This window comes from Streptomyces sp. NPDC043726, assembly GCF_056436565.1.
This window is the reverse complement of sequence record NZ_JBWKCI010000008.1, coordinates 400,204-455,951: the sequence shown is the minus strand read 5'-3', so window position 1 is coordinate 455,951 and position 55,748 is coordinate 400,204. Positions and strand designations below refer to the sequence as shown.

The 55,748-nt window shown below is 71.4% G+C and carries 50 protein-coding genes and 1 pseudogene (2 of these 51 only partly in view); 22 read left to right on the top strand and 29 right to left on the bottom strand.

Translation table 11 applies throughout. From position 1 onward, the window contains the following. Positions 1-1,528, bottom strand: the 5' portion of a protein-coding gene (gene ctaD / locus AC068Z_RS25280; RefSeq protein ID WP_478559743.1) for an aa3-type cytochrome oxidase subunit I. The gene continues 152 nt to the left of window position 1, outside the view; 1,528 of the gene's 1,680 nt are visible here — the first part of the coding sequence; it begins with the start codon at positions 1,526-1,528; its stop codon lies beyond the left edge, outside the window. A gap of 430 nt (positions 1,529-1,958) precedes the next feature. On the opposite strand from ctaD, the gene AC068Z_RS25275 reads away from it, so the two are divergent. Continuing rightward, the gene (locus tag AC068Z_RS25275; protein WP_451726120.1) at positions 1,959-2,174 is read left to right on the top strand and encodes an I78 family peptidase inhibitor; all 216 of its coding nucleotides are present in this window, start codon (positions 1,959-1,961) and stop codon (positions 2,172-2,174) included. Positions 2,175-2,291: 117 nt separating this feature from the next. Here the strand turns inward: AC068Z_RS25275 and AC068Z_RS25270 are convergent, their stop codons facing one another. Together AC068Z_RS25270 and AC068Z_RS25265 are read right to left on the bottom strand one after the other, a co-directional pair. Beyond that, a complete protein-coding gene (locus tag AC068Z_RS25270; protein WP_478559738.1) occupies positions 2,292-3,296 on the bottom strand; it encodes a phosphatase PAP2 family protein in 1,005 nt (334 codons plus the stop codon). Positions 3,297-3,535: 239 nt separating this feature from the next. Then, a complete protein-coding gene (locus AC068Z_RS25265) occupies positions 3,536-5,050 on the bottom strand; it encodes a glycosyltransferase family 39 protein (RefSeq protein ID WP_478559735.1) in 1,515 nt (504 codons plus the stop codon). Between the two features lie 271 nt (positions 5,051-5,321). On the opposite strand from AC068Z_RS25265, the gene AC068Z_RS25260 reads away from it, so the two are divergent. Together AC068Z_RS25260 and AC068Z_RS25255 are read left to right on the top strand one after the other, a co-directional pair. Beyond that, positions 5,322-6,995: an MFS transporter gene (locus AC068Z_RS25260; protein ID WP_478559732.1), complete on the top strand. Its 1,674-nt coding sequence runs from the start codon at positions 5,322-5,324 to the stop codon at positions 6,993-6,995. 89 nt (positions 6,996-7,084) lie between these two features. After that, on the top strand, positions 7,085-8,263 hold the full coding sequence (locus tag AC068Z_RS25255; RefSeq protein WP_478559729.1) for an acyl-CoA dehydrogenase family protein: 1,179 nt from the start codon (positions 7,085-7,087) through the stop codon (positions 8,261-8,263). A 55-nt stretch (positions 8,264-8,318) separates the two neighbouring features. Here AC068Z_RS25255 and AC068Z_RS25250 read toward each other — a convergent pair whose 3' ends face one another. Beyond that, positions 8,319-8,756, bottom strand: coding sequence for a cell division protein SepF (locus AC068Z_RS25250; protein ID WP_451726115.1), 438 nt, complete (start codon positions 8,754-8,756; stop codon positions 8,319-8,321). A gap of 336 nt (positions 8,757-9,092) precedes the next feature. On the opposite strand from AC068Z_RS25250, the gene AC068Z_RS25245 reads away from it, so the two are divergent. From AC068Z_RS25245 to AC068Z_RS25230, 4 genes are all read left to right on the top strand, one after another. Then, positions 9,093-10,253 (top strand): DUF5685 family protein, encoded by a 1,161-nt coding sequence (locus tag AC068Z_RS25245; protein WP_478559908.1) that lies wholly within the window; start codon positions 9,093-9,095, stop codon positions 10,251-10,253. A 238-nt stretch (positions 10,254-10,491) separates the two neighbouring features. After that, entirely contained in the window at positions 10,492-11,400 is a 909-nt protein-coding gene (locus AC068Z_RS25240; protein ID WP_478559725.1) for a S1 family peptidase, read from the top strand. A gap of 157 nt (positions 11,401-11,557) precedes the next feature. Next, on the top strand, positions 11,558-12,475 hold the full coding sequence (locus AC068Z_RS25235; protein ID WP_478559905.1) for a slipin family protein: 918 nt from the start codon (positions 11,558-11,560) through the stop codon (positions 12,473-12,475). A gap of 277 nt (positions 12,476-12,752) precedes the next feature. Next, positions 12,753-13,835: a S1 family peptidase gene (locus tag AC068Z_RS25230; RefSeq protein WP_478559722.1), complete on the top strand. Its 1,083-nt coding sequence runs from the start codon at positions 12,753-12,755 to the stop codon at positions 13,833-13,835. 64 nt (positions 13,836-13,899) lie between these two features. On the opposite strand, the gene AC068Z_RS25225 is transcribed toward AC068Z_RS25230, so the two are convergent. After that, complete coding sequence (locus AC068Z_RS25225; RefSeq protein WP_478559720.1) at positions 13,900-14,934, bottom strand: DUF3533 domain-containing protein; 1,035 nt, start codon at positions 14,932-14,934, stop codon at positions 13,900-13,902. A 133-nt stretch (positions 14,935-15,067) separates the two neighbouring features. On the opposite strand from AC068Z_RS25225, the gene AC068Z_RS25220 reads away from it, so the two are divergent. The 4 genes and pseudogenes from AC068Z_RS25220 to AC068Z_RS25205 all read left to right on the top strand — a co-directional run bounded on the left by AC068Z_RS25220 (position 15,068) and on the right by AC068Z_RS25205 (position 20,652). Next, the gene (locus AC068Z_RS25220) at positions 15,068-18,508 is read left to right on the top strand and encodes a DNA polymerase III subunit alpha (protein ID WP_478559717.1); all 3,441 of its coding nucleotides are present in this window, start codon (positions 15,068-15,070) and stop codon (positions 18,506-18,508) included. Next, positions 18,505-19,479: a DNA polymerase Y family protein gene (locus AC068Z_RS25215; protein WP_478559714.1), complete on the top strand. Its 975-nt coding sequence runs from the start codon at positions 18,505-18,507 to the stop codon at positions 19,477-19,479. Before AC068Z_RS25220 ends, AC068Z_RS25215 begins: the two co-directional genes overlap by 4 nt. Before the next feature lie 34 nt (positions 19,480-19,513). Next, positions 19,514-19,999: pseudogene (locus AC068Z_RS25210) on the top strand (DUF7638 domain-containing protein); the annotation flags it as partial. 194 nt (positions 20,000-20,193) lie between these two features. After that, positions 20,194-20,652, top strand: coding sequence for an NADAR family protein (locus tag AC068Z_RS25205; RefSeq protein ID WP_478559711.1), 459 nt, complete (start codon positions 20,194-20,196; stop codon positions 20,650-20,652). Here the strand turns inward: AC068Z_RS25205 and AC068Z_RS25200 are convergent. After that, complete coding sequence (locus tag AC068Z_RS25200; protein ID WP_478559708.1) at positions 20,630-21,004, bottom strand: cupin domain-containing protein; 375 nt, start codon at positions 21,002-21,004, stop codon at positions 20,630-20,632. The two genes, AC068Z_RS25205 and AC068Z_RS25200, sit on opposite strands and share 23 nt — an antisense overlap. Positions 21,005-21,104: 100 nt before the next feature. On the opposite strand from AC068Z_RS25200, the gene AC068Z_RS25195 reads away from it, so the two are divergent. Both AC068Z_RS25195 and AC068Z_RS25190 read left to right on the top strand, forming a co-directional pair. Continuing rightward, positions 21,105-21,551 carry a MarR family winged helix-turn-helix transcriptional regulator gene (locus AC068Z_RS25195; RefSeq protein WP_478559705.1) on the top strand — a complete coding sequence of 149 codons (447 nt, stop codon included), beginning with the start codon at positions 21,105-21,107 and terminating at the stop codon, positions 21,549-21,551. A 145-nt stretch (positions 21,552-21,696) separates the two neighbouring features. Then, the gene (locus AC068Z_RS25190; protein WP_478559702.1) at positions 21,697-22,557 is read left to right on the top strand and encodes an esterase/lipase family protein; all 861 of its coding nucleotides are present in this window, start codon (positions 21,697-21,699) and stop codon (positions 22,555-22,557) included. A 55-nt stretch (positions 22,558-22,612) separates the two neighbouring features. Here AC068Z_RS25190 and AC068Z_RS25185 read toward each other — a convergent pair whose 3' ends face one another. Further along, positions 22,613-23,638: a lytic polysaccharide monooxygenase auxiliary activity family 9 protein gene (locus tag AC068Z_RS25185; RefSeq protein ID WP_478559699.1), complete on the bottom strand. Its 1,026-nt coding sequence runs from the start codon at positions 23,636-23,638 to the stop codon at positions 22,613-22,615. Between the two features lie 170 nt (positions 23,639-23,808). Here AC068Z_RS25185 and AC068Z_RS25180 point away from each other — a divergent pair, with 170 nt between their 5' ends. Next, a complete protein-coding gene (locus tag AC068Z_RS25180; RefSeq protein WP_478559696.1) occupies positions 23,809-24,258 on the top strand; it encodes a GNAT family N-acetyltransferase in 450 nt (149 codons plus the stop codon). A 10-nt stretch (positions 24,259-24,268) separates the two neighbouring features. Here AC068Z_RS25180 and AC068Z_RS25175 read toward each other — a convergent pair whose 3' ends face one another. Beyond that, the gene (locus AC068Z_RS25175; RefSeq protein WP_478559693.1) at positions 24,269-24,406 is read right to left on the bottom strand and encodes a hypothetical protein; all 138 of its coding nucleotides are present in this window, start codon (positions 24,404-24,406) and stop codon (positions 24,269-24,271) included. Between the two features lie 140 nt (positions 24,407-24,546). On the opposite strand from AC068Z_RS25175, the gene AC068Z_RS25170 reads away from it, so the two are divergent. Beyond that, positions 24,547-25,161 carry a class I SAM-dependent methyltransferase gene (locus AC068Z_RS25170; protein ID WP_478559690.1) on the top strand — a complete coding sequence of 205 codons (615 nt, stop codon included), beginning with the start codon at positions 24,547-24,549 and terminating at the stop codon, positions 25,159-25,161. On the opposite strand, the gene AC068Z_RS25165 is transcribed toward AC068Z_RS25170, so the two are convergent. Beyond that, positions 25,158-25,658 (bottom strand): ribonuclease FAU-1 family protein, encoded by a 501-nt coding sequence (locus AC068Z_RS25165; protein WP_478559688.1) that lies wholly within the window; start codon positions 25,656-25,658, stop codon positions 25,158-25,160. The two genes, AC068Z_RS25170 and AC068Z_RS25165, sit on opposite strands and share 4 nt — an antisense overlap. Beyond that, on the bottom strand, positions 25,639-26,571 hold the full coding sequence (locus AC068Z_RS25160) for an N-acetyltransferase family protein (RefSeq protein ID WP_478559685.1): 933 nt from the start codon (positions 26,569-26,571) through the stop codon (positions 25,639-25,641). The genes AC068Z_RS25165 and AC068Z_RS25160 overlap by 20 nt, the downstream gene beginning before the upstream one ends. Positions 26,572-26,643: 72 nt before the next feature. Here AC068Z_RS25160 and AC068Z_RS25155 point away from each other — a divergent pair, with 72 nt between their 5' ends. Beyond that, positions 26,644-27,015 (top strand): GntR family transcriptional regulator, encoded by a 372-nt coding sequence (locus AC068Z_RS25155; protein ID WP_478559682.1) that lies wholly within the window; start codon positions 26,644-26,646, stop codon positions 27,013-27,015. A 10-nt stretch (positions 27,016-27,025) separates the two neighbouring features. On the opposite strand, the gene AC068Z_RS25150 is transcribed toward AC068Z_RS25155, so the two are convergent. Continuing rightward, complete coding sequence (locus tag AC068Z_RS25150) at positions 27,026-27,796, bottom strand: DUF72 domain-containing protein (protein WP_478559679.1); 771 nt, start codon at positions 27,794-27,796, stop codon at positions 27,026-27,028. 15 nt (positions 27,797-27,811) lie between these two features. Then, positions 27,812-28,906 carry a DUF5925 domain-containing protein gene (locus AC068Z_RS25145; RefSeq protein WP_478559677.1) on the bottom strand — a complete coding sequence of 365 codons (1,095 nt, stop codon included), beginning with the start codon at positions 28,904-28,906 and terminating at the stop codon, positions 27,812-27,814. 142 nt (positions 28,907-29,048) lie between these two features. Here AC068Z_RS25145 and AC068Z_RS25140 point away from each other — a divergent pair, with 142 nt between their 5' ends. Continuing rightward, positions 29,049-30,464 (top strand): GH39 family glycosyl hydrolase, encoded by a 1,416-nt coding sequence (locus AC068Z_RS25140; RefSeq protein WP_478559674.1) that lies wholly within the window; start codon positions 29,049-29,051, stop codon positions 30,462-30,464. 28 nt (positions 30,465-30,492) lie between these two features. Here AC068Z_RS25140 and AC068Z_RS25135 read toward each other — a convergent pair whose 3' ends face one another. From AC068Z_RS25135 to AC068Z_RS25105, 7 genes are all read right to left on the bottom strand, one after another. Then, positions 30,493-34,176, bottom strand: coding sequence for a lipopolysaccharide biosynthesis protein (locus tag AC068Z_RS25135; protein ID WP_478559671.1), 3,684 nt, complete (start codon positions 34,174-34,176; stop codon positions 30,493-30,495). Further along, positions 34,169-34,969, bottom strand: a complete 801-nt coding sequence (locus tag AC068Z_RS25130; RefSeq protein WP_478559668.1) for a polysaccharide deacetylase family protein — start codon at positions 34,967-34,969, stop codon at positions 34,169-34,171. Before AC068Z_RS25130 ends, AC068Z_RS25135 begins: the two co-directional genes overlap by 8 nt. Next, on the bottom strand, positions 34,962-35,969 hold the full coding sequence (locus AC068Z_RS25125; RefSeq protein WP_478559665.1) for a glycosyltransferase family 2 protein: 1,008 nt from the start codon (positions 35,967-35,969) through the stop codon (positions 34,962-34,964). Before AC068Z_RS25125 ends, AC068Z_RS25130 begins: the two co-directional genes overlap by 8 nt. Beyond that, on the bottom strand, positions 35,966-36,787 hold the full coding sequence (locus AC068Z_RS25120) for a glycosyltransferase family 2 protein (RefSeq protein ID WP_478559662.1): 822 nt from the start codon (positions 36,785-36,787) through the stop codon (positions 35,966-35,968). Before AC068Z_RS25120 ends, AC068Z_RS25125 begins: the two co-directional genes overlap by 4 nt. A gap of 334 nt (positions 36,788-37,121) precedes the next feature. Then, positions 37,122-38,219 (bottom strand): GNAT family N-acetyltransferase, encoded by a 1,098-nt coding sequence (locus AC068Z_RS25115; RefSeq protein WP_478559659.1) that lies wholly within the window; start codon positions 38,217-38,219, stop codon positions 37,122-37,124. 1 nt (position 38,220) lies between these two features. Continuing rightward, positions 38,221-38,595, bottom strand: coding sequence for a hypothetical protein (locus tag AC068Z_RS25110; RefSeq protein WP_478559656.1), 375 nt, complete (start codon positions 38,593-38,595; stop codon positions 38,221-38,223). 170 nt (positions 38,596-38,765) lie between these two features. Beyond that, entirely contained in the window at positions 38,766-39,971 is a 1,206-nt protein-coding gene (locus tag AC068Z_RS25105; RefSeq protein ID WP_478559653.1) for a S8 family peptidase, read from the bottom strand. A gap of 316 nt (positions 39,972-40,287) precedes the next feature. Between AC068Z_RS25105 and AC068Z_RS25100 the strand changes: the two genes are divergently transcribed. Beyond that, positions 40,288-41,082 (top strand): SGNH/GDSL hydrolase family protein, encoded by a 795-nt coding sequence (locus AC068Z_RS25100; RefSeq protein ID WP_478559650.1) that lies wholly within the window; start codon positions 40,288-40,290, stop codon positions 41,080-41,082. Positions 41,083-41,107: 25 nt separating this feature from the next. On the opposite strand, the gene AC068Z_RS25095 is transcribed toward AC068Z_RS25100, so the two are convergent. From AC068Z_RS25095 to AC068Z_RS25080, 4 genes are all read right to left on the bottom strand, one after another. Then, a complete protein-coding gene (locus AC068Z_RS25095) occupies positions 41,108-42,730 on the bottom strand; it encodes a serine/threonine-protein kinase (protein WP_478559647.1) in 1,623 nt (540 codons plus the stop codon). A 33-nt stretch (positions 42,731-42,763) separates the two neighbouring features. Further along, positions 42,764-44,374, bottom strand: coding sequence for a HoxN/HupN/NixA family nickel/cobalt transporter (locus AC068Z_RS25090; protein ID WP_478559644.1), 1,611 nt, complete (start codon positions 44,372-44,374; stop codon positions 42,764-42,766). Beyond that, positions 44,371-45,663 (bottom strand): tetratricopeptide repeat protein, encoded by a 1,293-nt coding sequence (locus tag AC068Z_RS25085; protein WP_478559641.1) that lies wholly within the window; start codon positions 45,661-45,663, stop codon positions 44,371-44,373. Before AC068Z_RS25085 ends, AC068Z_RS25090 begins: the two co-directional genes overlap by 4 nt. A gap of 117 nt (positions 45,664-45,780) precedes the next feature. After that, complete coding sequence (locus tag AC068Z_RS25080) at positions 45,781-47,313, bottom strand: DUF4331 domain-containing protein (protein WP_478559638.1); 1,533 nt, start codon at positions 47,311-47,313, stop codon at positions 45,781-45,783. A gap of 230 nt (positions 47,314-47,543) precedes the next feature. Between AC068Z_RS25080 and AC068Z_RS25075 the strand changes: the two genes are divergently transcribed. The 3 genes from AC068Z_RS25075 to AC068Z_RS25065 all read left to right on the top strand — a co-directional run bounded on the left by AC068Z_RS25075 (position 47,544) and on the right by AC068Z_RS25065 (position 49,279). Continuing rightward, complete coding sequence (locus AC068Z_RS25075) at positions 47,544-48,086, top strand: sigma-70 family RNA polymerase sigma factor (protein ID WP_478559902.1); 543 nt, start codon at positions 47,544-47,546, stop codon at positions 48,084-48,086. After that, entirely contained in the window at positions 48,083-48,883 is an 801-nt protein-coding gene (locus tag AC068Z_RS25070; protein ID WP_478559635.1) for an anti-sigma factor, read from the top strand. Before AC068Z_RS25075 ends, AC068Z_RS25070 begins: the two co-directional genes overlap by 4 nt. 126 nt (positions 48,884-49,009) lie before the next feature. Then, positions 49,010-49,279, top strand: a complete 270-nt coding sequence (locus AC068Z_RS25065) for a hypothetical protein (protein ID WP_478559632.1) — start codon at positions 49,010-49,012, stop codon at positions 49,277-49,279. A gap of 18 nt (positions 49,280-49,297) precedes the next feature. Here the strand turns inward: AC068Z_RS25065 and AC068Z_RS25060 are convergent, their stop codons facing one another. The 3 genes from AC068Z_RS25060 to AC068Z_RS25050 all read right to left on the bottom strand — a co-directional run bounded on the left by AC068Z_RS25060 (position 49,298) and on the right by AC068Z_RS25050 (position 52,288). Beyond that, a complete protein-coding gene (locus tag AC068Z_RS25060) occupies positions 49,298-50,494 on the bottom strand; it encodes a CaiB/BaiF CoA transferase family protein (protein ID WP_478559629.1) in 1,197 nt (398 codons plus the stop codon). 76 nt (positions 50,495-50,570) lie between these two features. Continuing rightward, on the bottom strand, positions 50,571-51,353 hold the full coding sequence (locus AC068Z_RS25055; protein WP_478559626.1) for an ABC transporter permease: 783 nt from the start codon (positions 51,351-51,353) through the stop codon (positions 50,571-50,573). Next, positions 51,350-52,288: an ATP-binding cassette domain-containing protein gene (locus AC068Z_RS25050; protein ID WP_478559623.1), complete on the bottom strand. Its 939-nt coding sequence runs from the start codon at positions 52,286-52,288 to the stop codon at positions 51,350-51,352. The genes AC068Z_RS25055 and AC068Z_RS25050 overlap by 4 nt, the downstream gene beginning before the upstream one ends. Before the next feature lie 63 nt (positions 52,289-52,351). Between AC068Z_RS25050 and AC068Z_RS25045 the strand changes: the two genes are divergently transcribed. Next, entirely contained in the window at positions 52,352-53,083 is a 732-nt protein-coding gene (locus tag AC068Z_RS25045) for a TetR/AcrR family transcriptional regulator (protein ID WP_478559620.1), read from the top strand. Here AC068Z_RS25045 and AC068Z_RS25040 read toward each other — a convergent pair. The 3 genes in view from AC068Z_RS25040 to hmgA are tightly spaced (at most 27 nt apart) and all read right to left on the bottom strand, a layout consistent with a single transcriptional unit that may run on beyond the window. Then, positions 53,065-54,213, bottom strand: coding sequence for a type ISP restriction/modification enzyme (locus tag AC068Z_RS25040; RefSeq protein WP_478559617.1), 1,149 nt, complete (start codon positions 54,211-54,213; stop codon positions 53,065-53,067). The two genes, AC068Z_RS25045 and AC068Z_RS25040, sit on opposite strands and share 19 nt — an antisense overlap. 15 nt (positions 54,214-54,228) lie before the next feature. Further along, positions 54,229-54,978, bottom strand: a complete 750-nt coding sequence (locus AC068Z_RS25035; protein WP_478559614.1) for a GntR family transcriptional regulator — start codon at positions 54,976-54,978, stop codon at positions 54,229-54,231. Positions 54,979-55,005: 27 nt separating this feature from the next. Then, on the bottom strand, positions 55,006-55,748 hold the 3' portion of the coding sequence (gene hmgA, locus AC068Z_RS25030) for a homogentisate 1,2-dioxygenase (RefSeq protein ID WP_478559611.1). The gene runs 574 nt beyond the window's last position; the window shows 743 of its 1,317 coding nt (coding positions 575-1,317); its start codon lies off the right edge, out of view — the gene reads right to left on this strand; its stop codon occupies positions 55,006-55,008.

The window sequence follows — 55,748 nt, the reverse complement described above, 5'->3', positions numbered from 1 at the left end:
AACGGCCGTAGCCCCAGGGGTCGTCGACCTCGACCTTCTCGCCGTACCTCGCCGTCTTCCAGACGTTGTAGAGGAACGGCAGCGTCGAGATGCCGAGCAGGAACGCGCCGATCGTCGAGACCGTGTTCAGCGCGGTGAAGCCGTCGGCGGCCAGATAGTCGGCGTACCGGCGCGGCATGCCCTCCGCGCCCAGCCAGTGCTGCACCAGGAACGTGGTGTGGAAGCCGATGAACAGCGTCCAGAACTGGATCTTCCCCAGCCGCTCGTCGAGCATCCTGCCGGTGAACTTCGGCCACCAGAAGTAGAACCCGGCGAAGATCGCGAAGACGACGGTGCCGAAGACGACGTAGTGGAAGTGCGCCACCACGAAGTACGTGTCCGTGACGTGGAAGTCCATCGGCGGGGACGCCAGGATCACCCCGGTCAGACCGCCGAACAGGAACGTCACCAGGAACCCCACCGACCACAGCATCGGCGTCTCGAAGGACAGCGAGCCCTTGAGCATGGTGCCGGTCCAGTTGAAGAACTTCACCCCGGTCGGCACCGCGATCAGGAAGCTCATGAAGGAGAAGAACGGCAGCAACACCGCGCCGGTGGCGAACATGTGGTGCGCCCACACCACCACCGACAGACCGGTGATCGCCATCGTCGCCGCGATCAGCGTCAGATAGCCGAACATGGGCTTCCGCGAGAAGACCGGGATGATCTCGCTGACGATGCCGAAGAACGGCAGCGCGATGATGTACACCTCGGGATGGCCGAAGAACCAGAACAGGTGCTGCCACAGCAGCGCGCCGCCGTTGGCCGCCTCGAAGATGTGCGAGCCGAAGCGCCGGTCCGCCTCCAGGCACAGCAGCGCCGCCGCCAGCACCGGGAACGCCATCAGGATCAGGATCGACGTGAACAGCGTGTTCCACACGAAGATCGGCATCCGGAACATCGTCATGCCGGGCGCGCGCATCCCGATGATGGTGGTGACGAAGTTGACCGCGCCGAGGATCGTGCCGAACCCGGACAGCGCGAGTCCCATGATCCACAGATCCCCGCCGACGCCCGGCGACCGCTCCAGGCTGTTGAGCGGCGCGTAGGCGAACCAGCCGAAGTCGGCGGGCCCGGAGGGCACCAGCAGCGAGCCGACCACGATCAGGGCGCCGAACAGATAGAACCAGTACGACAGCATGTTCAGCCGCGGGAAGGCCACGTCCGGAGCGCCGATCTGCAACGGCATCAGCTCGTTGGCGAAACCCGCGAACGCCGGCGTCGCGAAGAGCAGCAGCATGATCGTGCCGTGCAGCGTGAACAGCTGGTTGAACTGCTGGTTGTCGATGAGCTGGAGCCCCGGCCGGGCCAGCTCGGCGCGCATCAGCAGCGCCATCAGACCGCCGAGCAGGAAGAACAGGAACGAGGTGATCAGATACAGATGGCCGATCTTCTTGTGGTCGGTGGTGGTCAGCCAGTCGACGATCACCCGGCCCTTGTGCTTGGTCCGCACGGGTCGTACCGGCGTCTGCACCGTCTCAGTGCCCATCGCTCGCTCGCCCCTTCGCTCGCCTGCCCCGGGCCCGCTGAAGCCCGCGCCGCGTCTGCCCGCGAGCCCACGCCATGATGCTCGCGCCGCCGTGCGCTCCGACAGGGGGCGTACGACGGGTTCTGTGCGGCTGCGAGGCAATTCCTGTGTGGCGTCAGTTCCCGTGGACCCACGCGGAATCGGCGGGAGAAAGGAGTCCGGGGGGAGTTCTTCCGGAACTTTCCGCCGGGCAATTGGGGGCGCTGCCGCGACACGCGGGAATTACGTTCGAATGCCTGCGAAAGGCGTAGCGAACCGCCCGTCCGTGTGACGCAGAAGGTTTGAAACCCGTGTCGTGATCCTGTGACAAAAGCGTGACCGGAGGGGGACGGGTGACGGGGTGTGAGCTCTCCCCTGGCCCCAGCCGCCGGACAGGGCCTAGCGTGGCCGCATGGCACCGATTCCGACACCCCCCGCCGAACCCCACGACCAGCCGGACGGCTATCTCGGCCTCGCCGCCGACCGCGCCGAGCGGCTCGCCCGCGAACGGGGCTGGACCACCGTACGGTCGCTGCCGCCGGGCGCGATCATCACCATGGAGTACCGCGTGGGACGGCTGAACTTCGAGGTGAAGGACGGCCTGGTGACCCGGGCCTGGAAGGGCTGAGAAGGGCTGAGAAGGGCTGAGACAGCGCGACGGCCCCGGTACCCGTGGGGAATCACGGGTACCGGGGCCGATCGCTGCGGGGCGGGCTGTGCGTACCGAGCCCCGCTGTTCCGGCGGCTAGCCGCCCGTCAGGGGGCGTGCCGTCGAGGTCGTGCCGCGGCTGGTGCGGTCGGTCTGGGGCGGTCTGCGGCTGCCGACCGGCGTGACCGGGGTGCGCTCCGAGCGGGCCGTGTGCGGGCCGGGGGCCAGATAGACCGGCGCCCTGGGCGTCCGGGCCGTGGGGGAGACGTCCTGCGCGGACTCACGCGGCTTGAGCCGCACCGGGACCTCGACCGGGGCGGCCGGAACGGGGGCCGTACCGGCGCGGCGGGCGCGCCAGGCGTCGCGCAGGTCGAAGATCGCGGTCTCCGCGCGGGCGATCAGCGGCTCGAACCAGGGCAGCGCGAGCAGGATCAGCAGACCCGCGGCCCAGCCGAGGAGCACATCGCTCAGCCAGTGCGTGCCGAGGTAGACGGTGGACAGGCCGACGCCCAGCGAGGTCACCGCGGACAGCGCGGACAGCCAGCGGCGGGCCCACGGTGTGGAGGCCAGGTAGGCCAGGATTCCCCAGGTCACCACGGCGTTGGCGGTGTGGCCGCTGGGGAATATATCGCCGCCGAGCCACATCTCGTTGGAGCCGACGGTGGTCGCGTAGTGCGGTCCGAGCCGGCCCATGCCGAGCTTGGCGGCGCCGACCGTGACGTTCAGCAGCAGCAGCGAGGTCGCGAGCGCGAGCAGCGGCCGCAGCGTGTGCTGCCGCCAGGAGCGCCAGCCCAGCCAGGCCGCGATCATCACCGCGGTGGGGCCGCGCTGGCCGAGCACCACGTAGTAGTCGACGAATGCGTGGATCTCCGACCACTGCTGGTAGGGCCGGAAGAACATGACCTGCCAGTCGAGCCGGACCAGCCACGAGGTGATGACCACGGCCCACACGATGGCGCCGTAGAAGGCCAGGGTGGCCGCGAAAAGGGCCACCCTGTGCCGGCTCATCTTCGGCACATCGATGTGGGCCGGCCGTTCCGGCTCCCGGTCCAGCCTCGCGAACACCCGGTCCAGACGGGTGAGGTTTCGTTCGGTACGCACCCAATCGACGTTACAGCGAGTGAGCTCAGAACCCCGCTGATTCCGCCGGTTTGTGATGACGATGTGATGTGGGATTCCTCTCAGGGAGCGCCTTATTTCCTACGACTTCGCAATCAGCGGAGGCCGCACCCTTCAATTCCTTTGATCATTCCAGCGCACGGTTTTATCTGGTTTATGAATTCGTTCACCGAAAGCTGGCCCTGAATTCTCTCGACGATCACCGGGCGTACCCGGAGCGGTCACGGCGGACCGGAGCCGTTCAGCCAGAACGCCCCGTAGACCGCCGAGCCCACCGCGATCAGCGCCACCACCAGGGCCGACCTGCGCGGACGGGCCCGGGCCAGGGCGAGCGCGAGAGGGAGCAGCAGCGGGAAGGCGGGCAGCAGCAGACGCGGTTTCGAGCCGAAGTAGCTCGAGGCGCACAGGGCGAGCGCGGTGACGACACCCGCGTACACCAGGAGCGGGAGCGGCTGGCCCTGCCGCACGCAGACGACGTACAGCCACACCACGAGGCCGACCCCGACGATCAGGCCGAGCCCGGCGAGCGCCGACGGAAACGACGTGAACTTGTCGGCGACGAATCGGGCGAAGGCGAGACCGCCGTCGAAGCCGTTGCGCCAGCCCGCCTGAACGTCGAGATAGCCCAGCGGGCCCTTGCCGGTGTCGTGACCCACCCACAGGACGTAACCGGCGGCGCCCAGGGGCGCGAGCAGCATCCCGAGGGCGCGCCGGACTCTCGACGCGCCGGGCGGGGTCGGGCCGCCGGCGGGGGAGGGGGCGCGCCCGGACCCCTGTGCGCGGCCGCCGGGCGCCACGCCTCCGTCCCCTCCGAACGAGGCAACCTGATGCCCGCCACCGGCCGACGCCACGCTCACGTCCCGTCCGAGCGGGGCGGTCCGGTGTGCGTGGTCGGCCGGTGTCGCGCTTGGGTCTTCTTCGAGCGGGGCGGTCCGGTGTGCGTGGTTGGCCGGTGTCGCGCTTGCGTCTTCTTCGAGCGGGGCGGTCCGGTGCGAGCCGTTGGCCGGTGCCGCGCCTCCGTCGCCTGCGGACGGCGCGAGCTCGTGCGCGTCACCGGTCGGTGCCCCGCTGCGGGCCGGTGCGAGCGCGGGGTGTGCGTGCTCGGTCGGGGTCGCGCGTCGGTCGCGTACGAACGAGGCGATCCCGGCCGTCCACACCGCCGCCACCACGGCGAGGCCTACCGGGCGGGTCAGGCCGGCCAGCAGGGCGAGCGTGCCGGCGGTCAGCCAGCGGCCGGTCAGCACGGCGTACAGCGACCAGGCCGCGAGCGCCGTGAACAGGGACTCGCTGTACGCCATCGACTGCACGATCCCGACCGGCAGCACCGCCCACAGCAGTACGGCGCAGACGCCCACCCGACGGCCGTAGAGATGATCGGCGACCGCGAAGATCCCCCAGGCCGCCGCGAGCGAGGCGAGGGCCGAGACCAGGAACCCGGCGTCCGCCGCCGTCAGCGGGGTGACCGCGGCGATCATCCGCTCCAGCCAGGGCAGCAGCGGGAAGAAGGCCAGGTTGGAGTGGACGTCGCCGTTCGGCAGCCGTACCTCGTAGCCGTACCCCAGCTCGGCGACCCTCGTGTACCAGAGCGAGTCCCAGCGGGCGGTCAGCAGGGTGTACGCGCTCTTGTCGCGTGCCGCGCTCCACAGAGCCAGGGTCAGCAGGCCCAGGGCGCGCACCGCCGCGTACCCCAGCAGGGCCGGCGCCGCCCGGCGCACGCTCGTAGGAAGATCGGTCACGGGCTCGATTATCTGTGCAGCCCGGAACCGGACGGCCCGCCGGGGCGTTTTCGACAGGGCGCGACAGGCTGCGGGAAGTGGCGTACGCCACACGAGTTCTGTCGGAAGTCTGAGAGGTCCGCCACTCGGCACCGGTACGGACTCGCGTACTCTGACGAGTCACTCGCTTCGTTGCGCGGGCCGGGGACCACCGCTCCTCCCCGGCCGAGTCACGGGGAGTCCCCACCCCGTGAGCCCGCCGAAGGCGAGGGAACATCTGGGAGGTACGTACATGTCCGGGACGACCACGGCCGCCGCGCTGCGCCGTCGGGCGGCCGGGGCCGGTGCCAACCGCTGGGTCGTCCTCGTCGTCCTCTGCGCCAGCCTGCTGCTGGTCGCCGTCGACGCCACGGTGTTGCACGTGGCGGTGCCCGCCGTCACCGAGGACCTCAAGCCGGGCGCCATAGAGCTGCTCTGGATCGTCGACATCTACCCGCTCGTCTGCGCCTCGCTGCTGATCCTCTTCGGCACGCTCGGCGACCGCGTGGGACGCAGACGGATCCTGCTCCTCGGCTACGGCCTGTTCGGCGTCGCCTCCGCGATGGCGGCCCTCGCCGACACCGCCCAGGTGCTGATCGTGGCGCGGGCGCTGCTCGGCGTCGGCGGCGCGATGATCATGCCGGCGACCCTGTCGATCCTGCGCCAGGTCTTTCCCGACCGGCGCGAGCGAGCCCTCGCCATCGGTATCTGGAGCGCGGTCGCCGCGGTCGGCGCGGCCGTCGGACCGCTGCTCGGCGGCTTCCTGCTGGAGCACTTCTGGTGGGGCTCGGTCTTCCTCGTCAACATCCCGTTGATGCTGGTCAGCCTGCCGGTGGGCCGGATGCTGCTGCCCGAGTCCAAGGGCGACGGCCGCGGCCCCTGGGATGTGGTCGGCGCGCTGATGGCGGCGGCCGGACTCTTCGGCGTCGTGCTGGGCGTGAAGCGGCTCGGCGGCGGCCAGTTCGACGGCGCCACCGCCCTTCCCCTGCTCGTGGGCGTGACGCTGCTGGTCCTCTTCGTACGACGGCAGCGGCGCCGCAAGCACCCCCTGGTGGACCTGCGGATGTTCGCGCGTCCCGCCTTCAGCACCTCCGTGGGCTGCATCGTGCTGGCCATGCTCGCGCTGGTCGGCCTGGAGCTGATCGCGGCCCAGTATCTGCAGCTGGTCCTCGGACTCTCCCCCCTGGAGACGGGGCTGCGACTGCTGCCGCTGACCTTCGCCGCGATGGGCGCGGGCCTCGCCGGAGCCCGGATGCTGCGCCGGTTCGGCCCACGGCGGATGGTGTGCACCGGGTTCTGTCTGACCGCGTTCGCGGTGGTGCTGCTCACGGCGATGGGCGGCACGGACAATCCCGCGCTGATGCTCTCCGGGTTCGTCCTGCTCGGCTTCGGGCTGGAGACCACGCTGTTCGGGGCCTACGAGTCGATGCTGAGCGAGGCCCCGCCGGAACAGGCGGGCGGCGCCGCGGCGATCGGCGAGACCTCCTACCAGCTCGGCGCCGGCATCGGCATCGCGCTGCTCGGCAGCGTGATGAACGCGGCCTACACCCCGGGCCTGTCCTCCGTGCCCGGAGTGCCCGCCGAGGCCTCCAGGGCGGCGGGGCACTCGCTGGGCGAGGCCTACGAGGTGGCCGGTCAGCTGGGCGGCGCCGCCGGGGAGACCCTGCGCGTCGCCGCGCGGAACTGCTTCGTCCACGGACTTCATGTGACGCTGCTGGTCAGCGCCGCCCTGCTGCTGCTCGGCGCGGTGATGGCGCTGCGGCTGCCGCGGACGATGCAGTGCGAGCCCGCCGCCGCCGTGGAGGTGGACGTCCCGGCGCCCCGGGAGGTGGCCGAGTCCCGGGAGGTCGCGGAGTCCCGGGAGTTCGCCGGGTCCCGGAAGGCCGCGGAGTCGCGGGAGGTCGCCGAGTCCCGGGTGACTGCCTGACAACGCTGGACGTGGTGGAGACTGCGTCGTAACGTCGGCCTTCAATCCGTGACTAGCGCTGCTAGTTTTGAGCTGCCGGAGGGTCTCCCATGCCGTTGCCCCCGTTCGATCCCGCCGATCCGCTCGGGATCGACGACCTGCTGGAGCCCGAGGACCTCGCCGTCCGCGACACCGTCCGCCGGTGGGCCGCCGACCGCGTCCTGCCGTACGTCGCCGAGTGGTACGAGACCGGCGAGCTGCCCGGCATCCGCGAACTGGCCCGTGAGCTCGGCGGGATCGGCGCGCTCGGCATGTCCCTGAAGGGATACGGCTGCGCGGGCGCCAGTGCCGTCCAGTACGGACTCGCCTGTCTGGAGCTGGAGGCCGCCGACTCCGGGATCCGCTCGCTGGTCTCCGTGCAGGGCTCCCTCGCCATGTACGCCATCCACCGCTTCGGCAGCGAGGAGCAGAAGCAGCGGTGGCTGCCCCGGATGGCCTCCGGCGAGGTCATCGGCTGCTTCGGACTCACCGAGCCCGACCACGGCTCCGACCCCGCCTCGATGCGGACGTACGCCAAGCGCGACGGCTCCGACTGGGTGCTGACCGGCCGCAAGATGTGGATCACCAACGGCTCGGTCGCCGGGGTCGCGGTCGTCTGGGCGCAGACCGAGGACGGCATCCGCGGGTTCGTCGTGCCGACCGACAGCCCCGGCTTCTCCGCCCCCGAGATCAAGCACAAGCTGTCACTGCGCGCCTCGGTCACCAGCGAGCTGGTCATGGACGAGGTACGGCTGCCCGCCGACGCGGTGCTGCCCGAGGTCACCGGGCTGCGCGGACCGCTCAGCTGTCTGACGCACGCCCGCTACGGCATCGTCTGGGGTTCCATGGGCGCGGCCCGCTCCTGCTTCGAGGCGGCGGTGGAGTACGCGCAGTCGCGGGAGCAGTTCGGGCGGCCCATCGGCGGCTTCCAGCTCACCCAGGCCAAGCTCGCCGACATGGCGGTCGAACTGCACAAGGGGATTCTGCTCGCCCACCATCTGGGGCGGCGGATGGACGCCGGGCGCCTGCGTCCCGAGCAGGTCAGCTTCGGCAAGCTCAACAACGTCCGCGAGGCCATCGACATCTGCCGTACGGCGCGGACGATCCTCGGCGCCAACGGGATCTCGCTGGAGTACCCGATCATGCGGCACGCGACGAACCTCGAATCGGTGCTGACGTACGAGGGCACCGTCGAGATGCACCAGTTGGTGCTGGGCAAGGCGCTCACCGGGCTCGACGCGTTCCGGTGAGCCCGAGGGGTTCCGGTGAACCCCGAGGGGGCAGGGCCGGTGAAGCGGCCCTGCCTCAGCTCTGGTTGAAGAAGCCGTCCGTCCGGTGCGCGGCCGGCTCGCCGTTGATGATCTCGGTGTCGGCCGGGGTCAGCAGGAACACCCGGGTGGACACCCGCTCGATCGAACCGCGCAGACCGAAGATCAGGCCGGCCGCGAAGTCGACGACGCGCTTGGCGTCGGCGGCCTCCATGGCCGTGAGGTTCATGATGACCGGGACGCCGTCACGGAACAGCTCGCCGATGGCGCGGGCGTCCCGGAAGCTGTCCGGGGTCACCGTGCCGATCCGGCGGCCCTTCTCCTCGGCGACGTCCGCCGCCACCTTGACCCGCGGGTCCGTGACCCAGGCATCCCCGGACTCGGTCCCTTCGGAGTAGTCGTCGTCGTAGTAACGCTCGTCATCGTTGTCGTCAACGAGGCCCAGCCAGGCACTCGCCTTGCGCACCGATCCCATGGACGCCTCCTCTCACAGCGGTCTTTCTTGCTTTCCGCATCCCTATGGTCATCCATGATGCGGACGGCGCGCCAAGTGGATAGACGCCGCGCGGGGGGTTTGTGACGGTACTGGTGCACAGCGCATACGTCGAGAGCCCAGTTGTGCCAAGGGCCGTGCCCCACATGGCTGCTGACTGTGAGTGAAATATGATTCTTCGCGGCGTATGGGTGATCTGCGGTGCGTACGAGTGAAGCGGGAGGGCGCTCAAGGGGCCACAGGGGCGGTCGATACGATGCGCCGGTCTCAATGTCGTACTTGATGCTGTGCGTACCACGGGGGAGCGTCGTGTTCGGAATGGTCAGGCCCTGCCGGCATCGGCTCGGGGAGCGGCTGGCAGGTCAGTGGATGGCCCATCTGTGCGGTCTGTGCCTGGCGTTGCGCGGGGACCACGGTCAGTTCGCGCGGGTGGTGACGAACTACGACGGGCTGCTGATCTCGGTTCTGACGGAGGCTCAGGCGGTCGCGGACGAGGGGCTTCGGCGTACGGCCGGGCCGTGTCCGTTGCGCGGGATGCGCACGGCGTCCGTCGCGCGAGGGGAAGGGGCACGCCTGGCGGCCGCGGTGTCGCTGGTGCTGGCCTCGGCGAAGGTCCGGGACCATCTGGCCGACGGGGACGGGCTGCTGGCGCGGCGTCCGGTGGCGGTGGCCGCGCGCCGGGTCGCGTCGAGCTGGGGGGCCGCGGGGGCGCGGAGCGGTTCCGCGGTGGGGTTCGACACCGGGCTGCTGGTCGACGCGGTGGAGCGGCAGGTCGGGATCGAGGCGCTGGCGGGCCCCGGGACCTCGGTGCTGGTAGTGACCGAGCCGACGGAGACCGCCACGGCGGCGGCCTTCGCGCATACGGCGGTGCTGGCGGGGCGCCCGCGCAACGCCGGGCCGCTCGCCGAGGCGGGACGGCTGTTCGGGCGGCTGGCGCATCTGCTGGACGCCGTGGAGGACAGGGAAGCTGACGCGGCGTCGGGTGCCTGGAACCCGCTGACGGCGACCGGGACACCGCTCACGGAGGCGCGCCGGCTGGCCGACGACGCGCTGCACGGCATCCGGCTGGCGCTGCGGGAGGTCGAGTTCACGGATCCGAAGCTGGCGCATCTGCTGTTGGTGCACGAGTTGCGCCGGTCGGTGGACCGGGCGTTCGGATCGGCGTCGTGCTCCCACATGGCGGGGCCGTACGCGCCGCCCGGGCCCGGGGGGCCGGGGGGACCGCAGCTGCCTCCGGAGCCGCCCCGACGGGATCGGCGGGGATTGCTCGCGGGGTGCGCTGTATGGGTCGGGTTGGCCTGTACCTGTCAGATGTGCTGCGGGGAGTTCGAGGATCCCTGGTCCCGGCAGCGGCGGGAGGGGCTGTGCACCAATTGCGACTGCAGCGGGTGCGGGGACTGCTGCAGTTGCTGCGAGGGGTGCGGGAGCTGCTGTGACAGCTGTGGCTGCGACGGCTGCGATTGTGGGTGCAACTGCTGACCTGAGCCACGGGTCGGGGTGTACGGCCCGACGGCGCGACCGCGCACCGGCGGCTTCCGCAAGTAGTTGACGGCTGAAAGACGCTCTTGCGCCCATCCGGCGTGCCGCCGAATACTCCCCCACAGCGCTTGTCAGGGGCACGGCGTGTTCGGAATCCGGATGAACCCGGCTCCTGGCTGCGCCTCACGGGCCCGAAACCCCACGAGGGCCCCCGACTTCCCATGTGGAGGAACGAAAAGTGAGGATCAAGCGCACCACCCCCCGCAGCGGCATTGCGAGACGGACTCGGCTGATCGCCGTATCGACCGGCCTCGTGGCCGCCGCAGCCATCGCGATCCCCAGCGCGAACGCGGCCGACACCCCCACCACCTTCAGCTCCGCCGAGCTGAAGAGCGCGAGCGGCTCCGTGCTCAAGGCCGACGTGCCGGGCACCGCCTGGGTCGTCGACAGCAAGACCAACCGGGTCGTCGTCACCGTCGACAGCACGGTCTCCCAGGCCGAGATCGCCAAGATCCGGCAGCAGGCCCGCGGCAACGCCGACGCCCTCACCATCAAGCACACCCCGGGCAAGTTCGAGAAGTACATCGCGGGCGGCGACGCCATCTACGCGAGTAGCTGGCGCTGCTCCCTCGGCTTCAACGTCCGCAACAGCGCGGGTGCCAACTACTTCCTGACCGCCGGTCACTGCACCGACGGCGCGGGCACGTGGTACGCGAACTCCGGGCGGACGACGGTCCTCGGCCCGACCTCCGGCTCCAGCTTCCCGACGAACGACTACGGTCTCGTCCGGTACACGAACACGTCGATCGCCAAGTCGGGCACCGCCGGAAACACGGACATCGTCCGCGCGGCCAACCCGACCGTGGGCACCAGCGTCATCCGTGACGGCTCCACCACCGGCATCCACACCGGCACCGTCACCGGTCTGAACGCGACCGTCAACTACGGCGGCGGCGACATCGTCTACGGCATGATCCAGACCAACGTCTGCGCCGAGCCCGGTGACTCCGGCGGCCCGCTCTACGGCAGCAACGGCACCGCGTACGGTCTGACCTCCGGCGGCAGCGGCAACTGCTCCTCCGGCGGTACGACCTTCTTCCAGCCGGTCGTGGAGGCCCTGAACGCCTACGGCATGAGCGTCTTCTAGGACGTCGGTCGGCGGACAGCCAGCAGCAAGTGAGCCCCCGTACGCAACTGTCGTGCGGGGGCTCGCCCTCGTCCGGCCAGCGGAGTTACGGTCGAAGCAGACACCAGGTGGGCACCTGACAACCTGATGCGTCCACTTCGGACCCTGGGGGGCCGTGATGGTCGAGGAACTGGTGGCGGCGGGCGCTGCGGTCGCCTCTGTCGGAGCGGTGTACGTGATGGCCGCGGCGCGGGTCGTCAAACAGTACGAGCGCGGGGCCGTCTTCCGGCTCGGCAGGCTGCGGCCCCAGGTGCGAGGACCCGGGTTCACCCTGGTCGTGCCGTTCGTGGACCGGCTGCACAAGGTGAACATGCAGATCGTGACGATGCCGGTGCCGGCCCAGGAGGGCATCACCCGGGACAACGTGACCGTGCGCGTCGACGCGGTCGTCTACTTCAAGGTCGTGGACGCCTCCGACGCGCTGGTGCAGGTCGAGGACTACCGGTTCGCGGTCTCGCAGATGGCGCAGACCTCGCTGCGGTCCATCATCGGCAAGAGCGATCTGGACGATCTGCTGTCCGACCGGGAGAAGCTCAACCAGGGTCTGGAGCTGATGATCGACAGCCCGGCCATCGGGTGGGGCGTGCAGATCGACCGGGTCGAGATCAAGGACGTCTCCCTGCCCGAGACGATGAAGCGGTCCATGGCCCGGCAGGCCGAGGCCGCGCGGGACCGGCGGGCGCGGGTCATCAACGCGGACGCCGAGCTCCAGGCGTCGAAGAAGCTCGCCGAGGCCGCGCAGCAGATGGCGGACACGCCCGCCGCGCTCCAACTGCGGCTGCTGCAGACCGTGGTGGCGGTCGCTGCCGAGAAGAACTCGACGCTCGTGCTGCCGTTCCCGGTGGAGTTGCTCAGGTTCCTGGAGCGGGCGGCCCAGCCGGCTGCTCCTGCCCCTCCCGCGGCTTCTCCCGCGGTTCCTCCTCCGGTGCAGCCCGCCGTCGAGCAGCAAGCGCCTTCTGTCTCCCACGGGCAACTGCCGCTCACCGAGCGGCTCTTGAATCCGGACCCCGAAGGGTCGGATTCAAGACAGGAGTAGACCTTACGCGCTGCATACGAGTTACTCGCGCGTAGTGTTTGCAGTGCGAACCCGCCTGGGGTGACCGTGCACGGTCAAGGGTGCGGGGATGCGGTGTGACGGCCGTGTGTACGTCCTGAAGTCGACCTTGTGTGCCCCCTGTGAGGATCGGAATAGTGGGCGGCGATCAACCGGCACGGACGCGGCTTTTTGCTGTGCGCCGCCTCTGTGTCCGTACGCCTTCCGGTTCCTGAGGCCCCCACAGCCTCCGGACCGACCCCCCACAGGAGGACGTGAGTTGAAGCACCGACGCATACCCAAGCGGCGGGCCGTCGCGGCAGGCGCGGGAATCACCGCGCTGGTCGCCGCCGGAGTCACCTTCCAGGCTGCGAACGCCAGTGAGCCGACGGCGACCGCCACACCCGAGACCCTGTCGGTCACGGCGGCCGGAAAGCTCGCCTCGACGCTGGTCAAGGACTTGGGCACCGACGCGGCCGGCGTGTACTACGACGCGCAGAGCAAGAACCTCGTCGTGAACGTGCTGGACAAGGGCGCGGCCGAGACGGTCGAGGAGGCCGGAGCCAAGGCGCGGGTCGTGGCGAACTCCCTCGCCGAGCTGAAGAGTGCGCGCGGCACCCTGAAGCAGGACGCGACGATCCCCGGGACTTCCTGGGCGACCGACCCGACGACCAACAGAATCGTGGTCACCGCCGACCGCACGGTCTCCGACGCCGAGTGGGCGAAGCTCACCGAGGTCGTCGACGGGCTCGGCGGTACGGCGGAACTCCAGCGCACGAAGGGGGAGTTCAAGCCCTTCATCGCGGGCGGCGACGCCATCACCGACGGCAGCGGCCGCTGCTCGCTCGGCTTCAACGTGGTCAAGGGCGGGGAGCCGTACTTCCTGACCGCGGGCCACTGCACCGAGGGCATCACCAACTGGCAGGACTCGAGTGGGAACGCGCTCGGCGCCAACGAGGTGTCCAGCTTCCCGGACAACGACTACGGCCTGGTGAAGTACAGCGGCGAGGTCGAGCACCCGAGCGAGGTCAACCTCTACAACGGTTCCACGCAGGCGATCTCCGGCGCGGCCGACGCCACCGTCGGAATGGAGGTCACCCGCAGCGGCTCGACGACCCAGGTGCACAGCGGCAAGGTCACCGGTCTCGACGCCACCGTGAACTACGGCAACGGCGACATCGTCAACGGGCTGATCCAGACCGACGTCTGCGCCGAGCCCGGTGACAGCGGCGGCTCGCTCTTCTCCGGCGACAAGGCGATCGGCCTCACCTCCGGCGGCAGCGGCGACTGCACCTCCGGCGGCGAGACCTTCTTCCAGCCGGTGACGGAGGCCCTGTCGGCGACGGGCACCCAGATCGGCTGACGGTTTCCGCTCTTCGCTTCGTGAAGTCCCGCCCCATGTGCGAGGGGCGGGACTTCACGTCGTCCTACAGAACCTCCGTCGGCAGCCGTTCGCCCTTCCGTCTCTCGCGCCAGCCCGCCGCCACCAGCGTGATCACGATGCCCGCCGCGGCCCACGCCGACAGGACCAGCAGCGCGGACGTCGTGTCGTTGCCCTTGAAGTAGGCGATCGAGCGGGCCACCCAGGTGCCGGCGCCCGGGGGGAGGGCCGGGCCGATCGCCTGCCAGAAGGGCGGGAGCATCGGCAGGGGGAAGGCGCCGCCCGCGCTCGGGTTGCCCGCGATCACCACCAGGAGGATCGCCAGACCGATGCCGATGATGCCGAAGACGCCCTGGAGGGCGAGGGTGGCCGCGCCCACCGCGAAGACGACCAGGGCGCCAAGCCCCCACAGGGCCATCACACCGCCCGGCAGCGCCTCCAGGATCGGGCCGACGATCACCGCGCCGCCCAGGCCGCCGACGATCGCCACCAGGGCCATCACGATCAGCCGGATCATCGCGCGGCGCGTGTTCGGGGGCCGCGCGCCCGTGCTGATCGCCAGGACCGAGGCGCAGAGGTAGCCGCCCACGCACCAGCCGACGACGAGGTAGAAGGCGGACAGGCCGTCGAAGTCCTCCGGCGAGGCCGGGGCCACGTCGACCGTCCGGACCGTCCGCTGCTGGGAGGCCTCCAGGGCGGTCAGGTATCGGTCCAGGGTGGTCGCCAGGACCGTACCGCCGCCGCTCGCGACCAGGAGCGTGTCGGTCGACCGGGCCGGATTGATGATCAGCGCCCCGTCGATGTCCCGGTTCAGGATCTGCTCCCGGGCCGTCTCCTCGTCGGCCACCACGCGCGGGTCCAGTGGCTCGTCGGGCAGCCGCTCCAGCCGGGTCACCGCCTGCTCGGCCACGGCCTGCGGCGCGACCACGCCGAACGGCACGTCCCTCGGCTTCGGGTCGTGCAGAGCCCCTACGTAGGACGTGATGAACAGCAGCTGGAGGGCGATCACACCGAGGACGAGCAGGGTGGCCCGCGGGGTCACCGCGTCCTTCACCTCACCGAGAAAGCTGTTCCGTGTCATGTCCCCACAGTCCGAGGCGGGGGACGTTTCCGCAGGTGGGAGAGGGCCGAACGGTTGTCGTACATGTGTTCGGGTTTTGGTCTATGGTGGGGGTGAGGCAGTCGGGAACTGATGTTCGATATCGGAGGTGTGGATGCCCGGGTTCACGCATCTGCACACCGTCTCCGGGTTCTCCCTGCGCTACGGCGCCTCCCACCCGGAGCGGCTGGCCGAGCGTGCCGCCGAGCGGGGCATGGACGCCCTCGCCCTCACCGACCGCGACACCGTCGCCGGTACGGTCCGCTTCGCCAAGGCCTGCGCCAAGGCGGGGGTGCGCCCGCTGTTCGGCGCGGAACTGGCCGTGGACCGCTTCGAGCCCGGACGGCGGGACGAGGTCGTACGGCGGGACGGGGCCGTACGACCGGAAAAGCGCCGCGTCCCTGTCCGCGGGGGTGCCTTCATCGATGAGTCGACACCCCGTGTCGCCTTCCTCGCCCGGGACGGCGCGCGTGGCTGGGCCGACCTCTGCAGAATCGTCACGGCGGCACACTCCGGTGACGGACCGCCGCTCCTGACCCCGTCCGCCAACCACGGCGACGGCCTCACCGTCCTGCTCGGCCCCGACTCCGACGTCGGCCGCGCCCTCGCCGCGGGCCGCCCCGACCGCGCCGCCCGGCTGCTGGCCCCCTGGCGGGAGGTCTACGGCGACGCGCTGCGCCTGGAAGCCGTCTGGCACGGCCGCGAGGGCACCGGCGCCGGCTCCCTGCGGCTCGCCGCCCGTACCGTCGGTTTCGCCGCCGAGCAGCGGATCCGGCCGGTGCTCAGCAACGCCGTCCGCTACGCCGACCCCGGCCAGGGCCCGGTCGCCGACGTCCTGGACGCCGCCCGCCGGCTCGTCCCCGTCGACCCCACCAAGGAGCTGGACTCGGGGGAGGCCTGGCTCAAGGACCCCGGTGCCATGCTGCACGCCGCCGAGCGGATCGTGGAGGCCGCGGGCTTCCGGCGTGACACCGCCCACCGGCTGCTGGAGCAGACGCGGGCGACGGCCGCCGAGTGCCTGGTCGACCCCGAGGACGACCTCGGCATCGGCAGCGTGCACTTCCCCGAGCCGCGGCTCGTCGGCGCGGGCCGCCGCAGTGCCCAGCGGGTGCTCGCCTCGCGGGCGGCGGCGGGGATGGTGCTGAAGGGGTACGCCGGGCGGCGCTCCTACTGGGAGCGGATGCACGAGGAACTGGACATCATCGCCCACCACGGCTTCGCCACCTACTTCCTGACGGTCGCTCAAGTAGTGGACGACGTAAGGGACATGGGCATCCGGGTGGCCGCGCGCGGCTCCGGCGCCGGGTCGCTGGTGAACCATCTCCTCGGCATCGCCCACGCCGACCCCGTCGAGCACGGGCTGCTGATGGAGCGCTTCCTGTCCAAACGGCGGCTGGTCCTGCCCGACATCGACATCGACGTGGAGTCCGCGCGCCGGCTGGAGGTCTACCGCGCGATCATCGACCGGTTCGGCACCGAGCGGGTGGCGACGGTCGCGATGCCGGAGACGTACCGGGTCCGGCACGCGATCCGGGACGTGGGCGCGGCCCTGTCCATGGACCCCGCCGACATCGACCGTATCGCCAAGTCCTTCCCGCACATCCGGGCGCGGGACGCCCGTGCCGCGCTGGAGGAGCTGCCCGAACTCAAGGAACTCGCGGGGGAGAAGGAGAAGTACGGCCGCCTCTGGGAGCTGACCGAGGCCCTGGACGCCCTCCCGCGCGGAGTCGCCATGCACCCCTGCGGAGTGCTCCTGTCCGACGCCTCCCTGCTCGGCCGTACGCCCGTCATGCCGACCAGCGGCGAGGGCTTTCCCATGTCGCAGTTCGACAAGGACGACGTGGAGGACCTCGGGCTGCTCAAGCTGGACGTGCTCGGGGTGCGGATGCAGTCGGCGATGGCGCACGCGGTCGCGGAGGTGGCGCGGGCGACGGGGGAGAAGGTCGACCTGGACGCCGTACCGCCCGGCGACCCGGCGACGTACGAACTCATCCGCTCCACCGAGACGCTCGGCTGCTTCCAGATCGAGTCGCCGGGTCAGCGGGACCTGGTCGGGCGGCTGCAGCCGGCCACCTTCCACGACCTCGTCGTCGACATCTCGCTCTTCCGGCCCGGCCCGGTCGCCGCCGACATGGTGCGGCCGTTCATCGAGGCGCGGCACGGGCGGGCGCCGGTCCGCTATCCGCACCCGGACCTGAAGGAGCCGCTGGAGGGGACGTACGGGGTCGTGGTCTTCCACGAGCAGATCATCGACATCGTCGACATCATGACCGGCTGCGGACGGGCCGAGGCCGACCGGGTGCGGCGCGGGCTCTCCGACCCGGAGTCGCAGGGGCGGATCCGGTTCTGGTTCGCCCAGCACGCGGCGGCCAAGGGGTACGACGCGGAGACGATCCAGCGGACCTGGGAGATCGTCGAGGCCTTCGGCTCGTACGGCTTCTGCAAGGCGCACGCGGTCGCCTTCGCCGTACCGACGTATCAGTCGGCCTGGCTGAAGGCGCACCACCCGGCCGCCTTCTACGCCGGGCTGCTCACGCACGATCCCGGGATGTACCCCAAGCGGCTGCTGCTGGCGGACGCGCGGCGGCGGGGGGTGCCGATCCTGCCGTTGGACGTGAACGCGTCGGGCGTCGCACACACTATCGAACTGGTGTCCGGTATTTGGGGGCTGCGGCTGGCCCTCTCCGATGTGCACGGCATCAGCGAGGCCGAGGCGGCGCGGATCGCGGCCGGGCAGCCGTACGCCTCGCTGCTGGACTTCTGGGAGCGGGCCCGGCCGAGCCGTCCGCTGGCCCAAAGGCTCGCGCAGGTCGGCGCGTTGGACGCGTTCGGCGCCAACCGGCGTGATCTGCAACTGCACCTGACCGAGCTGCACCGGGGCGCGCGAGGTTCGGGCGGCGGTCAACTTCCGCTGGCGGGCGGGCGGAAGACGGCCTCGGCCGGTCTTCCCGACCTGTCCTCCGCCGAGCGGCTCAGCGCCGAGCTGGGGGTGCTGTCCATGGACGCCTCGCGCAACCTGATGGACGACCACCGGGAGTTCCTGGAGGAGCTGGGCGTGGTCAGCGCGCGCCGGCTGCGGGAGGCGCGGCACGGTGAGACGGTGCTCGTGGCGGGCGCCAAGGCGGCCACCCAGACCCCGCCGATCCGGTCCGGCAAGCGGGTCATCTTCTCCACCCTCGACGACGGCACGGGCCTGGTCGACCTCGCCTTCTTCGACGACTCCCACGACGCCTGCGCGCACACCGTCTTCCACTCCTGGCTGCTGCTGGTGCGCGGGGTCGTGCAGCGGCGCGGGCCGCGCAGCCTCAGCGTGGTGGGCGCCGCCGCCTGGAACCTCGCCGAACTGGCCGAACTGCGGGCGCGGGGCGGGCTCGACGTGGTGGCGGCGCGGCTCGCGGAGCCGGTGCCTGAAGGGAGCGGTGACGCCACCGGGGGCCGGCGCATCCAGATGCCGACCGGTTACGAAATGCATCCGTGGGCCGATCTGCGTCCCGCGGGTCAGGAGCCCTCGCAGACACGGAAGTTGTGGCATCAGAGCCCGGGGAGTGCGGGATGACCATCCTCTGCGTACGTTTCCAGCTGCCGCCGATGTACGAGGCGGCCCTGCCCGGGCTGCTCGGCCTGCTGGAGGAGTTCACGCCCGTCGTGGAGGCCCTGCCGCCGGACGGGGCGCTGGTCGATCTCCGGGGCGCCGAGCGGTACTTCGGGCGCGACGCGGTGGAGCTGGCCTCCGTGATCCGGGTGCGGGCGCTCGCGCTGTACGGCGTGGACTGTGTGATCGGGGCCGGTCCGGGGACGATGCTGGCCCGGATGGCCCTGCGGGAGGCGCGGCCCGGCGTGACGTGTCTCGTGCCGTCGGAGCGGGACGGCATCGTGGACTTCCTGGCGGAGAAGCCGGTGACGGCGCTGCCGGGGGTGGGGGCCGCGACCGCGCGGACCCTGTGCGAGTACGGTCTCGACACCCTCGGCCGGGTCGCCGCCGCGCCGCTTTCCACCCTGCAGCGGCTGATCGGCGCGAAGGCGGGACGCGAGCTGCGGGAGAAGGCGAACGGGGTGGACCGCGGGCGAGTCGTGCCGAACGCGGTGGCACGGTCGCTGATCACTGAACGGCCCTTCGACCGCGACGAGTTGGACCCGAACCGGCATCGGCGCGCCCTGCTCTCGGCGGCAGAGGAACTGGGGGCGCGGCTGCGGGCGCTGGACCAGGTGTGCGGGACGCTGACGCTCACGGTCCGGTACGCGGACCGCTCCGGGACCTCACGCAGCCGGACCCTGAAGGAACCGACCGCGCACTCACCCGCGCTGACCCGGGTGGCGTACGGCATGTACGAGGCGCTGGGGCTGCAGCGGGCGCGGGTACGGGCGCTCGTCCTGCGGGCGGAGGGCCTGGACTCCGCCGAGCAGTCCTCCTACCAGCTCACCTTCGACCCGGTCGACGAGAAGGTGCGCAGGATCGAGGAGGTCGCGGACCGGGTGCGGGCCAAGTTCGGTCCTACGGCGGTGATGCCGGGGGCGCTGGCCGCCTGAGCCCCCCTTCGCCGCGCCGGATAGCGTGGCCCGTATGAGCTGGAGTGGGCCGACCCATCGGGTCGTTGACGGGGAGAGGATCGACGGGGCCTGGTGCCATGTGTGGCGGCGGGTTCCGTACAACGGGGAGTACGTGGTCGAGGATCTCGTCGTCTTCGCGGACGGCGTGGTTCGGGGGGCCGCGCGGACCGATGTGGAAGGGCTGGCGGAGCTGATCGGCTCCGGGGAGATTCTCGCGCGGGATCCCGGTGCTCCCGACCGGGCCGCGGACGAGCCCAAGTGGAAGTCCCGTAGTCCCGAAGTGTGCACGCCGGAGAGCTTCCTGCTCGAAGTCGCCGACAAGGTAGCGGAGTTGAGCGGTCGGCCTACCGTCCGGGACCGGTTGCAGGAGGCGATCCGGCGGTTTCGGGCGGAGCCGTCCGAGCCGCACCGCGCTCTGCTCCGGGAGGCCTACCTGGCGGTGCCGGCGCACCTGCGCATCTACGTTCTGGGGGACATGGACGTGCAGGACCGCCCGCTGCGGATCCTGGTCACGGACCTCGGTCGGCCCGTCGACGGGGACGGTCCGCTCGCGACCCCGAGCTGCACCGGCAGGCACTGGACTACTTCGGGCGCGGCGACGAGGCCGTACGGAAGTGGGAGGAGCGGGAGGCCCTGCTGCACGCGGACGACCCTGCTGGCCCCGGGCGGCCCGCGCTCGTCTCCCATCAGGTCGTGTACCCCAGCGGCTGGCCCGAGGAGCCCGGCCTGTTCGTGCTGCGCAACGACTACTCCGTGTCCGTCGACTTCGGCGGCCGGACCTACACCTCCGTCCTGCACGGCTACTGGGCCCTCTCCACGGCCGACCCGGCCGACCACGACCGCGTCCGCGCCGCCGCCACTCCGCGTGAGGCGCAGGAGCTGGGCGGCCGGGCGGCGCGCCGGGACGACTGGCCGGAGCTGCGTCCCGCGGTCATGGCCGGGCTGTTGCGCGCCAAGTTCACCCAGCACCCCGAACTGGCCGGGGTGCTGCTCGGCACCGGCGACGCGCGGATCAGCTACACCGGGTTCTCGGAGGCTCCGTACTGGACGGACGCCCGGGACGGCCGGGGCCGCAACTGGGTCGGCCGGCTGCTGGAGCTGATCCGCGCCGAACTGCTGCTGGAATCGGTCAGTTGGCCCACGGCGGAGTGATCCGCGTGCCGTCGGCGAGTTCCGCCGCCAGCCCGATGGACGTGGTGACCCAGGTCAGCGCGGTCTGATCGGTCGGGTTCTCGACGGCGAGGGTCGAACCGGGGTTGATGATCAGCGTGTCGCCCGCCGCCAGGTCGTCCGTACGGCCGTCCAGGGTGACGCGCAGCGTGCCGATCAGGACGTGCAGGATCTCCTCCTTGTTCACGGTGTGCGCCGGCGCCTTGGTCCCCGGCGGGATCTCGCCGCGCCAGGCGCACAGCTCCTTGCTGCCGGTGAGCGGGGTGGCGTACGAGACGAAACGGGCGCCGTGGATCTCGTGGACCACGGCCTCGGAGGAGCGGATCACGGGCATGAGCAGGTCTTCTCCCTCAGGCACACAGCGAAACTGGTCAAGTGGATTGACTATATGGTCAAGCTTCTTGACTTGTTCGTCAAGGTGTTTCAATGCGCACGTGCAGAACTCCGAAGCCCTGGCCCTGACCTACGCCCTGCTCGCCACCGCCGGTGACCTCACCCGGCGTATCAACGACAGCGTCGTCGCGCGCGGGTTCGAGGAGGTGCGGCCGGCCCATGGATTCGCCTTCACGCGGCTCGCCCAGGGCGACGCCACGGTCACCGATCTCGCGGCGCACCTCGGGGTGACCAAGCAGGCCGCCAGCCAGCTGGTCGACGAGCTGGTGCGCAGGGGATACGCCGAACGACGGCCGCATCCGCGGGACGCGCGCGCCCGGCTGATCGTCCTGACCGAGCGCGGGTGGGCCTGTACCCGGGCCGCCGAGGAGGCGGCGGCGGAGGTCGTCGGGGAGTGGAGCGCGCTGGTGGGGGACGGGGAAATGCGGGCGGTGGCACAGCAGTTGCTGCGCATCGCGCCCAGCGGGCCCATCCGCCCCGTCTGGTGACTGGTTATCACTGGAAGTTTTTACTGACGCGTAACTTCCCCCTTGAACTACTCGTCCGTAACTTGACAAGTGAACAGCATCCCGTGATCCGGATCACAGGGCGTAAAGCCATCGCAACTCCCTTGAGCCGCAAGGAGATCACCCGATGCTGCCCTGGAAGAGACTGCTCAGACCCGCCGTAGGCCTGCTGCTGGCCACCGCGGTCGCCCTCGTCCCCGCCTCCGCCACCCAGGCCGCCGACGCGCCGAGTTCAGGCTGGAACAACTACGCCTGCAAGCCCTCCACGGCCCACCCCCGCCCCGTCGTCCTGGTGCACGGCACCTTCGGCAACTCCGTCGACAACTGGCTGGGCCTCGCGCCCTATCTGACCAAGCGCGGCTACTGCGTCTTCTCGCTCGACTACGGCCGGCTGCCCGGCGTGCCGTTCTTCCACGGGCTCGGCCCGATCGACAAGTCGGCGGAACAACTGGACGCCTTCGTCGACAAGGTGCTCGCCGCGACCGGCGCCGCCGAGGCCGACCTCGTCGGCCACTCCCAGGGCGGCATGATGCCCCGCTACTACCTGAAGTTCCTCGGCGGAGCGGCCGAGGTGAACGCCCTCGTGGGCATCGCACCCGACAACCACGGCACGAACCTCTCCGGCCTCACCAACCTGCTGCCGTACTTCCCGGGCGCCGAGGACCTGCTCTCCGCCGCCACGCCCGGCCTCGCCGACCAGATCGTCGGCTCCGCCTTCCTCACCAAGCTGAACGCGGGCGGCGACACCGTGCCCGGCGTCAAGTACACCGTCCTGGCCACCAAGTACGACCAGGTCGTCACGCCGTACCGGAGTCAGTTCCTCGACGGTGCGAACGTACGCAATGTGCTGCTCCAGGACCTGTGCCCGGTGGACCTCTCCGAGCATGTGGCGATCGGCCTGATCGACCGGATCGCCTTCCACGAGGTGGCCAACGCCCTCGACCCGGCGCGGGCGACCCCCACCACCTGCGCGTCGGTGTTCAGCTGAGCACCGCCGGGGCCTGACCGGCCTGAGCCGCCCGTCAGGCCCCGGAGTTCGGGGGTCAGCGACCGTGCCGGGCACCGCCCGCGGCGCGCCGCCGGACCGACATGAACAGGGCCGCCGCGCCGAGCGCCAGCGCCGCGGCACCGCCCATCGCGATGTACGAGGTGCTGCTGTCGCCGCCGGTCTCGGCGAGGTTCTCCGTGGCACCGGCCGCCTTGGGTTGGTTGGCGGCGGCCGTGGGCTCCTCCCCGCCTTCACTGCCGTCGTCCGCGACCGGCTCGGCCGAGGTGCTCGCGTCCTGGTCGCCGTGGCCGCCGTGCTCGACCGTCGACTCCTCGGCGCCCTCCTCGATCTGCTCCTCGGAGGGAGCGGAGGCGCTGGGCGCGGGGGAGGACTCCCCGGGCGTGGAGCCGCTGCCACTGCCACTGCCGACGCCGCTTCCGCCGAAGGTGACGTCCGAGCAGGAGTAGAACGCCTCCGGGCTGTCCGAGCGCTGCCAGACCGCGTAGAGAACCTGCTTGCCGGAACGGTTCGGCAGAGTGCCGGAGAACGTGTAGAAGCCGCCCGACGCCGCCGGGTCGGTCACCGTCGCCACCGGGTTCGCCAGGTCCAGGTCGCCCCAGCCGAGCGGCTGGGCGGGGTCGTAGCCCTCCTTGGTGATGTACACCTTGAAGGTGCCCTTGTGCGGGGCCGTCACGCGGTACTTGAAGGTGTACGAGCCGCTGCTCACGCTCGTGGCCGGCCAGTCGGCGCGGGCCAGGTCCAGGCCCTTGAACGCGTCGGCGCCCGCGCTGCACAGCTTGCCGTCCGGGATCAGCTCCTGGTGCCGGCCGCCGGCGTCGCCGATGCGGATGCCGTTCCAGTCGTAGAGCGCCTGGGTGCCGCCGGCCGCGACGGCCGCCTTGCAGGCATCGGACTTCGGGCTCTCGGGGCCCTCCGCGTAGCACTGCGAGACCCGGCTGACCGGGTCGCCCATCGACCCGTGCGCGGCCGCGGGCGCGGCGGCGAGGGCGGTCAGTGCGAGCGGCGCGACACCGACCGCGGCGACGGTGGCGGCGGTGGCGACCCTACGGCGTGCGGGCATGCGGAACTCCTGGGGAACGGTCGTCGGTTGCTGGTCGGGAACCCGTGGGGGCGATCAGCAAGCTAGCCCGGAAGAACCGCGAAATCGCCTGCTGGAGGCAGGTGATGGAGATCCTTATGGTCCCTTTAAGGGAGTGCTCAGACTGCGCTCAGGTAGGTACGGTTCGAGCCATGGCGAACGACGAGATCCGACCCGCGAGCAGCGCCGACGTGGCGGCCGTGAAGAGCGTGACCGATGCCGCGTACCACCACTACATCGAACGCATCGGGGTGGTGCCGCAGCCCATGGAACGGGACCACGCGGCGAACGTGGCGGCGGGGCAGGTGTACGTCACGGGGGACCCGGTGGCCGGTCTGGTGGTCCTCGAGGAGCACGCGGACCATCTCCACCTCGACAACATCGCCGTCCGTCCGGACGCCCAGGGGCAGGGCGTGGGGCGGCGGCTGCTGGAGTTCGTGGAGGCACACGCGCGTGCCCTCGGGCTGCCCGAGGTGCGGCTCTACACCAACGCCAAGATGTGGGAGAACCAGAAGATCTATCCGAGGTTCGGCTATGAGCTCGTGGAACGCCGGGTGGACGGGCCCTACGACCGCGTCCACTACCGCAAGCGACTGAACTGAAGGGGGCCGGTCAGCCGTCCGGCCACCATGTTCGTGCGATGTCCTTGCGGACCTCGGGGCGTCCCGCGGGGCGCTCGTCGGCCTCCTCGCGGGTGATCCGGCGCGAGTCGCTCTTCCTCAGGGGCTTCTGCACGGTGGTGCGGCGCATGGCTGCCTCCTTCAGTGCCTACCGTGTTCCGCGTTCTCACGGAGGTAGACCCTTTGGGTGAGGGTTCCTCATCGGCGCCCGTTCTGTCAGTGGCCGTTGTCACGATTCGACTGTCAGTGGCGCGTGTCACTCTCGGAACCATGGCACACCACCGTGACGACGCGACCGCGCCGCGTACCGACTGGGACGCGGCGGCCCCCTCCTTCGACGACGAGCCCGACCACGGACTGCGCGACCCCGAGGTGCGCCGGGCCTGGTCCCGGCGGCTGCGCGACTGGCTCCCCGGACGCCCGAGCGACATCCTCGACCTCGGCTGCGGCACCGGCAGCCTGTCGCTGCTCGCGGCGGAACAGGGACACCGCGTCACCGGAGTGGACAGCTCCCCGGCCATGATCGCCCTCGCCCGCGCCAAGCTCGCCGGCCGTGACGCCGCGTTCCTGGTCGGTGACGCGGCGACACCACCGGTGGGGGAGCAGCGCTACGACGTCCTGCTCGTCCGGCATGTGCTGTGGACGCTGCCCGACCCTGCCCGCGTGCTGCGGCACTGGCGCGGGCTGCTGCGCCCCGGCGGACGGCTCGTGCTCGTCGAGGGCGTGTGGGGGACCGTGAGCCCGGTCGGGAGACCGGCGGACCGGCTCGTCGGCCTCCTCACCCCGCTCGCCGTCGAGGTGCGCCTGGAGCGGCTGTCCGACGACCCGGCGCTGTGGGGACAGGCCGTGGCCGACGAGCGGTACGCCGTGGTGGCGTCGGTCTAGGCCAGCAGGGAGCCGAAGTCGCCCTTCAGCGCCAGTGCCTCCAGCTCGTCCAGGGCGGCCACCGCCGCCGCCGCGGCCCGCGGGTCACGCTCGCGCAGACCGCTCGCCTCGAACTCGTCCTCGTCCAGGCGCCGTACGTCCGTGCCGTCGGCCGAGCGCCAGAGGTCCAGGTCGAGGTCCTCCACGACCAGTTCGGCGCCGGAGCGGGCCGCCGGGCGGGTGATGTCGCAGTACCAGCCCTTCAGGGCGCCCGAGGCGGCGCGGACCTCCTTGACCGAGTACCAGCGGTCCCGCCAGTAGTACTCGGTGAAGACGTCCCCCCGCTCGAAGCGGACGAAGCCGAAGTCACGGGGTTCGTCGCCGGCCCAGGGCGCGCGCACCGCGATCCGGTCGCCGTCGTCGGAGAGCAGCTCCGCCGGGTAACTGATCTTCGTACGGCCGCCCTTGACCAGGACGACCTGCACCCGGGCCCCGGGTTCAGCCGAGTTCGCGGACATAGCGCACCTCCGTGGCGCAGACCTCGTACCCGAACCACCGGTTGATCGCGAGCATCGGCTCGTTGCCGGTGTCGTTGCCCGTGAACGCCTCCGTGTACCCGGCCGCGCGTGCCCGGTGCAGGGAGTCGTTCTTGGCGAGCTTGGCCAGGCCCCGGCCGCGGAAGGCGCGGCCCGTGCCGGTCATGCCGCTGGAGTACCGCGTGCCGCCGTCGGTGCGGGCGGCGCTGAACGCGGCGGGGCGGCCGTCGACCAGGGCGACGGTGGTCAGTTCGAGGTCGGTCAGCGGATGGTTCCAGGTGTCCGCGAGCCACGCCTCGTAGTCCGAGAGCTCGGCGGCACCGGCCTCGCTGGGTTCGTCCGCCGTCGTCTCGGCGTCCAGGTCGAACACCGGGCGCGGATCGTCGGCGAAGGCGGCGGCCGGGCGGAGTTCGACCCCGGGCGGCGGGTCCTGGAGCGGCGGCAGCTTGCCGTTCGCCAGGTCGAGCCGCTGGAAGTGCGAGGAACGGCCCGCGTGATAGCCGTGCGCCTCGGCGAAGGCGCGGTTGCCGGGCTCGTCCAGGACCCAGGACAGCAGCCGGGTCGCGCCGAGGCCGCCCAGGTACTCCTCGGCGGCACGGACCAGGGCGGCGCCGGCGCCGCGATGGGTGCGGTCCGGGCGTACGTAGACGTTGACGAACCCCTGCAGCGGCTTGGGGTTCTCGTGGAGCAGACCGACCTGCGCGCTGCCGATGATCTCCCCGTCCGCCTCGGCGAGGAGCGGGCGGTAGCGCGCGTCGGGATGGAAGTGCGCCAGGTCGTAGGCGAGGGAGTCCGGGGTGATGACGTAGAACGGCAGGGCGCTGTGCCGGACGGCGGCGAAGCCCTCCAGGTCGGCCCGCGCCTCGGGCCTGATCTCGCGAACGATGACTGTCATGGGGCCGCACGTTACGGGCGGGGCGCGCCGGTGTGCCTCTCATTTTCCGCTGGGTACGGGACAATCGCCTGCGTGACCTTGAAGATCCACATCGATGACAGCGCGCCGCCGTACGAGCAGGTGCGGGCGCAGATCTCCGAGCAGGCGCGGGCGGGTGTGCTGCCGGTGGGGTACCGGCTGCCCACGGTGCGGGGCCTCGCCGAGTCGCTGGGGCTCGCCGCGAACACGGTCGCCAAGGCGTACCGGGCGCTGGAGACGGACGGCGTGATCGAGACCCGGGGGCGCAACGGCACGTTCGTGGCCGCCGCCGGCTCGGCCGCGGAACGGGAAGCGGCGTCGGCGGCCCAGGCGTACGCGGAGCGTGTACGGCGACTGGGGCTGGGCGAGGGGGACGCCTTGGACGCCGTACGGGATGCTCTGCGGGCTGCCTACGAGGCCGACTGAGGAAGTCCGGTCAGGGCGCGGGGACATGGTCCGGCGTCCTGGTCACCGTGAGACCCGCCTTCTCCGCGAGCCTCGCGAACGTCGTCGCGTCCCGCACCGCCGCCCCCGTCGGGTCGTTGTTGAAGTACGTGAACACGTCCCGGCTGTCGGGCCAGGTGTCCGCGATCCGGCCCACCCACGTTCTCAGGGACTGCCGGCCGTAGCTGGGCCACGGCTGGGCCCTGCCCTGGTGGAAGCGGACGTAGCCCCAGTCCGTGGTGCGCCACAGCGGGGTGACCGGGCGGGCCTGGATGTCCGCCCAGCACAGGGCCGCGCCCCGCGACTCCAGCACCTCCCGTACGGTCCGCGTCCACCACGAGTCGTGCCGCGGCTCCACCGCCACCCGGGTGCCCGCCGGGAAGCAGGACAGGCAGGTGTCCAGCAGGCCCGGGTCCGCCCGCAGGGTCGGTGGGAGCTGGAGCAGGACCGGGCCCAGGCGGGCGCCCAGGCCCTCGGCGTGCGTCATCAGGCGGTCCACCGGCTCCTCGGGCTCGCGCAGCCGCTTGATGTGGGTCAGGTAGCGGCTCGCCTTGACCGCCACCACGAAGTCGTCCGGCACCCGGTCCCGCCACGACTCGAAGTTCTCCCTCGACGGCAGCCGGTAGAAGGCGTTGTTGAGCTCGACCGTCGCGAAAGCCGTCGCGTACTCCTCCAGCCACAGCCGCTGCGGACAGCCCGACGGGTACAGGACGTCCCGCCAGTCCTTGTACTGCCATCCCGATGTGCCGACCAACACGGTCATACGACCATCAAAGCACTACAGGTACAGGCCCGCGTCCGCCCCCGGCCTCGGCTCCGGCAGCGACGTCGGGGACGTGCCCCGGCGCAGTGCGTACAGCTCGGCCAGCGTCGCGCCCTCGCGGCTCACGCCCTCCTCGCTGCCCAGCCAGCCCACCGCCTCCGCCCTGGTCAGCGGGCCGACCTCGATCCGGGCCAGACAGCGGCCCGGGCGGACCACGGCCGGGTGGAGGCGCTCCAGGTCCTCGTTGGTCGTGACCCCGACCAGGACATTGCGGCCCTGGCCCAGCAGACCGTCGGTGAGGTTCAGCAGCCGGGACAGGGCCTGGCCCGCCGTGTGCTTCGCCTCGCCGCGGATCAGCTCGTCGCAGTCCTCCAGCAGGAGCAGCCGCCAGCGCCCCTTGCCGGTGCCGTCCTCCTCGCCGATCGCGATGTCCATCAGATAGCCGACGTCACTGAAGAGCCGCTCCGGGTCCAGCACGCAGTCCACCTGGCACCAGTCCCGCCAGGAGCGGGCGAGCGTGCGCAGCGCGGAGGTCTTGCCGGTGCCGGGCGGGCCGTGCAGCAGGAGCAGCCGGCCCGCGATGTCCTCCGGGGTCGTCTTCATCAGCCCGTCCATCGCGTCCGCCACCGGGGCCGTGTAGTTGGCCCGCACCTCCTCCCAGGTGCCGGCGGAGATCTGCCGGGTGGTGCGGTGCGGGCCGCGCCTGGGGGAGACGTACCAGAAGCCCATGGTCACGTTCTCCGGCTGCGGTTCGGGCTCGTCCGCCGCGCCGTCGGTCGCCTGGTCCAGGACCTTCTTCGCCAGGTCCGCCGTGGTCGCGGTGACCGTGACGTCGGCGCCGCGGTTCCAGCGGGAGACCAGCACGGTCCAGCCGTCGCCCTCCGCGAGGGTCGCGCTGCGGTCGTCGTCGCGGGCCACCCGCAGCACCCGCGCGCCCGGCGGGAGCAGGGTCGCCCCGGACCGTACGCGGTCGATGTTCGCCGCGTGCGAGTACGGCTGCTCGCCCGTCGCGAAGCGGCCGAGGAACAGCGCGTCGACGACATCGGACGGGGAGTCGCTGTCGTCGACGTTGAGCCGGATCGGCAGAGCGTCGTGTGGGTTCGCAGACATGTCGCCATGATCCGCCACGAACGCCCTTCGCGCACGGGATTTCCCCCTGACGTCCCCCATCGGTTGCCGCTCGGAAAAGCTTCGGGACCGTTCCCAGCGGAACCCTGCCCTCGCGCCCGTCACACGGTTACCGTTGCCCTCGATGGGACGACATGGGTGGAATTCGGGGGCACGGCGGTGGCGGCTCACCGCGCTGCTCGGTGTGGGAGTGGCCGCTCTGGCCCTGGTGGTGACCCTGCTCAACACGCTGCCCGGCAACGGCGCGAGCACCGAGGGCACCACACGCGACGGCGACAAGGTGCACGGCACCCCGACCGCGACGCCGGACGCCACGAATCCAGAGGTGGGCTGGGGGTTCACCCACACCCAGTTCAGCGGCGACGAGGGCGACCCGGCCGCCGTGGACCGCGTGGAGAAGCGGCTCGCCGGGGCCGGGCTGCCGCAGATCCAGCACATCATGGGCTGGGGCGCCGACAACCCCGAGCCGGTGCCGGGGCGTTACGACTTCGAGGCCATGGACCGCCGTATCGACTTCGTCCGGGCCTCGGGCGGCACCCCGGTCGTCACCCTGTGCTGCGCGCCGGACTGGATGAAGGGCGGCGAGGCCGGGGTCGACGACACCGACTGGAGCCAGGCGGCGCTGGAGACCGCGCCGGAGCCGGAGCACTTCGACGACTTCGCGGCGCTCGCGGCGACCGTCGCCAAACGCTATCCGGACGTACGGCACTTCATCGTCTGGAACGAGTTCAAGGGCTTCTGGAACGACGCCGAGGCCCGCTGGGACTACGAGGGCTACACCCAGCTCTACAACCTCGTCCACCGCGCCCTGAAGAAGGTCAACCCGGAGATCATGGTCGGCGGTCCGTACCTGGTGATGGACAGCCTCGACCCCCGCGAGGAGCACGCCTCCCCGGCCTTCAAGGGGAGTTGGGGCGCGATGGACCGCCGGGTCCTGGACGCCTTCTCCTACTGGAACGAGCACAAGGCGGGCGCGGACTTCGTCGTCGTCGACGGCTCCAGCTACACCCGCGACGACGAACTGCTGCCCGACGAGTTCGCCGCGGCCGACAAGTTCACCGCCGTCGGCGAGTGGGTGCGGGACCGGACCGGTGGCCGGCTGCCCCTGTGGTGGGCCGAGTACTACGTCGAGCCCGCCGACGGCGACGACAACCGGCACGGCTGGTCCGAGACCCGCCGGGTCGCCGTGCACGCCGCCGGACTGATCGCCATGGCCAAGGGCGGGGCCACCTCCGGCTTCTACTGGAACCCGCAGTCCGAGGAGGGCACCGAGTGCCCCGGCTGCCTCTGGACGCCCACCAGCGGGGCCGGCGGCGGGCAGCGGCTGCCGATGTACGACCTGCTGGCCCGGTTCGCCGAGGAGTTCCCGCCGGGCACGCAGTACCGGAAGCTCGCGGGGCCCTCCCACCTCAGGGTGCTGGCCACCGACAGGACCGCTCTGGTCGTCAACACCCTCGACCGGTCCACGACAGCCACCGTCGACGGCAAGCGGCTGAAGCTTCAGGCGTACGAGGTCAGGTGGCTCGAGCGAGCCTCCTGACCCCCTGCCCCGTCCGCTGCCCGATCCTCTACTTGATCGTCAGGAACCGCTGCACCAGCGAGGCCAGCAGCACCGCCAGCAGCGGCAGCGAGAACCAGAAACTGCTCTGCAGCCAGCGCAGTTGGCGCACGCTCGGCCGTAGCGCGACCCGGATCAGCTCGCGCGCCGTCAGCAGCACGATCAGCGCGAGCGCCGCCAACGCCCCGACCACCGACCACGGAGTCCAGGTCACCTTCGGTCCGATCGGCCCGGGATCGGCCTCGGGCACCTCACCGGCGGGCTGCTTGCGCAGCGCGTACATGGTCACGTCCTCGTTGACGAAGACCTTCCTCAGCTCCTGGCGCCGGTCGAGGTGGTGGATCAGCCGCGGCTCCCAGCTCTCCGAGTAGCCGACGTCCATCCGCAGATAGGTGACCTGACTGCGGTTGATCATCAGATACGAGTTCGGGCCCGCGTCCTTCAACGCCTTGACCAGGCCCGACACCAGCACCGGGTCCACGGGCGCCAGCGTCGGCAGATACTCGACCTTCTCCATGTCCCGCGCGCCCCACGGCATCGACGGGGTCACGACGTTGACCGTGTCGTTGCTCAGCCAGAGCAGCCGCACGCTCGGTTCGTCATGGGCGTAGACGTACTCCATGGCCGCGACCTCGCCGGGCCGGACCCGCTCGAACGGCTCGTTGCCCCAGCGGGCCACGAGGAAGCCGCCCATGAGGACCAGGCCCGCCATGAGCGCGGCCAGCGGGGCGAGGCTCACCCGGTCCTTGTCGCGTTCCTTCGCGGTGACGCCGGTGCGCGGGAACAGGGCGAGCCCGGTCAGCAGGGCCGCGCCGGGCAGCGCGAACATGAAGACGCGCAGCGCCATCTCGCCGCCGTAACTCTGCATGCCGAAGCCGAGGAACGGGACGAAGGTGAGGACCACCAGGGAGCGTTCGCGGTACTTGTGGTCGCGGCGGCGCCACCAGCCCCAGCACGCCATGGCCATCACACCGCCGGCCAGCAGCACCCGCGTGTACAGCACCAGTTTGTGCGTGGAGCTGCCGCCCTCGATCCGGCCGGAGACGGAGGAGGAGACGTTGGAGCCGACGCCGCCGACCCCGCCGAAGAGCTCGTCGAAGTGTCCCGACCAGTACGGCTCGCCCATGAAGCCGATCCAGGACAGCACCATCACACCGAACAGCACGGGCAGTCCGCGCAGTTCGCTGCGGCCGACCAGCACCAGCACCGCCAGCACGCCCAGCATCACGAACGGCGTGAGCTGGTGGGCGGGCACGCTCGCCGCGAACAGTCCGATGACGACCAGCAGCAGTACCGCCCGCTGCCGCCGGTCCGTGGGCTCGACCTCCAGTTCGCCGGGCCGCACCTTGGTCCATATCACCCGCGGCGCCCGGAACCACACCAGCAGGACGGCCGCGAACACCAGGTAGAGGAGATAGGTGAAGCCCTGCGGGGAGAAGTAGTCCTGGCCGACCCACCCGCTGAGCACGAACACCCAGATGCCGGTCCATCGCGCCCGCCAGCTCGCCCGCATCGAGCGGGTCAGCAGGAACATCGGCACCAGGTACAGCAGTTGCATGGTGAGCGGCCACCAGCGGATGACCTCGGTCAGGTCCGAGACCCCGCAGGCCTGCGCCACGAACGCGGCCACCGCGAAGAACCCGGGCCAGCTCCAGCGCGCGTCCAGGTCCGGTACGGCGGACCCGGTGCGGTCGATGTAGTCCAGGAAGCCCAGATGCTGCCAGGCGGTGGCGAACCTCGGCTCGGTCTCGATCAGCGCGGGCAGCGCGTGCAGCGAGACCACGGTCGCCAGCAGGGTGACCAGCAGCAGCGTCCGGTGCTCACGGCCCAGCCAGAGCAGCGAGGCGAACACGGTGACCAGCAGCCCGGCGCCGATCAGCGTCGACGTGGGCAGCACCGAGACGAGGCCGAGCCCGCCCATCGCGTCCAGGTCGGCCTCGCCGAGCCGGAGCGCGGGCACCCAGTACAGCAGCAGGGCGGCGATCAGCAGACAGCCGAGGACGACTCCTGGGCGGGTGGGCAGCAGCCGGTCCCGCGGCTCTTCCGGCTCCGGCGGTTCCTCGCGCACCGCCTCCGGCACGTCGGGGACGACCGCCTTCTCCTCCGTCTCGAACGGCGCGTCCACCTCCGGCTCGCGCTGCTCCACGGGCAGCCCCACCGCCCAGGTCGGCCGGTGCTCGGGGCGCCGCACGGCGGGCATTCCGGTGGGCGGGGTGCCCGGGCCCGGGCGGACGTCCGGCCGGCGCTCCAGGTGGTCGAAGTCGACGTGGACGCCGAGGGCGAGGGTGTCGGAGTCCAGCGCCCAGGCGGACCCGCGCGCGGGAGTCCCCTCCCGTGCCCCCAGGTCCGCGAGGTCGCCGTCGGGTGCCGAGCCCTCGGGCGCCTCGGCCGGCGCGGTCAGCACGGTCCGGTACAGCTTCGGCGCCGCGATCGCCACGATCACCGCCAGCGCCACGATCTCGGCGACACCCGCGCCGGTCAGCCCCATCCGGGGGAGCAGCAGCAGTGTCAGACCGAGCACCAGCGCGCACAACAGGCCCTGGAGCCAGGCGAGTCCGGCGGTCCGGCTCTGCGCGCGCAGCACCGCGAAGTAGGTCTCCATCACAACCCGCAGCAGCCCGCCGATCGCGAACCAGCGCAGCAGCGGGGTGGCCGCGTCGGCGTAGCCCGTGCCGAACACGCCGAGGATCCACGGCGCACCGAAGAACAGGATCGCCGCGACCGGGATCATGATGCGGGCCATGCGCTTGAGCGCGGCCCGGGTGTTGGCGGCGAGCCGGCCCGGGTCGTGCGAGCCCTCGACGGTCAGCGAGGCGCCCATGTTGATGGCGAGCAGGTTGACCGTGCCGCCGATGGTGGCGGTGATGTAGAAGTAGGCGTTGTCCTCGGAGCTGACCTGCGCCGCCACGATCACCGGGATCAGATAGACCACGGCGAGCGAGAACAGCGAGCCGGTGTAGTCGCCCGCGAGGAACTTGCCGACCTCCCGCAGCGACGGCGGCTTGGCGTGCTCCTCGGTCGACTCCACATGCCGCGGCACAAGCCGCCGGAACACCAGCCAGCCCAGCGGCAGCACCGAGATCGCGATGGCCGCGACCCACGACACGAACACCCCGGTCGTCGGGACCACCGCGGCGAACGCGACCAGCAGCCCCAGCTTGACCGCCGAGAAGGCGGTGTTGCCCACCGGCACCCACAGCGCGCTGCGCAGCCCGGTCAGCACCCCGTCCTGGAGGGTGAGCAGATTCCAGGCGACGACGGACACGACGAAGAAGAGCGCCGGCAGCGGCCCGTCCAGGAAGGCGTACGACGGACCCCACACGTCCAGCGTGAGCAAAAAGACGCCAGCGGCCAGCGCCACGACCACCGAACTGCCCGCGTACGTACGGAAGATCAGCCGTCCGGTGGCGCGGCCCGCGATCGGGATGAACCGGGCCAGCGCGCCGGTCAGGGTCACCGCCGTCAGACCCGCGAGGAACTTCATCGCGGCGATGGCGGCGGAACCCTGGCCGACGGCCGACTCGGAGTAGTAGCGGGCCGCGGCCAGCCAGAAACCGAGACCGAGCACCGCGGAGATACCGGTGTTGAGCATCAGGGCGTAGGCGTTGCGGAACAGCTGGCTGCCGCGCCCCGACTGTTTGGGCGCCTCGGCGGGCTGCTGCTCGGCCTCGGTCGTGGTCGTCGTGTCAGACACGGGTTCGGATGGCCTTCCGGCGTACCTGTCGGGCTCTGCGGACCATGGCGTAGCCCTTGGTGAGGGCGAGGTCCCGGGCGAAGGTGCGGGTGATCGCGCGGCCCTCGACCAGCCGCCGGAACTCCTCGGCACCGGTGCCGCGGCGGACGGTGACCCGGCGCAGCGCGTACGGCCCCTGCCGGCGCCGGGCGAGGCCGTTGCCGACGGCGAGGGCCTGGGCGTACCCCGTCTCCCGCACGGCCTCGCGCACCCGGCGGCTGGAGTAGCCGTACGGGTAGGCGAACGACGCCGGGACGGTGCCGAGCTGGTCCGAGACGATCTCCTTGCACAGGATCAGCTCCCGGCGCAGCCTCTCGTCCGGAAGCTGGTCGAGCTGGGGGTGGGTGTGGCTGTGGCCGCCGATCTCCACCCCGGCCGCCGCGAGTTCGCGGACCTGGTCCCAGTCCAGCATGGTGTCGAGGGCGCCGCCGGTGTCGTACGGGCCGCGCAGCCAGCCGGTGGAGACGAACAGCGTGGCCGGGAAGCCGTGCTTGGCGAGCACGGGCAGGGCGTGCCGGTGCACGCCCTCGTAGCCGTCGTCGAAGGTGATCAGGAGCGGGCGCGCGGGCAGCGGGCGGCCGTCGCGCCAACAGGCGGCCAGATCCCTGGTGTTGACGGGGGTCAGGCCGAGATCGTGGACGACCGCCATCTGTTCCGCGAACGCCTCCGGGGTCACCGACAGGGCGCGGGTGGCGTCGTTCGGCTCGGACGACACCGCGTGGTACATGAGGATCGGCACAGCTCTGTCATCCATCCCGGCCCCCCTCGACCGCGGCCACCGAGTACGTCACAGCGCCCCGGCGGGCCCGGACGCTCCCGACGATATACCCACCGGCCGCGGTGAGCACCCCGGCGACGATCGCGCCGGCCCGGCCCGCGCCGCCCGCCCGGCCCAGCAGCGCGTCCCGCAGCCCGCGCGCCACCCCCGCCGGAAGAACGCGGGTGGCGTACCGGCGCTCGGACTCAAGCCCCTTGCCGGCGCCGACACTTCGGGCCACCAGCGCCTTCGACAGGCCCTCGGCGTAGGCGCGGGTGCGGAAGTAGGCGAAGTGCTCGCGCGCTTCCGGCACCCGGTGGTGGATCACCGCCCGGTCGTCGATCAGCAGCACCGCGTCGGGCCTGGCCCGGGTGAGCCGGATGCACAGCTCCGTCTCCTCGCAGCCCAGCGGCCGCTTGTCGCCGTCGCGCCCGATGCCGGTGGCGAAGCCGCCCGCCGAGTCGAAGGCCGTACGGCGGAACGAGGCGTTGCCGCCGAGGACGTTGCGCACCCGGACCCGGCCCGGTGGCAGGCCGCGGTAGGTGCAGCCGACCACCCAGTCGAACTCCTCCGGGAACCAGTCCGGGCGGCGGCCCGAGGCCCAGACCGGCTCCGTACGGCCGCCGACCGCCATCACCCGCGGGTCGGCGTACCCGTCGGCGAAGTGCCGCAGCCAGTCCCGCTCGGCCACGGCGTCGTCGTCGAGGAAGGCGATCACCTCGCCGTAGGAGGCGGCGATGCCCGTGTTGCGGCCCGCGGACAGACCCCGGGGGCCCGCGTTGGCGAGCACCCGGACGTCCGTGGCCTGCTTGTACTCCCTGGCCAGGCGCTCCCGCAGCAGGTCGTTGTGGTCGACGACCAGCAGCGTCTCCAGAGCCGGGCGGGACTGCGCCCGCACCGAGGCGACCGCCGCGAGGATGTCCTCCCAGCGGTCCTCGGTGTAGACGCAGATCACGACGGAGATGTCCGGCCCGCTGCTCGCACGGGACTCGCTCAAGACACCTCTCCCCGCACCGAGTCGAGCATCGGTGAGCGTCCGGCGCGGCGGCGCAGGTCCCGGCGGTTGGAGCGTTCTCTCAGGATCACGTTGAGCACCCGGAACCCGTCGCGCACGGCGCGCAGATTGCTCGTACCGTGGATGCGGAGGTACTCGTGGCTCGGTATCTCCTGCACCTTCAGACCCGCCTTGACGACCCGTATGTTCATCAGGGTCTCCACCTCGAAGCCGGTGCAGTCGAGGTCGATCTTGTCCAGGCAGTGCCGCCAGAAGGCGTTGTAGCCGTAGCACAGGTCCGTGTACCGGGCACCGAACTTGCGGTTGACCACCGCGCACAGGGCGTGGTTGCCCAGCTTGCGGATGAAGGTCATGTCGTCGGTGCCGCCGCCGTTGGCGAAGCGGGACCCCTTGGCGAAGTCGGCGCCGGAGACCAGCGCCGAGACATAGCTGACGATCTCCTGTCCGTCGGCCGAGCCGTCCGCGTCGACCATCACGATGATGTCGCCGGAGCACGCCTCGAAACCGGTGATCAGGGCATCCCCCTTGCCCTTGCCGCGCTGCTCCACGACCTTCACGTCCGGCCACAGTTCACGGGCCACTTCGACGGTGTTGTCGGTGGAGTTGCCGTCGACCAGGACCACTTCGTGGATCCAGTCCGGCAGGGTCTTGAAGACGTACGGCAGATTCTCCGCCTCGTTCATGGCCGGGATGACCACGCTCACCGGCGGTGCGATGGCCAGGTGCGAGGAGACGGGCCGGTACGCGCCGGCCGTGCGGAATGTGTCGCCCGTGGCCGCCGGGCGCAGAACTGAGCTCATGAGTCTGGTCCCTCTCGTCCGGTGGACCGCCCGCCCCCGGGCGGCCCGGCTGTGTGTCCGGTTCGAAAGGGGGGTTATTACTGGCACAACTCATCGGCTCCCGCCCAGGCGACAGCCGATTGCGCGGCACGCCCCGGCCACGCGTACCTCCAGTACGCCGACCGAGTGCGGAACCCCCCTACCGCGCCCCGCGCCGGGTTCCACCGCGGCCCTGAGCCCTCCCCTGGTCCGCGTAAGTGGTGGTCCGATGCGGGTGAGATGTATGACGGTATTGACGATTGCGTCCATATGGCAAGACCTGGAACCAGGCCTCACGTTTTTGTTGGTTTTTCCGTTACTTCCGCCCTGAGCGGATCTTTCCCACTCGCTTCAGCAGGCGGTCGGCGGGCTCGAACAGCTCCGGCCTGGACACCACGACATTGCGCAGGGCCCGCACCGGGGCACGCCGTGCCCGATGTCCGAGCGCCACCGGGTGACGCCGCGTCACCCACCCCTCGGACACGCTGAGCTCGCGTGACTTCAGGGAGTCCTTGTATTCCTTCTGGCCCCGGCCGAGGTCCAGATAGGCGATGCCGTCCGCGGCGGCGGCAGCGGCCATCCGCAGGTGCAGCACCAGACCGGGGGAGTACTTCGAGAACGCCGGGTCGTACGCCGGGAACCAGCAGGCCAGCACCCGTTCGCTGCGCAGGCCGAAGTGCGCGGCGATCGGCCGCTCCCCGGTGTACAGCACCGACAGCACCCCGGCGAACGACTCGGTGCGGGAGTGGAAGAGCTGGTCCACGAGCCGCGTGATCCAGTCCTGCGCGAAGCGGTCGCTCCGTCCGGTCCTGCGGTACTGCGCCGACTTCCACGCCATCAGGGTGCGCAGCGCGGCCGGGTCCCGCTCGTCGTGCACGTACCGCACGTCCGGGTGGTCACGACCGAGCCTGCGCTCCTTGGCGAGCGTGGTCCGGGTGAACTTCGGTGAGCGCTCCCGGAGCTGGCCGAGATACACCTCGTACCCCTGGTCCACGTCCATGACCGGGGAGGCGTACGACCCGGTGGACTCGGCCTGGAACGCCGGCTGGCCCTCGATCAGGTGGTCGAACTCCCACACCGCGAGCCCGCAGGCGCGCAGCAGCTCCCGGGCGTCCCAGTCGAAGCCCGGCCGGTGCACCAGGCCCTGGGCGTCGGAGACCCCGAGCCCGATGGCCCGGCCGACTCCGGCCGCGGTGCGCTGGTACGGGAAGAACGCGGCGGGTTCGCCCTGCTCGCGGACGACCGCTATGCGCACCCCGGGCCGGCAACGGCCGACGGCGAGCGCGAACTCGGGAGAGAGGAAGGGGTTCGCCAGCTCGGGCGACCCGTTGAGATGGGCCTTGGACTGCATTGCCGTCCACGCCGTCCGGTCGGCGGCGGTCAGCTCGCCGGGACGGTACACACTGATGTCCACGTCAGGGAGTCCGCCTTCTTTCCGTACGGCCGCGCAGCCGCCGTACCAGAACCAGCAGGAGTACGAGGGCGCTGAGCGCCGTCACGGCCAGGATGCCGCCGGTCGCCGACCAGCTGTGCAGGGCCAGCATTGCCTGCGCCACCAGCATGTTGACCACGACCGCGCCCGCCAGCGAGGCGAGCGTCCGGCCGAAGGGTTCGAGCCCGCGCAGGGCGGCTGCGATGGCCGCGGCCGGCGCCGCGAGCAGGAAGAACAGGGTGAGCGGGCCGCGCAGCGGAGAGTCGCTGTCGGCGAACGCGAGCAGCGCCCCGGCCGCCCCCACGGCCGTCGCGGCGCCCGCCAGCAGCGGCGCCAGGTCCCCCGGTTCCGGGCGCACGCGTGATGTCTTGAGCCTTAACGTCTGCATTGGCGACTTTGCCCCCCGAAGCGCCGGATGCCGGGCTTCAATGTGGCTCAGTCCCGAGGGGGCCGTCAAGACGGCGTGGGCTCGCACAGGGCTGTTCCCCGAAGGAAGTGGGGTCCCCCGGGGAACAGGTGGTCCAGGAGTTACGGGACGAGCTTCAGCAGCCGGTTCGGGGAACCGGTGCCGGGACTCGTCACCACGTTGGTGGTGGCGCCGGCGATCAGGGCCGAGGCGACCTGGGCCGGGGTGGAGGAGGTGTGCCCGGCCAGGTAGACCGCGGCCGCGCCCGCGACATGCGGGGTGGCCATCGACGTACCGGAGATGGTGTTGGTCGCGGTGTCGCTGGTGTACCAGCCCGCCGTGATCGAGGAGCCGGGCGCGAAGATGTCCAGGACCGAGCCGTAGTTGGAGTAGCTCGCACGGGCGTCGGTGCTGGTTGTGGCGCCGACGGTGATGGCCTCGGTGACCCGGGCGGGGGAGTACGAGGAGGCGTTGGCGCTGCTGTTGCCGGCCGCGACCGCGTAGGTCACGCCGCTGGCGATGGAGTTGCGCACGGCCGTGTCCAGCGCGGTGGAGGCGCCGCCGCCGAGGGACATGTTGGCGACCGAGGGACCGGAGTGGTTGGCCGTGACCCAGTCGATGCCCGCGACCACGCCCGCCGTGGTCCCGGAGCCGCTGTTGTTCAGCACCCGGACCGCGACGATCTTCGCCTGCTTGGCGACGCCGTAGGTGCTGCCCGCGATCGTGGTGGCCACGTGGGTGCCGTGGCCGTTGCCGTCGGAGGCGGTGGTGTCGCCGTCGACGGCGTCGTAGCCGTAGGAGGCACGGCCGCTGATCTGCGCGTGGGTGATGCGCACGCCGGTGTCGATGACGTACACGGTCACGCCGCTGCCCGCGGTGTCCGGGTAGGTGTAGGTGCCGGACAGCGGCAGCGCGGTCTGGTCGATGCGGTCCAGGCCCCAGGGGGCGTTGGACTGGGTGGCGTCCGCCTGCACCCGCTGGTTCTGCTCCACCGAGGCCACCGCCGGGTCGGCGGCCAGGCGCCGCGCCTCGGCCGCGGAGAGGGTGGCGGTGTAGCCGTTCAGCGCGGTGCCGAAGGTGCGGTTCACCGAGCCGCCGTACTCCTTGATGAGCCCCTTGCCCGCGCTGGAGGCCGCCTTGAGGCCCGCGCCCTTCTTCAGCGTGACGATGTAGCTGTCCTTGATCGCCGCGGGGGAGTCGGCGGCCAGGACCTTGCCCTCGGCCGGGGCGGCCTGGGCGGGCAGGGAGGTGAGCCCGCCCACGAGGGCGGCGGTCGCCAGGCCGGTTATCGCGGCGAACCGCAGTCTCTTGCTACGCAGTTGTGCCATGCGAGGGAGTCCTCCTCATTGGCGACGCGCGCTTGGGTGGGGCACGCGTCTGTGGGGGGTGCGCACGTGATCGCGCGCACGGCCGCGGAGCGTCGCGTTCCCGCTACGGGCTGGATCAAGAGTGGGTGGTCTACAGGCGTAGAACAAGGGAGTTGAGGGGCTGTCAACAAATCTGTCATGAGCACGTAATCAAACGCATAGTGAACACATAGGGTCCGGGTCGATTCGAGGTCGAAAGTCTTGGCATGGACACTTCCCGTCAACACGCGTAGTTGGTACGAAAGTTATGGCAGAGATCCTGCTAAAGGGAGGTTCCATGAGACGTTCCCGAATTGCCGCTTACGTCAGCTCGCTCCTCCTGGCCGCCGGTGCGGTACTCGCCGGTGCCGGTTCGGCACAAGCCGCCCCGGGCCCTTACGTGGCCCTGGGCGACTCCTACGCGTCCGGGGTCGGCGCCGGCAGCTACATCGGCTCCAGCGGTGACTGCAAGCGCAGCACGAAGGCCCACCCCTACCTCTGGGCGGCCGCCAACTCACCCTCGTCGTTCGCCTTCACGGCCTGCTCGGGCGCTCGTACGGGTGATGTTCTCGCCCACCAGATGGCCCCGCTCAACTCCTCCACCGCGCTGGTCTCCGTCAGCGTCGGCGGCAATGACGCCGGGTTCGCCGACGTCATGACGACCTGTGTGCTCCAGTCCGACAGTTCCTGCATCTCGCGCATCAACACGGCCCGGGCGTACGTCGACTCCACGCTCCCCGGCCAGCTCGACAACGTCTACTCGTCGATCCGCTCCAAGGCGCCCAACGCCCATGTCGTCGTGATCGGCTATCCGCGCTTCTACAAGCTCGGCCAGTCCTGCCTCGGCCTGTCCGAGACCAAGCGCAAGGCCATCAACGACGCGTCCGACTACCTGAACGCCGCCGTCGCCCGCCGCGCCGCCGCGCACTCCTTCACCTTCGGCGACGTCCGCACCACGTTCACCGGCCACGAGATCTGCTCCGGCAGCTCCTGGCTGCACAGCGTCAACTGGCTCAACATCGGCGAGTCGTACCACCCCACCGCGGCCGGCCAGTCCGGCGGCTATCTGCCCGTCCTGAACAGCGCGGCCTGATCCTGCAGCAACTCGGCCTGATCCTTCAGTAGCTCACCGAAGGGGAGGGGGAGACCCCGTCCGTCGGGGTCTCCGTCTCACAGGTGACCGAGAACGCGACCGAGTTGGACGTCGTCTCCACCGGATCGCGGACCTCCACGCTGATCTCGTTCTCGAAGGACCCGCTGTCGTCGTTCGTCGTCACGAACGCCCGGTCCTGCTTGGTCTTCGCACCGCCCTCCGGGAACGACAGCGTCTTCCAGCCGGAGTCCATGACATCGCCGTCCCGCGACACCCAGCGATAGCTGACCTCCGCGGGCAGCCGCCCCACCGTGAAGGTCGCCGTGAACGAGGGCGCCTCCCCCTGCGGCGGCGGACAGGCCCCCTCGTACTCCGTGTTCGCCCCGGCCAGCGACACCTGCACGGACTGCGGCGGCGGAGCACTCGTCGTCGGGGTGTCGCTGGGCGTGGGCGTCGGAGTGGGCTTCTCCTCGTCGGTCTCGGTCGGCGTGGCCGGCGTCTCCTCCTGGCTGGTGGTGCCGCCGCCCGCCTCCTTGCCGTCGTCCTCGCGGTTGAGCAGGGCGTACGTCAGACCGGCGATCGCCAGCGCGAGCACCACCACACCCACGATCAGGACGGCGGCGGCACGGCGGTTGCGGGCGGGCCGCTCCGGGCCGATGGTCGTCGGGGCGGTACCGGCACCGGAACCGGGAAAGGCCGGCGGAGGTGTGTACGGCCGCGGAGGCGTCGGCGGCTGCTGGTGCGAGGCGACGGTCGGGGCGTACGGCGTCGGCGCCGCCCGGAACGTGTCCGCGCGGGGCGTGCCTCCGGCGCCGATGATCCGCAGCTCCTGCTCGGCCTGCTGCGCCGACAGCCGCTCGGCGGGGTCCTTGCGCAGCAGCCCCTCGATCACGGGGGCGAGCGGACCGGCCCGGCGCGGCGGCGGCAGCTCCTCGTCGACGATCGCCCGCAGGGTGCTGAGCGGGGTGTCCTGGCGGAACGGGGAGTTGCCCTCCACCGTCGCGTACAGCAGCACGCCGAGCGACCACAGGTCGGACTCGGGCCCCGGGGTGCGGCCCAGCGCCCGCTCCGGGGCGAGGAACTCGGGCGAGCCGATGACCTCGCCGGTCATGGTCAGCGCCGAGCTGCCCTCGACCATGGCGATCCCGAAGTCGGTGAGCACCGCCCGGCCGTCGTTGGCCAGCAGGACGTTCGCCGGTTTCACATCCCGGTGCAGTACCCCGGCGTCGTGCGCGGCCCGCAGCGCCGACAGCACCTCGGCCCCGATGGTCGCCGCCCGCTGCGGGGGCAACGGGCCCTCGGCGTCCAGGAGCTCGGCGAGCGAGATCCCGCGCACCAGCTCCATCACGATCCAAGGGCGGCCGTCCTGGGTGGCCACGTCGTACACGGTCACCACATTGCGGTTCGCCACCCGCGCCGCCGCCCACGCCTCGCGCTCCAGACGGGCGTACATCCGCTCCACCTCGGCGGCCGGAAGCCCGTGCGGGGCACGCACCTCCTTGACGGCGACCTCGCGGTGCAGCACCTCGTCCCGGGCGCGCCAGACGGTCCCCATGCCACCCTCGCCGAGCGGGGACAGGAGACGGTAGCGGCCCGCGATCACTCGTTCACTGCCCGGTGCGTCGGACACGGGCGCCCCCATTCGCATGCGCGCGAAATCTCCTTTTCCTCACAAAGTAGCTCAACCGAGGGCTGATGCCGCCCCCTTGAGCACCAATCCGGCCCCAAGAGCTACGACGACCAACGCGGACAACAGCGGTGCGGTGCGGCGGACCAGACCCGCCATCGGATGGACGGCCCAGCGCGGACGCCGCTCCAGCAGCCGGCTCGCCCCGGCCCCGAGCCGTACGACGGCGTATCCGGCCGCGGTGAGGGTGAGCGCGAGCCCGATCCCGTACGCCACGACGAGCAGCAGCCCGAACCAGGCGTGCCCGAGCGCGGCGGCGCCGACCAGGACGACGACGGCGGAGGGACTGGGCACGAGCCCACCGGCGAAACCGAGCAGGATCGTGCCGCGCACGGTGGGGGCGGTGGAGTGGGAGTGGGTGCTGCCGCCGTGTGTGTGCGTGTGGGTGGTGCCGCCGTGGCGGTGACTGTGCTCGTGGGCATGCGCATGCTCCGGGGTGTGCTCGTGGGCGTGCGCCGGCTCTTGGTCGTGCTCGTGGGTGTGCGCATGCTCTGGGTCAGGCTCGTGGGTGTGGGCGCCGACGAGGGCGGGGGTCCGCTCGGGCACATGGGCATGGGCATGGGCGTGCGCGCGCTGGTGGACCCGCTGGTGCCAGGCCCGTCGTACGAGAGTGATGCCCGCCCCCGTGACCAGGGCGCCGCTCGCGATGCCCAGCCAGGCGATGACCGAGGGCGCGGCGGCCGAACCGGCCGTGACCAGCAGGCCCAGGGCGACCACGCCCAGGGTGTGGGTGACGGTCACGGAGGCGGCGAGCGGGAGGACGTCCTTCATCCGGGCCTTGCCGCCGCGGGCCGTGGCCACCGCCGCCATGAGCGTCTTGCCGTGGCCCGGCGCGACGGCGTGCAGGGCGCCGAGGCCGATCGCGATGAACAGGGCGAGGGCGGCGAAGCCGACGGTGAGGTCGTTCCGGGCCACCAGGGAGTCCAGGGCCCGGGTCCACCGGTCGGCGCCGCGCGGCAGCACGGAGGAGGCGGGGGCGTCCCGCTCGTCCTCGTCGGCGAGCGCGGGCCCGCCGGGACTCACCTCCAGCGAGGCGGTCGCGGTGTCGGCGGGGGAGGAGAGCAGCTTCTCCGGGTAGGCGGTCAGCTCCCCGGACAGCGACTCCTCCGGTACGTCGGAGGCGGTGAGCGTCATCCGGTCGCCCCGCGCGGTGATCTCCCGCCACCCGGGGCCGGAGTCGGCACCGGCCGCCCGGAAATCCAGCGTGAGGCCCACGCCCTCGGGCAGCGGGGCCGACAGTTCGCACTCCACCCGCAGGGTGTCGAGCCCGGCCTGCCCCGGCCGCACGCGCGCGTCACTGCTGTTGACGGAGAGGGCGGTGGTACGGCCGTCCACCTTCAGTGCGCTGCCCCGCGCGGCGCTCGCGCACCGCCGCTCGGCCCACCTGGCCAGGCCCAGCCGCTCGAACTCCGGCTGGGCCTGGGTGGCGGGGATCTCGGCGAGGTCCTCGACGTGGTCCACGCGGAGGGTCCCGGCTTCGACGACCAGTCCGTCGTAACGGTTGACGGTGAAGTTGCCGAGGGGATGCGCGCTCGCGGACGGGGAGGCGAGCAGTACGGCCGCGCCGACCGCGACGGCGACGACGAGCGGACGACGGAGGTTCACGCGCCGGCCTCCAGATCCTTCAGGGCGGCACGGGCCTCGCGGGCGCCGAGCGGCGAGAAGCCGGGATTGAGCCGCAGGGCCGCCGCCAGATGCTCGCGGGCGTCCCCCTCCTGGCCGGCGGCGCGCTCGATCATGCCGCGGTGGTAGAGGAAGGTGGCGTTGCGGTACCCGGTGTCCGTCGCGCGGCGCGCGTAGGGCAGCGCCTCCTTGTCCCGCCCGTTGAGGTGCAGGGCCCAGGCGAGGGCGTCCGCGGTGTGCACGGTGTGGCGTCGGTCCCACTCGGCGCGGGCCGCGCGCAGGGCGGCGTCCGGGTCGCCGTGGTCGGCGGCGGCGAGCGCGGTGTCGAGGTCGGCGTTGACGCCGTTGGCCCGGGCGAGCGCGGTCCAGGCGTCGACGAGGGCGTACTGGTCACCGGCCCGTTCCCGCTCCCCGTCGGCCTCGTACAACTCCCCGAGCACGACGAGCGACCCGGGCAGTGGCGACCGGGCGACGACGGCCTCCATGCCCTTCACCGCGGTATCCCGCTCCCCGCTCGCGGCCTGGGCCCGGGCCCGCCCCTCCAGTGCGGGGAGGTAGGAGTCATCGGCGGCGAGCGCCCGCGCGTACTGGAGCAGGGCCTCCTCGTAGTCCCCCTGGTTCCAGGCGAGTTGGCCGAGCTGAGTGGCCACGTACGCCACGTCCGAGGGCGCCGTCGCGGAGGCGAGGGCCTGCTCCAGCACCCGCCGCGCGGTCTTCACGTCGCCGCGCAGCTCGTGGACGTAGGCGTACCGCGTGAAGACGGGGACCCCGGGGCGTCGGGCGTCCGCGGTCTCGGCGGCTTCGAGGGCGTCGTCGTAACGCCCCAGCTCGACAAGGGCGTCGATACGGGTGGCGAGGGCGCGCTCGCTGTAGGGATTGGCCTCGAGGGCTTGGTCCGCATAGTCGAGGGCGTCCGGAAAATCATGCCGGGCGGCGGCAAGGGCGGCCTGCCCGGCGAGGGCCTGATCATTACCGGCCGCCAGCGCAAGGGACCGCTTCAGCGCCTTCTCGGCCCGCGGATAGCGGGAGGCGTCGCCGTTCGTGCGCGCCTGCTCCACGTACGCGAGACCAAGGCTCGCCCAGCCGCTGAAGTCCCTGGGCTGCTCCCGCAGATGCTCCTGAAGCGCCCCGACGTCACCGGCCCTGAGCGCCACCGGCGACACAGCCGAAACGCCCTGTTCCGGAACCTCGCCACCGAAGGCAACAGCGCCCGCAGTGAACGCCACGGCCAACAGCCCGGCACACAGCCCAAGTTGGGCGCGCGTTTTCATGCCACTCCTAGGTCACTCAAGAAGAAACGTGCGGTGGACTTCCCTAGGGGCGCGGGGAACTGCGCGACCAGCCACAACGCACCGGCAGCCGACACACCCCCCGCACCCCAACGACGCCTAGTACGCCCGCTCCCGCATCCGCCGCCACCACAGCAGCCCGGCCCCGATCAGCAGCACACCCAGCGCTCCACCGCCCGCGGAGGCCGCGATCAGCGTGGTGTCGGACGAACTCCCGGACCCGGCGGGCGACAGCGCGTCACCGAGCTGGTTCCGAACGTCGTTCCCCCCGGACGTGCCCTTCGCCAGCGGCCCCCGGGATCCCTCCGTGGGCAGCGCCACGTAGGGGAACGCCTTCTCGAAGTCCTTGTCGTTCTTGTCGACCGCGTCCCCCAAGTCGTTCTTGGCCCCGACGAGTTCACCCTCGACGACCTGGAGCGCCGCATCGAGGACGTCGTCCGTCAGCCGCCGCCCGTTGGGGAACCCGGCGTTGTCGCCGTCGAGCACACCCAGCCGCTTCGGCGAGGCGGCCGGCTTGATGGACGTGTTCAGCCGCAGCTCCTCCGCGGGCCGCACGTGCGGCGGCTGGTTGAGCCCCTTCACGCCCTTCAGGAAGACGTCGACGAGGTCGTTGCGGGGCTCGGCCGGAGCCGGGATCTTGTAGATCGCCTCGATGAGCTTCGGCAGCTCGGGATTGGTCACGTTCTTCAGGAACTGCCCGTCGTTCCAGGGCGCGCTCGCGTTGAACTTGTCCTTGTCCTTGATCGGGTTGACCACCTCGTTCACCAGCGGCATGCCGAGCCGCGAGACCTGCGTGAACCGACCCTGCGCGTTCTTGCGCTGGGTGGTCGACCAGATCCCCACGATCGGCTGCTTCGCCGACTCGGTGATCATGTGCGTCGGCACCTGGAGCGCGATGGAGTTGACGTTGTAGCCCTTGAGCGTGTCGTTCCCGACCTCGCTGAGGTTCCCGCCGTACAGCAGATCGAAGACCCGCAGGTCCAGGAAGAACGGATCGTCGGCCTGTCCCGCGAACGAGGAGGCGCCACCGGCGAGTTGGTGGACCGCCTGTGAGCGCAGCTTCGCGTAGTCCGGCATGGACGCCTTGCCGACGTTCGACGGCGCCACCGGCACATCGTTGGCGATCTTCGTCTTCGAGACCAGGTGCTGGTCCTTCAGCCGCAGCAGGTCGATGTCGTACGACTGCGTGATGTTCAGGTCGGGATCGTCCAGGCTCTCGACGGGCCCGGTGTTGTACAGGAACGTCTTCTTGTTCTTGACGTGCGTCTTGAACGTGAACCGGTACAGCAGCTCACCCTGCGCGTCGCCGTTGTTGTCGATGTGGATGTCGTACTGAGCGTCCTCGGCGAACGTGAAGAAGTTCGGTCCGCCGGCCGGTTCCTCGAAGGGGATCCAGTTGGCCACGATCGTCGTGGTGTCCGGCTTGTCCGGGCTGACGAACGCGTACACGTCCGTGTTGTCGTACTGCGGGGTCCCCGAGATCAGCGGGGCCTCCCGGTGGCTGGAGGCGGAGGCCGCCCCGGGTTCCAGCGCGGTCACGCCGGCGGCTGCGAGCCCCCCGGCGGCCAGCGCACCACAGATGAGGGTGGCGACGCTCGTGCGTCCGGCGCCGCTCCTGGCGATAGGTGTCATGCCGTCCGTCCTCGGTTCAACTTGCCTGACGCACCGGGATTCGGAGCAGGGTGCGGAGCGGATTGGTCCGGCCTGAAAACTCTTCGGACGGGCCGGTGAAACTGTTTTGACGCCTCGCCGACCCGCGTTTTCGCTCTTCTGATCCGTAACCCCATCCGGAGGTGGGTGTGTTGCGAATACCTCGTGGGGCGGGACGGCCCGGATGCGGTCTCGCGGGAGGGGGAGACGAGTTGGAGGCGGACGAGTTGCTGGTGCTCGTGGCCGGCGGCGACCAGAAGGCGTTCGAGGAGTTGTACGGGATCGTGTCCGGACCGGTGTTCGGACTGGTGCGGCGGGTCGTGCGGGACCCCGCCCAGTCGGAGGAGGTGGCGCAGGAGGTGCTGCTGGAGATGTGGCGGTCCGCGGGGCGGTTCGACCCCGGCCGGGGCAGCGCCCTGTCGTGGATCCTCACCCTCGCCCATCGCCGGGCCGTGGACCGGGTGCGCAGCGCACGCGCGGCCGGCGAACGCGAGCAGCGCGAGGCGCGCAAGGCCCATCACCCCGCCTTCGACCAGGTGTCCGAGGAGGTCGAGGCGGGCCTGGAGCGCGAGTGGGTGCGCCGCTGTCTGGACCGGCTCACCGCCATCCAGCGGCAGTCCGTCACCCTCGCCTACTACGACGGCTACACCTACCGTGAAGTCGCCGAGCGGCTCTCCCTGCCGCTCGGCACGGTGAAGACCCGGATGCGGGACGGGCTGACCCGGCTGCGCGAGTGCCTCGGAGGTGCCGCATGAGCCTGTTCCGCCGCCAGGACCTCCACTCACTCGCCGCGCCCTACGCTCTGGACGCCCTGGAACCGGGGGAGCGCGTGCGCTTCGAGAAGCATCTGCGGGGCTGCGAGCGGTGTGCCGCCGAGGTGCGGGTTCTGTCCGAGGACGCGGTCCGGCTGGCCTGGTCCACCTCCGCCCCGGCGCCGGCGGCGCTGCGCGAACGGGTCCTGGCCGCAGTACGGACGACTCCGCAGGAGGCCGTACGGGAGCCGGTGCGGGTGCGGGAACCGCAGTTGCCGCCGCATGTGTGGGGGGCCGGGCCGCCGCCTCGGGCCGCTCGGGTGCGGCGGCCGCTGTTCGTGCCGTTCGCCACCGCCACGGCCGCCGCGGCGCTCGTCGTCGCCTCGCTGTTCGCCGTCCAGGCGAACGACACGCAGGACAAGCTGGACGCCGAGCGGGCGCAGGCGCGTGAGATCGCCCACGTTCTGGCCGCACCCGACGCGCGAGCGAGCACCGGACGGGACGCCGAGGGCCGGAGTATCGGAGTGATCGCTTCCGCATCGGAGGGGCGCGCGGTGGTCACCCTCGCCGGATACGACGACCTCCCGGACGACCGCGTGCACCAGTTGTGGCTCATGCGCCCCGGCGCGCAACCACGCTCCCTGGGGCTCTTCGAGGGCGACACGCCCTTGGTCGCGTCCGGCCTGGACGAGTCCTCGACGTCACTGGCTGTGACCGTCGAGCCGGGCGGCGGCTCCCCGCAGCCCACTACCCAGCCGGTAGTCCAACTCGCCCTGAAATCGGTTGGATTCGGAGAGTAATCAAAGAGGAGTCGTCAACACCCTTACGGGGAAGGTGAATCCTGTGACCGCGATACACGAGTGCCCCGAGGGGGCGATAGGGTTACCCTGCCCGGGCCGGGTGGACTCGTACGGGTGGGGAGTGACATGGAACAGATAACAGTGCGCAGCAGGGCGAGGGTCCCTGCGATCACCTGCGGGAGCAGCGCGACCAGTTCGCGCCTCGACCGCCATCTCTCGGTGCTGGCGGGTCCCGCCGTGCCGCAGCAGAAGACGGCCGAGGCGACCTCGCTGATGCTTGAACTGACCGCCCGTGAACCCGTGCGTCAGCACAGCGACCGGGGTGCGCGAGTCCGTCGCGTCTCGCTCTTCGCGCCACTGCGCCGACTGCGTCGCTCGCTGTTCGGCGGTCACTGAGGCGTACCGGGCCCGCGCTCAGGCGGCCACACCGTCCCGGCGCAGCGCTGCGATCTCGCCGTCCGTCATCCCCACGGCTCGCAGCAGCGCCTCGGTGTGCTCACCGAGCGCGGGCACATCCCCCAGCCGTGCCGCCTCTCCGCCCGGCAGCGTGATGGGCGGCAGCAGTGCCTTCAGCGGCCCCACCGGCGAACCCACCTCCCGCCACCGCTCCCGGGCCGCCAGTTGCGGGTGCTCCGCCACCTCGTGCAGATCCCGCAGGCGCGCGCAGGCGATCCCCGCGCCTTCCAGTCGCGCCAGCGCCTCGTCGGTGCCGAGCGCGGCCAGCGCCTTGGCTACCAGCTCGTCCGTGCGCTCCCGGTTCACCACCCGCGCCGCGTTCGTCGCGTACGCCGGCTCCGAGCCCAACTCCGGCTGCTCCAACACCTGTTCGGCGAGGCGCCGCCACTCCCGGTCGTTCTGCACCGACAGCAGCACCCGGCCGCCGTCCGCGGTCGGATAGGCGTCGTAAGGCGCGATGACGGCGTGCGCGAGCCCGGTGCGCGCCGGGGCGGTGCCGCCGTGCATCGCGTGGTGCAGCGGATGCCCCATCCACTCCGCCAGCGACTCCAGCATCGACACCTCCACCGGCCCGCCCCGCCCGGTCGTGCCCCGGCGCACCAGCGCCGCGAGCACCCCTGAGAAGGCGTACATGGCCGCCGCGATGTCCGCTGCCGGGATCCCGGCCTTCACCGGCTGTTCGGGCGTCCCGGTGACCGACACCAGGCCCGCCTCGCACTGCACGAGCATGTCGTAGGCCCGCTTGTCCGCGTACGGGCCGCCCGAGCCGTAGCCCGAGATGTCGACGGCGATCAGCCGCGGGTGCGCGGCGCACAGCGTGGCCGCGTCCAGGCCGAGCCGGGCGGCGGCGCCCTGTGCGAGGTTCTGCACGAAGACGTCCGCGTCGCCGACGAGCCGCCGTACGACGTCCAGGCCGCGCGGGTCCTTCAGGTCCAGCGCGAGGGACTCCTTGCCGCGGTTGCACCACACGAAGTGCGAGGCGAGCCCGCGGGCGGCGGTGTCGTAACCGCGGGCGAAGTCGCCGCCGTCGATCCGCTCGACCTTGATCACCCGGGCGCCGAGATCGGCGAGCTGCCGGGTGGCGAAGGGGGCGGCGACGGCCTGTTCGACGGCGACGACGGTGATGCCGGCGAGCGGCAGCGGCTGCGATTCCATGCGGGCGATCATGCCCCGAGGGCGTCCGCTTCCGCCACGGTCCCCGGGCGCACCCTGTACCGAGGCCGCGGGGTCGTCAGGGCTCGCCGCGCGTGTACCGCCGTACGGCCAGGGGCGCGGCCGCCGCGATCAGCACCGCGCTCCAGGCCAGGGTCCCGGCGACCGGGTGCGCCACCGGCCAGGCGGCGTCGGCGGGGACGGGGGAGTTGCCGAAGAGGTCCCGCAGGGCCGTCGTGAGCGCGCTGATCGGGTTCCACTCGGCGACCGTGCGCAGCCAGCCCGCCAGATTCTCCGTCGGGATGTACGCGCTGGACAGCAGCGGCAGGACGAAGGTCACGCTGCCCAACTGCCCCGCCGCCTCCTCGTTGCGGCTGGCCAGCCCGAGCAGGATCCCGACCCACGTGCACGCGAACCGGAACAGCAGCAACAGCGCCAGGGCGGCGACGGCGTCCGGCGCGGACCCCTCGAACCGCCACCCCACGGCGAGTCCGACCAGCAGGAACGGCACCAGGCCGACGGCCGTGACGACCAGGTCGGCGGCGGCCTGCCCGAGCGGTACGGCCGCCCTGCTCACCGGCAGTGTGCGCAGCCGGTCCGTCACGCCCCGGTGCGCGTCCTGGGCCGCCTGGAACATCCCGGTCATGATCCCGCCGGAGGCCGTCGCCGCCAGCAGGCCCGGCACGAGGAAGGTGCGGTACTCCTCGCCCGGCATGGCCACCGCGCTGCCGAAGACGTAACCGAAGAACAGCAGCATGGTGATCGGGGTCGTCTGGGTCAGGATCAGCAGCCCCGGGTTGTTGCGGACGCGCCGGAGTTGCCGGCCGAGCAGCGCGGTGCCGTCGTACGCCAGGGTGCTCATGCCGCACGCTCCTCGGTCAGGCGCAGGAAGACATCGTCGAGCGTGGGTGGTCTGAGGCTCGCGTCGAGCAACGCGACCCCGGCCGTGTCGAGTTCGCGCACCAGCCGGGGGAGGGTGAGCGTGCTGTCCCGGGTGACCGCGGCGACGGCCCGGCGGTCGGGGTCGAACGAGGGCTCGGAACCGGTGAGCCGGTCCAGCACGGCGGCCGCCCGGGCCATGACGCCCGAGTCGGCGACGACCACCTCGACCTGGGCGCCGATGACCGACTTGAGCTCCGCCGGAGACCCCGTGTGCGCGACCCGGCCCCGGTCCACCAGGGCGATGGAGTCGGCGAGTTGATCGGCCTCCTCCAGATACTGGGTGGTCAGCAGCACGGTCGTGCCGTCGGCGGTGAGCTCGCGCACGGCGTCCCAGATCCGGTTGCGGCTGGTGGGGTCGAGACCCGTGGTGGGCTCGTCCAGGAACAGGATCTCGGGCCGCCGCACCAGACTCGCCGCCAGGTCGAGCCGGCGCCGCATACCGCCCGAGTAGGTGGAGGCGGGGCGATCGGCGGCCTCGGTCAGCCCGAACCGCTCCAGCAGCTCATCGGCGCGCGCACCCGCGTCCCCGACCCGGTGCAGCCGGGCGAAGAGGCGCAGGTTCTGGCGCCCGGTGAGGTCGCCGTCGACCGAGGCGTACTGCCCGGTGACCCCGATCCGGCGCCGTATCGCCGCCGGCTCCCGCACCAGGTCGTGCCCCGCGACCCGGGCGGACCCGGCGTCGGGTCGCAGCAAGGTGGTGAGCAGCCGGACGGCGGTCGTCTTGCCGGCGCCGTTGGGGCCGAGGATCCCGCAGACCGTGCCCTCGGCCACGGCCAGATCCAGTCCGCGTACGGCGTGGACGTCGCCGTAGCGCTTCTCCAGACCCTCACTAAGTACAGCGTACGTAGTAGTCATGCGGCGACCATAGCGCACTACGTACGGTGTACGTAACTACGATGGTGGGCGAGGTGATGATCCATGGCCGGCCGTACCGATGAACCCGAGGTGATCTGGGCGCGCCCCGAGCGGACAGGGCGGGGGCCCAGGCCCGCCTACAGCCGTGCCGACATCGCGGCGGCGGCGGTGCGGATCGCCGACGCGGACGGCCTTGAGGCGGTCTCGATGCGGCGGGTGGCGGCCGAGATCGGCTGCGGGACGATGTCGCTGTACAACTACGTGCCGCGCAAGGTCGACCTGTACGAGCTGATGGTCGACGTGGTCAGCGGCGAGTACGACCTGTCCCGCCCGCCCAGCGGGGACTGGCGCGCCGACATGCTGGACCTGGCCCGGCAGGCGCGCGGCATCATGCGGCGGCATCCGTGGGTGATCCGGGTGATGTCCTCCCTGTACAGCGTCAGCCCCAACGCCCTGCGCTGCCTGGACTGGGTCCTGGCCTGTCTGGAGAGCCTCGACGTGCCGCCGGGCACGAAGCTGGAGCTGTTCGGGATGGTCAACGGCTCGGTGATGACCTTCGTGGCCAACGAGCTGACCCTCGCCGAGCGGACACGGTCCGAGCCGTGGTCGGCGGAGCGGGAGCAGCAGGTGCGCGGGGCGTACATGATGAGTCAGGTCGCGACCGGGCAGTACCCGCATCTCGCCGCGCTGTTCGCCCAGGGGGTGGCGCCGGTGGAGGACGCCGAGGGGGTGTTCGACCGGATGCTGAACCGGTTGCTGGACAGCTACGCGCCGGGTCAGATGAGCGCGAACTGACCTTCCGGGCCCTCTTCGTGGTGGTCGAGCACCGAGGCCGGCCTGCGTGCGGAGTCCGGCACCGGGAGAACTCCCGCGCTGCGCAGCTCGGTCGCCGTGATCGGCGCGATGACCGTCAACTCCGGGCGCCGGGCGTCCACTTCGGCGAGCAGCGCCAGGACCGTGATCAGCTCCAGGAGTTCGGAGGTCCACGTCTGCGGCCAGGTCTGCGGGCGGACGGCCGCCAGGGTGCCCGGCTCCGCCGTCTCGGCCGTCCGGGCCGTGAACCACTGCTCCAGGACGCGGACCCCGTCCACCTCGTAGTCCCAGGCCTCGGGCGGCACCGGGGAGATACGGCCCTCGTCCAGGTGCAGGGCCTCCTCCTCGCGGTCGTAGTGGAGCGCCAGCGGCCGCACGGGGAGCGGGGCGCGGACGTACGGGCGGCGGCCGCCGGGGAGTTTGGGCCGGTCGCCGTCGCGGCGCATCAGCCACAGCACGCGGTGGCCCGACTCCACACCGGCCGCCCAGACTTCGGGATCCTCGGTGAGGGGGACGGTGAGGTCGGGCCGGGCGGTCGCCATCGTCCAGGCGAGGAGGTCGGCGGGGGAGGGGGTCAGGCCCAGCCGGCTCGCCAGGTGGTCCAGGAGGCCCGGGGCGAGGTTCGGTTCCGTGCCACCGGGGCGGCGGTAGAGGGGACGGATGCGGCCGGGGCGGAGCAGGGGGAGCACGGAGGTGGCGAGCAGGCGGCCGGGTGTCTCGACGACGAACGTCTGCCGCTCGTCCGCGACCCGCCACAGCTCGGGGCGGGCGGAGTCGATCAGGCGGTGGTCGGGGATCAGCCACTGCTCGTCGAACGGGGCGTGCAGCACGCGAACCGGTTCCGGGCAGGGCCCCGAGGCGCGCAGGAGCTTCTCCGTACCGCCGGTCCGGCCCGGCAGTTGACCCACCGCCGAGTGCAGGGTGCGGGAGCGGGTCGGCTCCAGCAGCGCTTCCCGGTCGGGGCCCTCCGCCTTCACGAAGGCGTCCCAGCGGGCCTTCAGACAGGCCGCGTCGGGCCCCGTCGGCCACCCTCGGCCCAGCCGAAGCGGTGCGACGGACCACGGCATGAGGTCCGCCAGCAGCGGAGCGTCGTCGTGCGTCACGGTGGGCATGGTACGTCGTGGCCGCTACGTCGCGTCGAGGGTCACCGTGAAGGAGAAGCGGTCCCCCCGGTAGTGGATCACGGCCACGTCCAGGGCCCGTCCGTCCGAATCGTACGTAATGCCGGTGTAGTGCAAGATCGGGCTCAGCAACGGCACTTCCAGCAGCCGAGCCGTCTCCGGATCCGCCAGCCTTGCCTCCACCGTGTCCGTGATGCGGCTGATGTCCGCCCCGACGGCATCGCGCAGCACCTTCGTCATCGGCCACCGGGACAGATCTGCGAGGTCGATGCGCGCGGCCAGTTCGGGCCGGACGAAGTTGCGCGCGTGGTTGGTCGGCTCGCCCGTCTTCTCGTCGCTGCGCAGCCGGTGGTACGTCGCCACCTCGCCCAGGTCCGGGAAGTGCTCGGTGAGTTCCGGGGGGACCGGCCCCTTCCCGTGGTCCAGCATCCGGGTCGTCATGCCCGACTGCTGGGCCACGATCGCGTCGACCGAGCCCAGCAGCCGTACCGGGGCGCCGCGCCGCACATGCGGCTCGATGAACGTGCCCCGCCGCCGGTGGCGGGTGATCAGCCCCTCGTCCTCCAGCTCCTTCAGCGCCTGCCGCATGGTCAGCACGCTCACGCCGTAGTGCCCCGCCAACTGCTCCTCGGTGGGCAGGCGCAGCGGGTCCTGGGGCCGGCGGCCGAGTATCGAGGCGCGCAGCGACTGCGACACCTGGTACCAGAGCGGCAGCTTGCGGTTCAGGACGATGGAGTCCGGGGCGAAGGAGGTCACGGGGTCATCCGTACCGGTAGGGATCTTTCAGTGCAAGGGGCGGAAGTGCCGCTCCAGGCCCTGCCACACGTCGTCGTAACGCCGCTGCAGGTGCTCCGCGTCCGCGGCCTGCGGGGCCAGGGTCACCGGCCAGCGCGTCTCGAACATGAACGCCAGACCGTCGTCCACCTTCTGCGGCCTCAGCTCGGCCGCGCTCGCCCTGTCGAAGGTCTCCCGGTCCGGTCCGTGCGCCGACATCATGTTGTGCAGCGAGCCGCCGCCGGGGACGAAGCCCTCCGCCTTCGCGTCGTACGCGCCCTCGATCAGGCCCATGTACTCGCTCATCACGTTCCGGTGGAAGTACGGCGGCCGGAAGGTGTCCTCGCCCACCAGCCAGCGCGGCGCGAAGACCACGAAGTCGACCCCGGCGAGCCCCGGGGTGTCGGACGGGGACGTCAGCACGGTGAAGATCGACGGGTCGGGATGGTCGTACGAGATCGTCCCGATGACGTTGAAGCGGCGCAGGTCGTACACGTACGGCACATGGTTGCCGTGCCAGGCCACGACGTCGAGCGGGGAGTGGCCGTACTCGGCCCGCCAGAGGTTGCCGCAGAACTTGTTGACGACCTCCACCGGGCCCTCGACGTCCTCGTACGCGGCGACGGGCGCCCTGAAGTCGCGGGCGTTGGCGAGGCCGTTGGCGCCGATCGGGCCGAGGTCGGGGAGCTGGAAGGGGGCGCCGTAGTTCTCGCAGACGTAGCCGCGGGCCGTCGCGTCCAGCAGCTCCACGC

Bases quoted from the DNA above. Each gene is read 5' to 3' on its own strand.
- AC068Z_RS25275 (WP_451726120.1), top strand. From the start codon at position 1,959: ATGGCACCGATTCCGACACCCCCCGCCGAACCCCACGACCAGCCGGAC.
- AC068Z_RS25260 (WP_478559732.1), top strand. From the start codon at position 5,322: ATGTCCGGGACGACCACGGCCGCCGCGCTGCGCCGTCGGGCGGCCGGG.
- AC068Z_RS25255 (WP_478559729.1), top strand. From the start codon at position 7,085: ATGCCGTTGCCCCCGTTCGATCCCGCCGATCCGCTCGGGATCGACGAC.
- AC068Z_RS25250 (WP_451726115.1), bottom strand. From the start codon at position 8,756: ATGGGATCGGTGCGCAAGGCGAGTGCCTGGCTGGGCCTCGTTGACGAC.
- AC068Z_RS25245 (WP_478559908.1), top strand. From the start codon at position 9,093: ATGGTCAGGCCCTGCCGGCATCGGCTCGGGGAGCGGCTGGCAGGTCAG.
- AC068Z_RS25235 (WP_478559905.1), top strand. From the start codon at position 11,558: ATGGTCGAGGAACTGGTGGCGGCGGGCGCTGCGGTCGCCTCTGTCGGA.
- AC068Z_RS25225 (WP_478559720.1), bottom strand. From the start codon at position 14,934: ATGACACGGAACAGCTTTCTCGGTGAGGTGAAGGACGCGGTGACCCCG.
- AC068Z_RS25220 (WP_478559717.1), top strand. From the start codon at position 15,068: ATGCCCGGGTTCACGCATCTGCACACCGTCTCCGGGTTCTCCCTGCGC.
- AC068Z_RS25215 (WP_478559714.1), top strand. From the start codon at position 18,505: ATGACCATCCTCTGCGTACGTTTCCAGCTGCCGCCGATGTACGAGGCG.
- AC068Z_RS25200 (WP_478559708.1), bottom strand. From the start codon at position 21,004: ATGCCCGTGATCCGCTCCTCCGAGGCCGTGGTCCACGAGATCCACGGC.
- AC068Z_RS25190 (WP_478559702.1), top strand. From the start codon at position 21,697: ATGCTGCCCTGGAAGAGACTGCTCAGACCCGCCGTAGGCCTGCTGCTG.
- AC068Z_RS25185 (WP_478559699.1), bottom strand. From the start codon at position 23,638: ATGCCCGCACGCCGTAGGGTCGCCACCGCCGCCACCGTCGCCGCGGTC.
- AC068Z_RS25180 (WP_478559696.1), top strand. From the start codon at position 23,809: ATGGCGAACGACGAGATCCGACCCGCGAGCAGCGCCGACGTGGCGGCC.
- AC068Z_RS25175 (WP_478559693.1), bottom strand. From the start codon at position 24,406: ATGCGCCGCACCACCGTGCAGAAGCCCCTGAGGAAGAGCGACTCGCGC.
- AC068Z_RS25170 (WP_478559690.1), top strand. From the start codon at position 24,547: ATGGCACACCACCGTGACGACGCGACCGCGCCGCGTACCGACTGGGAC.
- AC068Z_RS25165 (WP_478559688.1), bottom strand. From the start codon at position 25,658: ATGTCCGCGAACTCGGCTGAACCCGGGGCCCGGGTGCAGGTCGTCCTG.
- AC068Z_RS25160 (WP_478559685.1), bottom strand. From the start codon at position 26,571: ATGACAGTCATCGTTCGCGAGATCAGGCCCGAGGCGCGGGCCGACCTG.
- AC068Z_RS25150 (WP_478559679.1), bottom strand. From the start codon at position 27,796: ATGACCGTGTTGGTCGGCACATCGGGATGGCAGTACAAGGACTGGCGG.
- AC068Z_RS25145 (WP_478559677.1), bottom strand. From the start codon at position 28,906: ATGTCTGCGAACCCACACGACGCTCTGCCGATCCGGCTCAACGTCGAC.
- AC068Z_RS25140 (WP_478559674.1), top strand. From the start codon at position 29,049: ATGGGACGACATGGGTGGAATTCGGGGGCACGGCGGTGGCGGCTCACC.
- AC068Z_RS25130 (WP_478559668.1), bottom strand. From the start codon at position 34,969: ATGGATGACAGAGCTGTGCCGATCCTCATGTACCACGCGGTGTCGTCC.
- AC068Z_RS25120 (WP_478559662.1), bottom strand. From the start codon at position 36,787: ATGAGCTCAGTTCTGCGCCCGGCGGCCACGGGCGACACATTCCGCACG.
- AC068Z_RS25105 (WP_478559653.1), bottom strand. From the start codon at position 39,971: ATGGCACAACTGCGTAGCAAGAGACTGCGGTTCGCCGCGATAACCGGC.
- AC068Z_RS25100 (WP_478559650.1), top strand. From the start codon at position 40,288: ATGAGACGTTCCCGAATTGCCGCTTACGTCAGCTCGCTCCTCCTGGCC.
- AC068Z_RS25095 (WP_478559647.1), bottom strand. From the start codon at position 42,730: ATGCGAATGGGGGCGCCCGTGTCCGACGCACCGGGCAGTGAACGAGTG.
- AC068Z_RS25085 (WP_478559641.1), bottom strand. From the start codon at position 45,663: ATGAAAACGCGCGCCCAACTTGGGCTGTGTGCCGGGCTGTTGGCCGTG.
- AC068Z_RS25080 (WP_478559638.1), bottom strand. From the start codon at position 47,313: ATGACACCTATCGCCAGGAGCGGCGCCGGACGCACGAGCGTCGCCACC.
- AC068Z_RS25070 (WP_478559635.1), top strand. From the start codon at position 48,083: ATGAGCCTGTTCCGCCGCCAGGACCTCCACTCACTCGCCGCGCCCTAC.
- AC068Z_RS25065 (WP_478559632.1), top strand. From the start codon at position 49,010: ATGGAACAGATAACAGTGCGCAGCAGGGCGAGGGTCCCTGCGATCACC.
- AC068Z_RS25060 (WP_478559629.1), bottom strand. From the start codon at position 50,494: ATGGAATCGCAGCCGCTGCCGCTCGCCGGCATCACCGTCGTCGCCGTC.
- AC068Z_RS25055 (WP_478559626.1), bottom strand. From the start codon at position 51,353: ATGAGCACCCTGGCGTACGACGGCACCGCGCTGCTCGGCCGGCAACTC.
- AC068Z_RS25050 (WP_478559623.1), bottom strand. From the start codon at position 52,288: ATGACTACTACGTACGCTGTACTTAGTGAGGGTCTGGAGAAGCGCTAC.
- AC068Z_RS25045 (WP_478559620.1), top strand. From the start codon at position 52,352: ATGGCCGGCCGTACCGATGAACCCGAGGTGATCTGGGCGCGCCCCGAG.
- AC068Z_RS25040 (WP_478559617.1), bottom strand. From the start codon at position 54,213: ATGCCCACCGTGACGCACGACGACGCTCCGCTGCTGGCGGACCTCATG.